At 39.4% G+C, this 57,671-nt stretch carries 50 protein-coding genes, 3 tRNA genes and 2 pseudogenes (1 of these 55 running past the window's edge); 30 read left to right on the forward strand and 25 right to left on the reverse strand.

The window, feature by feature from the left end; genetic code table 11:
- The 15 genes and pseudogenes from HYG88_RS08395 to HYG88_RS08465 form a co-directional block, all read left to right on the forward strand.
- Nucleotides 1-92, forward strand: a pseudogene (locus HYG88_RS08395) (IS5/IS1182 family transposase); the annotation flags it as partial.
- A gap of 169 nt (nucleotides 93-261) precedes the next feature.
- Nucleotides 262-1,962, forward strand: a complete 1,701-nt coding sequence (locus HYG88_RS08400; protein WP_178882895.1) for a carboxypeptidase-like regulatory domain-containing protein — start codon at nucleotides 262-264, stop codon at nucleotides 1,960-1,962.
- A 70-nt stretch (nucleotides 1,963-2,032) separates the two neighbouring features.
- On the forward strand, nucleotides 2,033-3,133 hold the full coding sequence (locus HYG88_RS08405) for a hypothetical protein (RefSeq protein WP_178882896.1): 1,101 nt from the start codon (nucleotides 2,033-2,035) through the stop codon (nucleotides 3,131-3,133).
- Nucleotides 3,133-3,925 (forward strand): annotated as a pseudogene (locus HYG88_RS08410) (FAD-dependent oxidoreductase). Before HYG88_RS08405 ends, HYG88_RS08410 begins: the two are co-directional and overlap by 1 nt.
- Nucleotides 3,926-3,950: 25 nt before the next feature.
- Nucleotides 3,951-4,337 carry a VOC family protein gene (locus tag HYG88_RS08415; protein ID WP_178882897.1) on the forward strand — a complete coding sequence of 129 codons (387 nt, stop codon included), beginning with the start codon at nucleotides 3,951-3,953 and terminating at the stop codon, nucleotides 4,335-4,337.
- A 166-nt stretch (nucleotides 4,338-4,503) separates the two neighbouring features.
- Nucleotides 4,504-4,800 carry a hypothetical protein gene (locus HYG88_RS08420; RefSeq protein ID WP_256731561.1) on the forward strand — a complete coding sequence of 99 codons (297 nt, stop codon included), beginning with the start codon at nucleotides 4,504-4,506 and terminating at the stop codon, nucleotides 4,798-4,800.
- An 82-nt stretch (nucleotides 4,801-4,882) separates the two neighbouring features.
- Nucleotides 4,883-5,650 carry a bifunctional phosphoribosyl-AMP cyclohydrolase/phosphoribosyl-ATP diphosphatase HisIE gene (hisIE, locus tag HYG88_RS08425; RefSeq protein WP_178882898.1) on the forward strand — a complete coding sequence of 256 codons (768 nt, stop codon included), beginning with the start codon at nucleotides 4,883-4,885 and terminating at the stop codon, nucleotides 5,648-5,650.
- A gap of 9 nt (nucleotides 5,651-5,659) precedes the next feature.
- Nucleotides 5,660-7,162 carry a UvrD-helicase domain-containing protein gene (locus HYG88_RS08430; protein WP_178882899.1) on the forward strand — a complete coding sequence of 501 codons (1,503 nt, stop codon included), beginning with the start codon at nucleotides 5,660-5,662 and terminating at the stop codon, nucleotides 7,160-7,162.
- Between the two features lie 24 nt (nucleotides 7,163-7,186).
- The gene (locus HYG88_RS08435) at nucleotides 7,187-8,569 is read left to right on the forward strand and encodes an AAA family ATPase (protein WP_178882900.1); all 1,383 of its coding nucleotides are present in this window, start codon (nucleotides 7,187-7,189) and stop codon (nucleotides 8,567-8,569) included.
- Between the two features lie 429 nt (nucleotides 8,570-8,998).
- Nucleotides 8,999-11,842, forward strand: coding sequence for a monovalent cation/H+ antiporter subunit A (locus HYG88_RS08440; RefSeq protein ID WP_178882901.1), 2,844 nt, complete (start codon nucleotides 8,999-9,001; stop codon nucleotides 11,840-11,842).
- 2 nt (nucleotides 11,843-11,844) lie between these two features.
- Complete coding sequence (locus HYG88_RS08445) at nucleotides 11,845-12,213, forward strand: Na+/H+ antiporter subunit C (protein WP_005218581.1); 369 nt, start codon at nucleotides 11,845-11,847, stop codon at nucleotides 12,211-12,213.
- The gene (locus tag HYG88_RS08450) at nucleotides 12,213-14,024 is read left to right on the forward strand and encodes a monovalent cation/H+ antiporter subunit D (RefSeq protein WP_178882902.1); all 1,812 of its coding nucleotides are present in this window, start codon (nucleotides 12,213-12,215) and stop codon (nucleotides 14,022-14,024) included. Before HYG88_RS08445 ends, HYG88_RS08450 begins: the two co-directional genes overlap by 1 nt.
- Complete coding sequence (locus HYG88_RS08455; protein ID WP_178882903.1) at nucleotides 14,024-14,551, forward strand: Na+/H+ antiporter subunit E; 528 nt, start codon at nucleotides 14,024-14,026, stop codon at nucleotides 14,549-14,551. The genes HYG88_RS08450 and HYG88_RS08455 overlap by 1 nt, the downstream gene beginning before the upstream one ends.
- Nucleotides 14,548-14,823, forward strand: coding sequence for a monovalent cation/H+ antiporter subunit F (locus HYG88_RS08460; RefSeq protein ID WP_178882904.1), 276 nt, complete (start codon nucleotides 14,548-14,550; stop codon nucleotides 14,821-14,823). The genes HYG88_RS08455 and HYG88_RS08460 overlap by 4 nt, the downstream gene beginning before the upstream one ends.
- 11 nt (nucleotides 14,824-14,834) lie before the next feature.
- Nucleotides 14,835-15,215, forward strand: coding sequence for a Na+/H+ antiporter subunit G (locus tag HYG88_RS08465; protein ID WP_178882905.1), 381 nt, complete (start codon nucleotides 14,835-14,837; stop codon nucleotides 15,213-15,215).
- Nucleotides 15,216-15,293: 78 nt separating this feature from the next.
- Here the strand turns inward: HYG88_RS08465 and rmuC are convergent, their stop codons facing one another.
- From rmuC to tpiA, 10 genes are all read right to left on the reverse strand, one after another.
- Entirely contained in the window at nucleotides 15,294-16,907 is a 1,614-nt protein-coding gene (gene rmuC, locus HYG88_RS08470) for a DNA recombination protein RmuC (RefSeq protein WP_178882906.1), read from the reverse strand.
- Nucleotides 16,908-17,044: 137 nt separating this feature from the next.
- Nucleotides 17,045-17,446 carry a ribosome-binding factor A gene (locus HYG88_RS08475; RefSeq protein ID WP_004680697.1) on the reverse strand — a complete coding sequence of 134 codons (402 nt, stop codon included), beginning with the start codon at nucleotides 17,444-17,446 and terminating at the stop codon, nucleotides 17,045-17,047.
- Complete coding sequence (infB, locus tag HYG88_RS08480) at nucleotides 17,446-20,160, reverse strand: translation initiation factor IF-2 (RefSeq protein WP_087536897.1); 2,715 nt, start codon at nucleotides 20,158-20,160, stop codon at nucleotides 17,446-17,448. Before infB ends, HYG88_RS08475 begins: the two co-directional genes overlap by 1 nt.
- Before the next feature lie 10 nt (nucleotides 20,161-20,170).
- On the reverse strand, nucleotides 20,171-21,655 hold the full coding sequence (gene nusA / locus HYG88_RS08485; protein WP_005218583.1) for a transcription termination factor NusA: 1,485 nt from the start codon (nucleotides 21,653-21,655) through the stop codon (nucleotides 20,171-20,173).
- A 37-nt stretch (nucleotides 21,656-21,692) separates the two neighbouring features.
- Nucleotides 21,693-22,217 carry a ribosome maturation factor RimP gene (gene rimP / locus HYG88_RS08490; RefSeq protein ID WP_087536896.1) on the reverse strand — a complete coding sequence of 175 codons (525 nt, stop codon included), beginning with the start codon at nucleotides 22,215-22,217 and terminating at the stop codon, nucleotides 21,693-21,695.
- Between the two features lie 197 nt (nucleotides 22,218-22,414).
- A tRNA-Met gene (locus HYG88_RS08495) sits at nucleotides 22,415-22,491 on the reverse strand.
- Between the two features lie 85 nt (nucleotides 22,492-22,576).
- Nucleotides 22,577-22,653, reverse strand: a tRNA-Met gene (locus tag HYG88_RS08500).
- 44 nt (nucleotides 22,654-22,697) lie between these two features.
- Nucleotides 22,698-22,782, reverse strand: a tRNA-Leu gene (locus HYG88_RS08505).
- A gap of 57 nt (nucleotides 22,783-22,839) precedes the next feature.
- Entirely contained in the window at nucleotides 22,840-23,169 is a 330-nt protein-coding gene (gene secG / locus HYG88_RS08510) for a preprotein translocase subunit SecG (RefSeq protein WP_005162938.1), read from the reverse strand.
- Nucleotides 23,170-23,181: 12 nt separating this feature from the next.
- Entirely contained in the window at nucleotides 23,182-23,973 is a 792-nt protein-coding gene (gene tpiA / locus HYG88_RS08515) for a triose-phosphate isomerase (RefSeq protein ID WP_178882907.1), read from the reverse strand.
- Nucleotides 23,974-24,315: 342 nt separating this feature from the next.
- Between tpiA and pilB the strand changes: the two genes are divergently transcribed.
- The 4 genes from pilB to coaE are packed head-to-tail and all read left to right on the forward strand — an operon-like array spanning nucleotide 24,316 to nucleotide 28,755.
- Nucleotides 24,316-26,031 (forward strand): type IV-A pilus assembly ATPase PilB, encoded by a 1,716-nt coding sequence (gene pilB, locus HYG88_RS08520; protein ID WP_178882908.1) that lies wholly within the window; start codon nucleotides 24,316-24,318, stop codon nucleotides 26,029-26,031.
- Nucleotides 26,032-26,055: 24 nt separating this feature from the next.
- Nucleotides 26,056-27,285: a type II secretion system F family protein gene (locus tag HYG88_RS08525; protein ID WP_178882909.1), complete on the forward strand. Its 1,230-nt coding sequence runs from the start codon at nucleotides 26,056-26,058 to the stop codon at nucleotides 27,283-27,285.
- A 2-nt stretch (nucleotides 27,286-27,287) separates the two neighbouring features.
- Entirely contained in the window at nucleotides 27,288-28,148 is an 861-nt protein-coding gene (locus HYG88_RS08530; RefSeq protein ID WP_178882910.1) for an A24 family peptidase, read from the forward strand.
- Between the two features lies 1 nt (nucleotide 28,149).
- Nucleotides 28,150-28,755, forward strand: a complete 606-nt coding sequence (gene coaE, locus HYG88_RS08535) for a dephospho-CoA kinase (RefSeq protein ID WP_178882911.1) — start codon at nucleotides 28,150-28,152, stop codon at nucleotides 28,753-28,755.
- Here the strand turns inward: coaE and HYG88_RS08540 are convergent.
- The 3 genes from HYG88_RS08540 to HYG88_RS08550 all read right to left on the reverse strand — a co-directional run bounded on the left by HYG88_RS08540 (nucleotide 28,752) and on the right by HYG88_RS08550 (nucleotide 30,952).
- On the reverse strand, nucleotides 28,752-29,663 hold the full coding sequence (locus HYG88_RS08540) for a DMT family transporter (RefSeq protein WP_178882912.1): 912 nt from the start codon (nucleotides 29,661-29,663) through the stop codon (nucleotides 28,752-28,754). The genes coaE and HYG88_RS08540 overlap by 4 nt on opposite strands.
- 30 nt (nucleotides 29,664-29,693) lie before the next feature.
- A complete protein-coding gene (rlmB, locus tag HYG88_RS08545; RefSeq protein ID WP_178882913.1) occupies nucleotides 29,694-30,443 on the reverse strand; it encodes a 23S rRNA (guanosine(2251)-2'-O)-methyltransferase RlmB in 750 nt (249 codons plus the stop codon).
- A 182-nt stretch (nucleotides 30,444-30,625) separates the two neighbouring features.
- Nucleotides 30,626-30,952: a pyrimidine/purine nucleoside phosphorylase gene (locus HYG88_RS08550; protein WP_004659291.1), complete on the reverse strand. Its 327-nt coding sequence runs from the start codon at nucleotides 30,950-30,952 to the stop codon at nucleotides 30,626-30,628.
- A gap of 342 nt (nucleotides 30,953-31,294) precedes the next feature.
- On the opposite strand from HYG88_RS08550, the gene recN reads away from it, so the two are divergent.
- From recN to ruvX, 3 genes are all read left to right on the forward strand, one after another.
- Entirely contained in the window at nucleotides 31,295-32,953 is a 1,659-nt protein-coding gene (gene recN / locus HYG88_RS08555) for a DNA repair protein RecN (RefSeq protein ID WP_178882914.1), read from the forward strand.
- A gap of 115 nt (nucleotides 32,954-33,068) precedes the next feature.
- Nucleotides 33,069-33,623, forward strand: a complete 555-nt coding sequence (locus tag HYG88_RS08560; protein ID WP_004659294.1) for a YqgE/AlgH family protein — start codon at nucleotides 33,069-33,071, stop codon at nucleotides 33,621-33,623.
- Nucleotides 33,616-34,059 carry a Holliday junction resolvase RuvX gene (ruvX, locus tag HYG88_RS08565; RefSeq protein ID WP_178882915.1) on the forward strand — a complete coding sequence of 148 codons (444 nt, stop codon included), beginning with the start codon at nucleotides 33,616-33,618 and terminating at the stop codon, nucleotides 34,057-34,059. The genes HYG88_RS08560 and ruvX overlap by 8 nt, the downstream gene beginning before the upstream one ends.
- Before the next feature lie 166 nt (nucleotides 34,060-34,225).
- Here ruvX and HYG88_RS08570 read toward each other — a convergent pair whose 3' ends face one another.
- Genes HYG88_RS08570 through HYG88_RS08580 form a run of 3 tightly spaced genes read right to left on the reverse strand, consistent with a single transcriptional unit; the run spans nucleotide 34,226 to nucleotide 37,582 of the window.
- Nucleotides 34,226-35,227, reverse strand: coding sequence for an HlyD family secretion protein (locus tag HYG88_RS08570; protein WP_178882916.1), 1,002 nt, complete (start codon nucleotides 35,225-35,227; stop codon nucleotides 34,226-34,228).
- A gap of 53 nt (nucleotides 35,228-35,280) precedes the next feature.
- Nucleotides 35,281-35,496: a DUF1656 domain-containing protein gene (locus HYG88_RS08575; RefSeq protein WP_004659299.1), complete on the reverse strand. Its 216-nt coding sequence runs from the start codon at nucleotides 35,494-35,496 to the stop codon at nucleotides 35,281-35,283.
- Complete coding sequence (locus HYG88_RS08580) at nucleotides 35,489-37,582, reverse strand: FUSC family protein (protein WP_178882917.1); 2,094 nt, start codon at nucleotides 37,580-37,582, stop codon at nucleotides 35,489-35,491. Before HYG88_RS08580 ends, HYG88_RS08575 begins: the two co-directional genes overlap by 8 nt.
- 417 nt (nucleotides 37,583-37,999) lie before the next feature.
- Between HYG88_RS08580 and HYG88_RS08585 the strand changes: the two genes are divergently transcribed.
- Nucleotides 38,000-38,773: an IclR family transcriptional regulator gene (locus HYG88_RS08585; RefSeq protein WP_087537490.1), complete on the forward strand. Its 774-nt coding sequence runs from the start codon at nucleotides 38,000-38,002 to the stop codon at nucleotides 38,771-38,773.
- A gap of 226 nt (nucleotides 38,774-38,999) precedes the next feature.
- Here the strand turns inward: HYG88_RS08585 and pgsA are convergent, their stop codons facing one another.
- From pgsA to HYG88_RS08610, 5 genes are all read right to left on the reverse strand, one after another.
- Nucleotides 39,000-39,587 carry a CDP-diacylglycerol--glycerol-3-phosphate 3-phosphatidyltransferase gene (gene pgsA, locus HYG88_RS08590; protein ID WP_004674390.1) on the reverse strand — a complete coding sequence of 196 codons (588 nt, stop codon included), beginning with the start codon at nucleotides 39,585-39,587 and terminating at the stop codon, nucleotides 39,000-39,002.
- 105 nt (nucleotides 39,588-39,692) lie between these two features.
- The gene (locus tag HYG88_RS08595; protein ID WP_087537489.1) at nucleotides 39,693-40,490 is read right to left on the reverse strand and encodes a thioesterase family protein; all 798 of its coding nucleotides are present in this window, start codon (nucleotides 40,488-40,490) and stop codon (nucleotides 39,693-39,695) included.
- Between the two features lie 104 nt (nucleotides 40,491-40,594).
- A complete protein-coding gene (uvrC, locus tag HYG88_RS08600) occupies nucleotides 40,595-42,394 on the reverse strand; it encodes an excinuclease ABC subunit UvrC (protein ID WP_005162980.1) in 1,800 nt (599 codons plus the stop codon).
- A gap of 328 nt (nucleotides 42,395-42,722) precedes the next feature.
- Nucleotides 42,723-43,643: a lipid A hydroxylase LpxO gene (lpxO, locus tag HYG88_RS08605; protein WP_178882918.1), complete on the reverse strand. Its 921-nt coding sequence runs from the start codon at nucleotides 43,641-43,643 to the stop codon at nucleotides 42,723-42,725.
- Nucleotides 43,644-43,801: 158 nt separating this feature from the next.
- The gene (locus HYG88_RS08610; protein WP_178882919.1) at nucleotides 43,802-44,866 is read right to left on the reverse strand and encodes a GGDEF domain-containing protein; all 1,065 of its coding nucleotides are present in this window, start codon (nucleotides 44,864-44,866) and stop codon (nucleotides 43,802-43,804) included.
- A 601-nt stretch (nucleotides 44,867-45,467) separates the two neighbouring features.
- Between HYG88_RS08610 and fadB the strand changes: the two genes are divergently transcribed.
- Nucleotides 45,468-47,621 (forward strand): fatty acid oxidation complex subunit alpha FadB, encoded by a 2,154-nt coding sequence (fadB, locus tag HYG88_RS08615; protein ID WP_178882920.1) that lies wholly within the window; start codon nucleotides 45,468-45,470, stop codon nucleotides 47,619-47,621.
- Nucleotides 47,622-47,633: 12 nt separating this feature from the next.
- Entirely contained in the window at nucleotides 47,634-48,806 is a 1,173-nt protein-coding gene (gene fadA, locus HYG88_RS08620; RefSeq protein WP_005163002.1) for an acetyl-CoA C-acyltransferase FadA, read from the forward strand.
- A gap of 67 nt (nucleotides 48,807-48,873) precedes the next feature.
- Here the strand turns inward: fadA and HYG88_RS08625 are convergent, their stop codons facing one another.
- On the reverse strand, nucleotides 48,874-49,374 hold the full coding sequence (locus HYG88_RS08625) for a hypothetical protein (RefSeq protein WP_005163005.1): 501 nt from the start codon (nucleotides 49,372-49,374) through the stop codon (nucleotides 48,874-48,876).
- Between the two features lie 288 nt (nucleotides 49,375-49,662).
- On the opposite strand from HYG88_RS08625, the gene HYG88_RS08630 reads away from it, so the two are divergent.
- Nucleotides 49,663-50,361 carry a hypothetical protein gene (locus HYG88_RS08630; RefSeq protein ID WP_005163008.1) on the forward strand — a complete coding sequence of 233 codons (699 nt, stop codon included), beginning with the start codon at nucleotides 49,663-49,665 and terminating at the stop codon, nucleotides 50,359-50,361.
- Between the two features lie 58 nt (nucleotides 50,362-50,419).
- On the opposite strand, the gene HYG88_RS08635 is transcribed toward HYG88_RS08630, so the two are convergent.
- On the reverse strand, nucleotides 50,420-51,169 hold the full coding sequence (locus HYG88_RS08635; RefSeq protein WP_005163011.1) for a hypothetical protein: 750 nt from the start codon (nucleotides 51,167-51,169) through the stop codon (nucleotides 50,420-50,422).
- Nucleotides 51,170-51,345: 176 nt separating this feature from the next.
- Between HYG88_RS08635 and HYG88_RS08640 the strand changes: the two genes are divergently transcribed.
- The 4 genes from HYG88_RS08640 (at nucleotide 51,346) to HYG88_RS08655 (ending at nucleotide 55,399) form a co-directional block, all read left to right on the forward strand.
- Nucleotides 51,346-52,041 carry a DsbA family oxidoreductase gene (locus HYG88_RS08640; protein ID WP_005163014.1) on the forward strand — a complete coding sequence of 232 codons (696 nt, stop codon included), beginning with the start codon at nucleotides 51,346-51,348 and terminating at the stop codon, nucleotides 52,039-52,041.
- 393 nt (nucleotides 52,042-52,434) lie between these two features.
- Nucleotides 52,435-52,620 (forward strand): hypothetical protein, encoded by a 186-nt coding sequence (locus HYG88_RS08645; protein WP_004659320.1) that lies wholly within the window; start codon nucleotides 52,435-52,437, stop codon nucleotides 52,618-52,620.
- 11 nt (nucleotides 52,621-52,631) lie between these two features.
- Nucleotides 52,632-54,074 carry a hypothetical protein gene (locus HYG88_RS08650; RefSeq protein WP_178882921.1) on the forward strand — a complete coding sequence of 481 codons (1,443 nt, stop codon included), beginning with the start codon at nucleotides 52,632-52,634 and terminating at the stop codon, nucleotides 54,072-54,074.
- Between the two features lie 194 nt (nucleotides 54,075-54,268).
- Nucleotides 54,269-55,399, forward strand: a complete 1,131-nt coding sequence (locus HYG88_RS08655; protein ID WP_178882922.1) for a hypothetical protein — start codon at nucleotides 54,269-54,271, stop codon at nucleotides 55,397-55,399.
- A gap of 90 nt (nucleotides 55,400-55,489) precedes the next feature.
- Here HYG88_RS08655 and htpG read toward each other — a convergent pair whose 3' ends face one another.
- Nucleotides 55,490-57,409: a molecular chaperone HtpG gene (gene htpG / locus HYG88_RS08660; protein WP_178882923.1), complete on the reverse strand. Its 1,920-nt coding sequence runs from the start codon at nucleotides 57,407-57,409 to the stop codon at nucleotides 55,490-55,492.
- A 116-nt stretch (nucleotides 57,410-57,525) separates the two neighbouring features.
- Nucleotides 57,526-57,671: the 3' end of a lysozyme inhibitor LprI family protein gene (locus HYG88_RS08665; RefSeq protein ID WP_178882924.1), read on the reverse strand. Its footprint extends 205 nt past the window's final position; 146 of the gene's 351 nt are visible here — the last part of the coding sequence; the start codon falls outside the window, past its right edge — the gene reads right to left on this strand; its stop codon occupies nucleotides 57,526-57,528.

Below are 57,671 nucleotides of genomic sequence, written 5' to 3' on the forward strand. Positions count from 1 at the left end.
TTAGAGGAATAGCTACTCGATATGACAAGCTCAAAAGAAATTATCAAAGTTCTGTTGCTTTAGCCTGTATATTTTTATGGCTACCTTTATAGGGTTAATTATGAACAGTAAATGTCAACAGACCCTAAACAAGCTGTTTATTATGTCTTATATTGATACATTTTTACTTAAAAAATTTAAAAAAGTCATTATCACATCTATAAAACTTTGCTATAACTACGCAGGAATCAATTAAAATACCGATATTCGGGGAATAATATAATGTTTAAATCAAAAAAACTGTCATTGAGCTTGCTGACTTTATCCGTTTCTTCAGCCCTTTTACTTACAGCTTGTGGTGGAGGCAATGGGGGATCATCTGGAGGTAACCCTCCAGCGGCAGCAACACTGACAGGACGTGTGGTAGATGGTCCTATTGCCAATGCAACCGTTACATTTACTGATGAAGCAACTGCATGTAAGGGTAAAACTGCGACTACAGATGAAAATGGGGTATTTACTTTCCCACAAGGATGTACTGCAAGCGCATTGAAAGTGACAGGTGGACAGGATACGACTACAGGTCTGCCATTTACAGCTACACTACAAGCACCAAAAATTTCTCTGACAGATACTCAAGGTATCGATGTTGTTGTTACGCCAATCACAACCCTCGTTGCAACGGTAGGTGCAGATAAGGCAGCAGCTATTGCAACGGCTTTAGGTTTACCGGGAACAAATTTACTAACTGCTGACCCATTAAACAGTGCTGCATTATTAGCTAAAACCACAGCTATTCAACAACTGAATGAACAAATCAGCACAGCGGTTACAACACTAAATACAGATGGTAGTTTAACCAGCACTATTGCTCAAAAAGCAATCACCGCTGCATTAATCAGTCAATTAACATCAAGTACAACCACTGTTGATTTAGGTAATACCAATACAATTAATGCGATTATTCAGGCTACTGTCAAAGATGCTGATGTAAAAGCAAAACTTCCTGCTAGTCTTCAGAGCAATATTGATAACGTTGCAACTAACCTTGCTGCCTTAACCAGTGCTAGCATTGCAGCCAATGTAAAAACGGTAGAAACCACACTCGCTGTACTTCCTGCAACACAAATTAGCTCTGCGGCAGCATTAAAAACAGCTGCACAAGAAAAAATTCTGACCGAGAAAAATGACAGTACTACTGTCAATCTGATTCAGGCATTAAGCCAAGTCTTGGCAACGGATAGAACTGCGATTGAATCTGCTCTCAAAGATATCGCTGAAGCAGCAACAACTGGTGGTGCGGCAACTGATAAATTAACTGGTGCTATCGCTGTCATTGAAGATAAAACAGGCATTGTTGTACCGACTGAAACCATTACTGAAGCAAATAAGTTTACAAATTATTTACTATTGAATGGTCTTGGTTTACAAGGCACAAGCTATACACTCGACCAATTAGCAGCATCATTAATCACTCCAATTAAAGTCTCAAGCCTGAACAATCTGCTCGTACCTCTTGTTGCAAGTGATAGTTATAAGTCTTCAAATCAAGCTGTTGCCGCAGCATTAAAAGTTGAAACAGCAACCAAAGCGTTACTCATTTCTGCTAATCAGCTCAACCTAACATATACCAATGGTACATTGACGGCAGCAACATTACCAAAAGGCTCTACCGTAGGTATTACATCAACTACTTCTGAACTCAATACCAACCTTACGTTAGGTACTGATATTGATGTATTGTCCAACGGTCAAATTGCTTTAAATAGCACAACTTTAGGTAAAATCTCTGCTAGCTTAGTCAGCTCACTGAACAAATTTAACAGTGAAAAAGGCACAGCAACGGTTACAGCTGTGGTAGCACCAAGTGAGGGGCAAATCATTGCAGCGACATCTAAGTCTTTTGCAACAAAATACACTGTATCTGTATTGAGTAAATCTATAACAGGTTACGGCACAAGCGCTAAAGTTACGGTTGAATAACTTTATGATTAAACAAAGAGAGCTGCTTTCATAGTGGCTCTTTTTTTATTGTCTATTTAATGGGATCATAATGAAACATTTAAATTTACTATCAGCTTCAATACTTCTCCTCTCTCCATCATTGCTCCACGCTGCACCGAATGATATGTTCCTGCAAGCCAACTCACTTTCAGGAAAAACACAACCCTTGAATGTAGATGTTGCCATTGATGCCGTCAATAAAACCATTGACCTGTTCGATGTCCGTGCCAAAGAAGGTGCAACTTCAGAAAATGCAGGTGATTATTTAGGTGGACATATCGTTGGTAAATATCAACTTTATCCAAATCTTGAACTAGAAGCTGGTTTTTGGCAGCGTGAAATTGATTATTCAAAAGATACCAATAAATTACAAAGTTGGTTGGTTGCCACAACCTATACCCCAAATTTAAATCTACAGAAAAACGATTTTCTGGATTTACGTTTTAGCTTATGGGGCAACTACGCAGATCAGCTCAAGAAAACAACACCGACAACCATCAACAACAGAACCTTTAATTATGTTCGGGTCAATGATCCATCTGATATACAGCTACAGGTTGATGCAATTTTTTCAAGAAAACTGGATCCTATGAATCAACTCAATGCGTATGTCAGTACAGGCTATAGCAAAGTGAAAGTTGACAGCTTAAAGACCCAAGCGAAATATCAGGGTTGTTTAGTCAACTTGAATATTAATAAAAACAACCATTACACTGGTTCTCTAGCTGAACCGTGCCAGCTTGACAATGCGATTATTAATGAACTCAATATTTCAGGTTCAGCATCCGATTTCAATCTGGATGTCGATAAAGATTTAAATTACGATGCTTATTACGCCGTTATTGGAGGTTCATGGAATTGGCGCTATCAACAATTTGAAAGTCAGCTTGCTTATCAATATCAGCGTTTATGGCGTAATGACATTGATGATCGCGTCAATCATTTTGGCAATAGTGCATTGAAAGATAATCATACTTTTTCCGCACGTTTTAGTTACGACGTTACACCGAATATTACGCCTTTCGTTGAAGGTTATTTATTTAAACGCAATTTTGTAGGTAATATCCCCTTTCTTTATAACGGGGTGACTGCTTCACGTTTAGATCGTAAATATGGCTATGCCTCTTTGGGTGTGAATTTTCATTACTAATGAAAATACCTCATTTTGCCATTATTGGTGCAGGGACGGCAGGACTTACAACGGCGATTCTTCTTGAGCGAGAAGGTCATTACGTTACGACTTTTGAACAAATTGACAGACTCTCTCCTGTTGGTGCTGTTTTATTGCTACAACCTGCGGGCTTAGCCGTTTTTGAACGTCTTGGCGTATTAGATGAAGCCCTCAAACTGGGTGCAAAAGTGACAGGACTTGAAGGGCAACTCGCCAATAAATAACTTTTGGTCAATAACCATTACCATCAAGCAGCCCCAAATCTGTATGGCTTGGGGATTCACCGCCCTACCCACAGCTTTTATTAGATGAACAAAATCAACCACTGTGGCTCTCGGCACAGTATCGTGATGTGGTGATGCTGCACATGCCATGAGCCCACAACTCGGGCAAGGGGCAAATATGGCACTTTTGGATGCGTGGGCTTTTTCCCAATCATTACAAACTGCTCAGAAAAATCAACAAATTGACTGGTCGATATTATGGCAACACTATCACCAACAGCGTCGTTCCTCGACCCAGTTTTATCAATTCCTCAGTCGTTTGCTCACACCACTTTATCAATCTGATCACTGGTGGGCAGGCGGTTTACGTGATCTGGTTTTCCCTTGGATGTACCAGATTCCCTATTTCCGTAAAGAAATGGCAATCACCATTTCAGGTTTAAAAAAGGGTATGTTCGAACAAATGAGCTATCAACAGATTGCGACATACCCACACAATGAAAATGCGTTAATTCAAAACAATCAATCACTACCTGAATATGACTAAGCGTAAAAATAGGATTTGAATTAAAATGAAAATAAGTTATTTAGATCATTTAGTTCTGACAGTCGCTAGTATTGAAACAACTTGTCAGTTTTATCAGTCTGCCCTGAATTTTGAAGTGATTACTTTTGGTGAAAACCGCAAAGCACTGCAATTCGGCAATCAAAAAATCAATCTACATCAAGTTGGCAAAGAATTTGAACCTAAAGCATATCATCCAACCGTAGGTTCTGCAGATTTATGTTTTATTGCAGAAACGCAATTAGAAGAGGTGATTAAACATCTACAACAGCTTAATATTAAGATTGTTGAAGGGCCAATACAGAGAACAGGTGCTGTAGGTAAAATTGTCTCAGTTTATCTTCGTGACCCTGATCAAAACCTGATTGAAATCTCAAACTATCTCAATACTTAAAAAATTAAAATTCATCAATAAAAACAAGGTTAGACATGAAATATAGTTTTCTATGGGCATTGTATCGGCAGAGTAAAGGAAAGGCGATTCGTAAAGGTTGCTGGTTCTTACTCCCTAGCATTTTTAATATATTTTGTTTTCTAAATTTCCACTATCATCTCCTTGAATGGCAAGTAAATCCAAAATCCTCAATCTTTTAGGAAGATTGATTATTAGTCCTCAATTTCCATGGGTGATCTTATGGGACAGCTTGCCCTTTGTATTTCTTCTGTTGATCCATCAAACATATTTGCCTCGAATTTTAAACATTTGGCTTTATATCACAGGTGCTTATTTTTTAGTTGATGCTTGGTTCTGGTCAAGCTATCCTTGGGGGATGCTGATCATTGTTGCTTCTGCATTACCCTTTCTCGAAATAGAAAATAAACAACTCATGGGTACTTATATCCAACCCAGCCCCTGAAGCATTTTTTACCCAACAAGCATAGCCAACCCTAGTTACAAACGCTACACTAACGGCTTTCCACTCAATGGATTTTTCACTCATGTCAAACTGGTTAGATGAAGTTAAATTTGATTCCAATGGTCTTATTCCTGCCATTGCACAACATCATCAGACTGGTCGAGTGTTAATGGTTGCGTGGATGAATCGTGAAGCATTACAACTGACGGCTGAAAAAAATCAAGCCGTGTATTACTCACGTTCACGTCAAAAATTGTGGCACAAAGGCGAAGAATCAGGGCACTTTCAAACAGTGCATGAAATTCGTTTGGATTGCGATGCTGATGTCATCATCCTACAAATTGAACAGCATGGTGGTATTGCTTGCCATACAGGTCGTGAGTCTTGCTTCTATCGCAAACTCACCCCTCAAGGTTGGGAAATTGTTGATGCTCAACTGAAAGATCCGACTGCAATTTACGGCGCATCTGCGAAAGTCGAAGCACACGATCATGGTCAGGCTGAACAAGTCGACGTACTCAGTCACTTAGGTCGTTTGATGCAAGAACGCAAAAAAGCTGAAGCAGATAATTCTTATGTTGCCAGCCTATACAAAAAAGGCATCAATAAAATTTTAGAAAAAGTCGGCGAAGAAAGCATCGAAAGCATTATTGCAGCCAAAGATTATGCAGCACATGCTTCTTTAGAAAATAAGCATGATCTGATTTATGAAGTTGCAGATTTATGGTTCCACACTATTGTCATGCTCGGCTATTTCGACCTTGATCCACAAGAAGTCCTTCATGAACTTGCTCGTCGCCAAGGTCTATCTGGCTTGGTTGAAAAAGCCAATCGTAGTCAAGAAGCGTAAACCTCGCCTGTGTCGAATATCGAGAAACCCAAAGCTACCTATGAGCAAGCGATTGCAATAGATAACGCTCGTTTAGGTCAGTCCTTTAAAGTAATTGCCTATGCTGGCACAGGTAAAACCACGACTTTACAAATGATCAGTGATGCCATGCCCGAACGGCGTGGTATGTATCTGGCATTTAACAAAGCGATTGCGTCCGAAGCGCAAAACAAGTTTCATGGCAATGTAAATTGTCGTACCTTTCACTCGCTTGCTTTCCGCAGCGTACCGCGTGGCGTGACTGATAAATTACGCCTGCCCCGTCTCAGCCCAAGCTTTATCGCTAAAGAATATCGTTTAGAACCAATCACACTTCGTCGTCTCATGGGCGGACGTTATGAAAAATATGTGCTGATGCCAAGCCGCTTGGCGAGTTTGGTTGCCAATGCGGTCAGCTATTTCTGCTCGACTAGCTCACAATACCCTGCCCCTCGCCATATTCAAGCACCAAGCTGGTTGCATCAAGATGATATTGAATCGTTACAACAGCACTTATATCCAGCAGTTGAACGCCGTTGGTTAGAGTCAATTGATCAAAACCATCAAGCAGGGATTGGTCACGATATTTACCTCAAACTTTGGGCATTATCAGAACCCAATATTCCAACAGATTATGTTTTGTTTGATGAAGCTCAGGATGCTGATCCACTCATGTTGGGTATTTTACTACGTCAAAAAAGCACACAAGTGATTTATGTCGGTGATGCACATCAGCAAATCTATGCTTGGCGTGGCGCGGTCAATGCTATGCAGCAAATGCCATTGCATGAAAGCCGTTTAACGACCTCTTTCCGTTTTGGTGATGCGATTGCTGATGTTGCCAATAGTCTGCTTGGTGCATTAAACGAAACTGTTCCACTATTGGGCAATCCAAATGTTAAATCGAGTGTGGTGAATAAACCCCATACCAAAATGCGCGATGCCATTTTATGTCGTACCAATGCACGTGCAATGGAACTCCTACTTTCGGGTTTAGTGCATGGCGACAAAGTCAGCTTACAAGCTGATCATCAGAAACTCAGTCGTTTTGTGGATGCCGCTAGTTTACTCAAACAAGGCAAACGAATCACTGATGTGCCTGAACTGGCTTGGTTTAATTCATGGCATGATGTGCATGAATATTGCGAAACCAATGACGGGAGCGATATCAAACCTTTAGTGAAGCTGGTCGATGATCATGGTACTGAGCCACTCAAGAAAGCACTTGCCAAAATCACGCCGATTGAACAAGCAGATTATGTTATTTCAACTGCACACAAAGCCAAAGGCTTGGAATGGAATCGTGTGCATATCGAAGATGATTACCAATTTAAAATAAATGGCCTAGAACATAAAATTACAGATGAGGAATTAAGACTACTTTATGTTGCCTGTACTCGTGCTAAAGTAAGTTTAAATATTCATCATCTTTACGATTTAATACAACAATTAAAACGGGGCGCTCCCTCAAGTCTTCGCCAGTCCGTAGGTTAAAGCGCTTATGTTCAGGGAGAGCTTATGCAACTTGAATCAGTGCTATTTAAACATGTTGGCATGTTTCGCGACTTAACCATTGAATTTCAACCGACTCAACGTCCAATTACACTTATTTTAGGTGAGCAAGCTACAGGCAAAACTACAATTTTAAAAAATATCTATCAAGCCTTAACGTGGTTTTCCGCACGTTATAAAGATATTCGTACCGCAGGTGTCGTGATTGCTGATCAAGATATTTTGTTGACACGCTTACAAGCCAAAGTTCAAGTCCAAGTTAGAATGAGCAGTGAATTAACTCATCATCTACCAGAAAGTAGCTCTGCACAAACGACTGACACTCAGAATTGTAGTTGGAAGTTATTTAAAACGTTTAACAGTCAAGGCATTGGAATTAGCCAAGTTGAAACGCAGCAACTTGATCAAATGGTATCGCTATACCAAAAAACCAGTCTTCAAGATCCATTATTTGGATTACCGTTAATTGCGTATTATCCTGCCGAACGCTTTGTACAAGAGGTTAATTTACAAAGCAAGAATGCACCAGGAACACTACAAGATATTGCTGCCTACGATTTAACAGCGATTCCATACACAACTTTTGCGCGTTTCTTTGAGTGGCTACGGGAAATTAGTGATGTTGAAAATGCTCACTCTGCCCATATCGTCAGACGTCTTATTGGCAACGATTTCAGTCAGCAGAATCAATCAGAGGTTTTACAGCAATTACAACAAGAACTGATGAATCATCCTAAACAACTTTCAGCACCTAATTTATATGCGCTGAAAAAAAGCTTACATACCATCTTTCCAGAATTGAATGATATCTATATTCAATATATTCCTAAACTTCAATTAATGGTGCGTTACAAAGATCAGACCATTCCCTTTCAGCAATTATCGGCCTCTCTTAAATCATGGATTGCATTGGTCGGTGACATTACACGTCGTTTATGCTTGCTTAATCCACATTGTTTCGACCCATGTTTAGAAGGTGAAGGCATATTATTAATTGATCAAATTGAGCATCAGTTAGATCAAAATATGAGTGCTGAAATTTTAGAGCGTTTGCATCAAGCATTTCCAAGACTACAAATTATTGCTTCAGGTAATCGCGATGAATTATTAGAACATGCTTTAGAATATCAATGCTTCAGGTTAGGTGATAAAGAAATTTATGAGATTAATCTTGAGAAATCTCAACAACAACTTTCACAACTCTATAATGAATTAAGTCAATCAGAAAGCATTCTCTTGCAGCAGAATCAACACTTATTAGAATCAGAAAATTTGGTCAGTAAAGTTGATGAACTCTTTCATCAAATCCAAGCGCTTGATGAACAAGAAAAGAGTCATTTGCTTCATCTACTTAAAATTGATGATACCCCTCAAGAGAGATCAATTTGATATTGGGCTTTAAGATTGATTGCATCATTAATCCTTATAAACTAGAGGTCAATTTTTTCTTTTAAATAGGTGTTCTGTACTGAAACACTAGATTGTAGGGATACGCATTTGATCCAAGACCAGATCTATATCCCTCTTCTGTATACAGATAATCGAATGGAAAATATTCAATTAAATAGCGAACAAAAAACGTTGATAGACAAGTTTTAGCGACAAAGATGTTGTTAGTTTCATGTAATAACATCAGATTTTTGTTGATTTTTTATAGTAAAATAAAATTCATTTTTTACTTTCAAGTTGTGCAATACAACTTGCTCTTTCCGTTAACTTGATTGGGTTTCGAGACTTGAAACTTTGGCTTTCTCTTTGAACGCCTTAAGTCTTGGAAGAAAATCCACCATTAGGTCTCTCTCGACCTAAATCATCGACATGGATACCAGTGTGCTACCGATTATTATTTTATTACCTCTCATACTTGGCACAACCCTTGTCTCACAATTGCAACGTATTTCACGGGGTATGACGGCAATTGGAGCAATTGGCATTAGCCTGAGTTGTTTTATTTTACTGCTTAGCCAAGCTGAAACGGTTTTACAGGGTAATGCCCTGCAACAGAGTTGGGAATGGCTTCCACAACTGGGCATCAATCTTAGTTTTCGCCTTGATGCATTAGGATTATTGTTCGGTTTACTCATTAGTGGGATCGGCACACTGATTTATATTTATGCCTATTATTATCTCAGCCCCAAAAACTCACTCAGTAAACTGTATCAGTTGCTCATGCTATTCATGGCAGCGATGCTTGGGATTTCACTTTCCAACAATTTGATTATCTTACTGGTATTTTGGGAACTGACCAGTATTTCTTCATTCTTGCTCGTGGGCTATTGGAGTCAATATGATGCCGCCCAACGTGGTGCGCGTATGGCACTCACGATCACAGGGATGGGCGGTTTGGCGATGCTAGGGGGCTTTGTCCTCTTAGGACAGATGACAGGTACTTACCAGATTGACCAATTGGTGTTAATCAAAGAGTCTATTCAACAGCATCAACTGTTTGTACCCACTCTACTGCTCATTTTACTAGGTGCATTTACCAAAAGTGCGCAATTCCCATTTCACTTTTGGTTGCCAAATGCAATGGCAGCACCTACGCCTGTTTCAGCCTATCTCCATTCAGCTACGATGGTGAAAGCAGGTATATTTTTATTAGCCCGCTTAGCGCCACTCTTTATTGGGGCAGCGTTGTACCACAATATCGTAACTTTCGTCGGTTTATTCACTTTATGTATGGCAGCGGGTTTCGCCATATTTAAAGAAGATCTCAAAGGGCTTTTAGCTTATTCAACCATCAGTCATTTAGGTTTGATTGTTTGTTTACTCGGCATCGGTTCACCACTCGCTGTTGCAGCAGCAATCTTTCATATCATTAATCATGCAACATTCAAAGCTGCTCTTTTCATGATTGCAGGCATTATTGATCATGAAACAGGAACACGTGATTTACGTAAGCTCAGTGGTATCTGGCAACTTCTTCCGTTCACAGGTACTTTAACCATGATCACCGCTGCTTCGATGGCTGGTGTACCGCTAACCAATGGCTTTATTTCCAAAGAGATGTTTTTTACGGAATTACTGGCAAACCTATCAGGTCCAGTAATGATAATTGCAGCGATCGTGGCAACTTTATCCGGTATTTTTGCTGTTACTTATTCTATTCGCTTGGTACATGGCGTGTTCTTTGATGGTGGGCTTGGTAAACACGTTCCTAATAAAGATGCACACGAACCACCTCTTGGAATGCGCTTACCTGCGATTATATTAGCGACATTATGTATTCTGGTCGGCATTCTGCCTGCACTATTGGCTGGAACAGTCGTGAATAGTGTAACGCGCGCAAGTTTGGCTCAACCTGAATTTGAGGGTGTTCATTTAGCGATTTGGCACGGTATTAATGCACCTTTAATCATGAGTCTAGTTGCATTAATGGGTGGTGGTTTATTTTACTTTAACCTCATTAAAAATCAGCATTTACGTAAAATTGACTTAGACCCTTATTTAGGTAAATTCCAAGGCAAACTTTTATTTGAATCATTCCTGAAGCATCTCTTACTTACTAGTCGAAAAATCAAACAAAAGACTGAAACAGGTTCTCTACAAAGTTATCTTCTTTGGATTGTTTTCTTTAGCATCATCATGGTGGGTTTACCCTTATTCAATCAGGGATTAACAACTGGCACACGTGAGCTTAGCCATGCTCCATGGATTGCTGTGGTCTTATGGCTCACATTATTCTCGGGCTGTTGGATGATGTTGTGGTTCCACCACGAACGGATTAAAGCTGTTTTAATTAGTGGTGCTGTTGGACTTGTCGTCACCATGGTGTTTGTCACCTTATCTGCACCAGATCTTGCACTCACTCAGATCACAGTTGACGTTGTTACGACTGTTTTATTGTTGATGAGCTTATCGCTATTACCGCAGTTGACCCCTTACGAATCGAGCCGTCCACGCCGTTGGCGAGATGCAAGCTTAGCAATCGCAGGTGGTATCGGTATTGGTTGGATTACATGGCTAATATTAACGCGAGAACATAATTCAATCTCATGGTTCTTCTTACAACAATCCCTCCCATTAGGCGGTGGTTCAAACGTTGTCAATGTTATCCTTGTTGATTTCCGTGGTTTTGATACCTTCGGTGAAATTACAGTATTGGGTATTGCAGCAATAGGAGCACTGTGTCTCATGGATGGTATGCGTGCACATGGCACCACCATGACACAAGGTTTATCTTATCGTTTTAACCCTTCACCATTGATGTTACGTATTTCAGCTTCATGGGTACTTCCCCTTGCCCTTGTCGTCAGTATCTACATTTTTATGCGTGGTCATAACTATCCGGGGGGTGGATTCATTGCAGGTCTGATTACGGCAATGGCGCTGATTATTCAATATATTGTTTTAGGTCAGGATAGAACCGAACAACTGATCAAAGCAAAATCTGGTCGTTTATATGAGATTTGGATTGGCTCAGGTTTAGCAATTGCAGGTTTAACGGGTATTGCAGCTTGGTTTTGGGCACGCCCATTCTTAACAACAGCACATATTTATATAGAACCGCCATTATTTGGAAAAATGCATTTAGCTTCGGCTGTGTCATTTGATCTCGGGGTTTATATGACCGTTGTTGGCGCGACAATGCTGCTAATTTCAGTCTTAGGGGATTCGCGTCACTCAAGTATGTCAGGACCTGTTCCAAGTGGAGATAAATAAACATGGTTAGTATTGAATTTTTGCTCGCTTCGGGAATTGGTCTTCTAACAGCAACAGGCATCTATTTAATTTTACGTGCCAGAACCTTTCCTGTCGTACTCGGTCTGGCCATGATCGGTTATGCCGTAAATTTATTTTTATTTGCAGTCGGTCGTATTCAAATTAATGCACCTGCAATCATTACAGAAACAACTAAAGTAACAGATCCGTTACCGCAAGCGTTGGTACTCACTGCGATTGTGATTGGTTTTGCAACAACCGCTTTTATTGTACAACTTGCTTTACGCAGTCGTTATGAATCGGGCACGGATCATGTTGACTCCAAAGAAGAAGCAACTGTGACTTATGACCCACGTGAGGATGAGCCATAATGTTTGATTTCAATAATTTTTGGCATGCTCATACTCCTATTTTAAGTATTTTAATTCCAGCATTTACGAGTTTTTTACTACTTTTATTAGGCAATCCTGGTTCTGGTTCTCTAAAACAGGATTGGCGCCAACCTTGGCGACGTGGCATTAGCTTAGGTTCTGCACTTCTAGGCTTAATCACAGCAATCAGTTATTTGATGATCGCCAATACAGGTCAAGTTACCGTCTATCAACTTGGTGAATGGTCTGCTCCTTTTGGAATTGTTTTAGTTCTCGATCGTCTCGCTGCGTTCATGTTGGTGCTGACTTATGCACTTGCAGTGCCTGTCATTTGGTATGCAAGTGATAACTGGGATACACGTGGGCGCTATTTCCACACCATGTTCCATTTTTTGTTAATGGGTATAACGGGTGCATTCCTGACAGGTGACTTATTTAACTTATTCGTGTTTTTTGAAATCCTGTTAATGGCATCTTATGTATTGCTATTACATGGTCAAGGGCGACCACGTTTCCAGCTAGGCATACATTACGTCACGATTAACTTACTCGCATCAGCGCTATTTTTGATTGGTTTAGGGATGATCTACGGCAGCGTTGGTAGTTTAAATATGGCTGATGTGAGTCGCCTTATGCCAACCTTAGACAGCGATCAACATAAACTTGCAATCGCGGGTGGCTTGTTACTGTTTGTGGTATTTGGGATCAAAGCAGCAATGCTTCCTGTCGGCTTTTGGCTACCAAAAACCTATGCTGTTGCAAGCACACCCGTTGCTGCAATTTTTACTATTATGACCAAAGTTGGTATTTATGCCATTCTACGTGTCAATGGTACTGTTTTTGATGATGCAATGGCACAAAGTATTTTCAAAAACTGCTTATTAATGATTGGCTTGATTACTTCATTCTATGGTGTAATCGGTGCAATTGCTGCTGAACGCTTACGCCGTTTTGTTGGCTTTATGGTGTTGTCATCGATTGGAACATTACTCATCGCTATTGCCATGTTGAATACCCAAGCATGGTCAGCAGCATTGTATTATTTAGTCCACAGCACCCTAATTGCGGCTGCATTCTATTTGTTTTGTGGTTGGATGACTGCGCAACGTGGTTCATTCAAAGATCATTTAAAAGTTGCACCGAAAATCAAACAGGAAAAAGCGGCTGCTTTTACTTATTTTACCATTGCACTCATGATGGCAGGTTTACCCCCTTTCAGTGGTTTTCTAGGTAAAGTTTTTATCTTACAGGCTACTGCTGAAACGCCTTATCAGGGTTGGATTATTGCTGTTATTCTGATTGTTAGCTTACTTAGCATTATTGCATTCACACGTGTTGGTTTTATCCTTTTTTGGCGTGCTAGTCCACCCGAAGAAAATGCTAAAGAACCAGCATATACCGCTTATCAAGCACTACCTGATACAGCTCCTCATCGGAATGACAAAGCAATCTATATATTACTGATTGGTTTGATGAGTTATGTTGTATTTGCAGCACCAATTCAGCGTTATACAACTTCAACTGCACAACAAATTCAAAATCATGCGCTTTATCAACAAGCGATTCTAAAACATGATAGTCAAGGTCGTGCCATTAGCGTGCAGCCATTTGATGCAGCATATTTGCCTGAAACTAAATATGGTGGCGAGGTTGAGGATCATAATGCGGTATTAATTCCAGATGTTATATCAAAACCGACGCTACAAGGCGAACATATTTCGGAATATAAACAACGTCAAATTGCTGAGCAAACTTTGTCAAATCCAACTATTCCAAATGCCACACAATTAAAACCGATGGAGGAACACTAATGCAAAAACGTGCTTTGCTTGATCGTTGGTTTCCCCACCCCTTTGTGTCATTTTTAATTTTTGTGACTTGGCTCATGCTGTCGCATAGTTTGGACATCACAGATATTTTTATTGCAATTCTATTAGGTATCTTTGTTTCACGTTTGGTCAGTCCTTTTATTGCACGGACACCCCATATTCATTGGTTACCTGCAATCAAACTTTTTTTTGTGGTGCTATGGGATATTGTGATTTCCAACTTTCGTGTAGCTAAAATGGTGCTTGGACCAATCGATGAGTTGCATCCAAAATGGTATCGCGTGCCATTAGAAACTGAACATGAGCAAGTAAATACGCTACTCGCAATGATCATTACAACGACGCCAGGTACAGTATCAGCAGGGATTGATCAAGAGCGAGGAGATATTTTAGTTCATGCACTCAGTACCGATAATGCTGAGTTAGATATTCAAGACATCAAAAATCGTTATGAGCTACCTTTGCTCGAAATCTTTGATGTAAAGATTACAGAAGGAGCAGCGAAATGACCATTTTACCTTATGCACTTGCAATTAGTTTAGTAGCGATCACTATTTCCATGTTTCTTTGTCTTACCCGCATGATCATTGGACCATCTGTTGTTGATCGCTTGTTAGCACTCGATACTCTTTTTCTTAATGCAACATGTCTGATTGTGGTATTAGGTATTTACTGGGCAAGTACCAATATATTTGAAGGTGCTCTATTGGTGGCGATGCTCGGTTTCGTTTCAACCGTTGCACTGGCTCGCTATTTTACCACTGGACATGTGATTGATTAAGGAGAGTGGTTATGCAAATAATTTTTGAGATTATCATTTCGTTCTTTTTGATCTTTGGTGCATTTTTTATGCTCGTAGGTTCCATCGGAATGATTCGCCTACCCGACTTATTTATGCGTCTGCATGCACCGACTAAATCAAGTACGTTAGGCTTGGGGAGTTTTTTAATTGCAGCTATGGTATTTGGAGCGACTCAAGGTCGTTTCGGTTTTGCTGAATTATTGATTACTTTATTTGCCTTTATTACTGCCCCAGTATCAGCAAATCTAATGGCACAAGCTGCAATTCATTTACGTTTGCGTTCAACCAGTGGTGATGTTCCAGAAGCTTTAAATCGTCCGCTACCATGGCAACGTTACCATCGTAATACAGAAAAGAAAGACCAACTATAGTTGGTCTTTTATATAAGATAATGCTTACGTTAATAAAATAAATCTAGAATCAAAGTTAGCTTATCAATCTACTTAATCTTATGACTCTGTAATTTGTGCATATTCAATTTCCAACTCTGCTTTCTCAACTAAATCTGAGGGGAGATTACCTTGAATGGCTGGTGCTAAGGTTTTAAATTCATTTACCTGCTTTAATAAATTACCTTTTCCACTAATCAATTGATTTTCTGATTTCTGATAAGTTTCAGCAGCCTTATCTAAATGTTTCTTAATATCTTTAAAACTATCAAGGAAAACTCTTAACTTTTGGAAAACTGCATCAGCTTTACTTGCCAAGGCAGCAGTATGCTTATTTTGTTCTTCAAACCTCCACAGCTGGCGAACAATATTCAAACTCGTTAATAATGTTGTCGGTGTTGCAACAAGAATATTTTTTTCAAGAGCCTTCTGGAAAATACTTTCATCTGCTTTTAAAGCTTCAACAAAAGCAGACTCTATGGGAATAAACATAAATACTATTTCAGGAGAATTTATACCTTTTATTTTATAATATTCTTTAGCTGATAATTCATTAATCCTATCCGAAATGGCTTTCACATGTTCCATTAAAGCAATTCTTCTATCTTGCTCATTATCAGAATTAATATATTGAGTATAAGAATTTAATGATACTTTTGAGTCAATAATTAAATGCTTATTTTGTGGTAAATACACAATCGCATCAGGTCTCAATCGCCCTTCTTCCATAGTTACAGAAACTTCCCTCTGAAAATCTTTCCCCAATTGAAGCCCTGAACGTTCCAAAACATTTTCTAATATTAACTCTCCCCAATTACCTTGTGTTTTTTTCTGACCTTTTAAGGCTGTTGCCAATTGATGTGCTTCTAATGTAATTTTTTGATTAAGCTCCTTTAACTGGAAAAGCTCTTGGCGTAGTTCTCCTTGTTGCATAGTTTCTCTATTATGAATTTCTTGCACTTCTTTTTTGAAACTATCGATAGATTGTTGAAATGGGTTAATTACTGCAGAAATACCAATCTTACTCGTTTCTTGCAATGAAATTGTTTTTGCATCAAGAATATCATTCGCTAGAGCCTTGAACTGATTTGTTAACTCTAGTTTTTGTTTTTCAAAATTAGACGTTTGTTCTGAAAAATTCTTTTCTCTTTCTTCTAATGAAGTTTTAAGTTCAATCAACTCATTTGACAACTCCAAATACTGTTGATTTTTACGTTCTAAAGTATCTTTCTGAATTGTAGACAATGACTTCAGATCATTGTTTTGGCTTAATAAATCTTCATATCTTTGGTTGTACGATCTGACCATTTCATCATACTTAGCATTAAGACTACTGAAGTCTTGCTCTTTCTTATTTTTTAAAATTTCTATTTCTGTTTTTTCATTTTGGATCCGCTGAAAGTCATTATTCACTACTATTAAGTTTTTATTTCTTTCTTCTAGCTCTGTTGTGACCTTTTGAAGAAAGATCTCTTTCTGGTGATATTGATCTTGGATTATCTCAAAATTTTTCTTTAATAAAGCTATTTCACTCATTTTCTCATCAATAATTTTTTCATAATTTTCTACTTTCAGTTGAAATGTTGTTAGGTCTTTACCCAAGATAACTTTAGTAATAAAAAATCCTAAAGCTAAGCAAACTAGACAAACAATAATTAATATAATAATTTCCATAATACACCTTTCATATAACTCTAAAACTCATGTTTCTGTTGTTTACATATTTTAAGAATATTAATGTGGATCATAATTCTTATTTATTATTATCTCAATAAATAAAAAGCCACCCGAGGGTGGCTTTCTTTTAGAACTTATTCTTTATCGTCTTGCCCTTGTTGAGGCAGATCTTTCACAGCTTCCGCGATCAGACCAAACATATAGTTACCATAGGCATTAGTTTTATCGTAATGGAAACGCAATCTTGGCGTAATACGTGTCTTGATACGACGGCTCAACTCATGACGCAAAAAACCAGAAGCCTTATTCAATACATCTAAAGTTTCTTTATTTGCGACTTCACTTTGCTCATCACCAAGTTCACGTCCCATCACAGTGACATAAACTTCAGCATAACCCATGTCTGCACTGACTTTCACCGCAGAGATGGTCACTAGACCACCTAAGCGAGGATCTTTAAGCTCTTGACGGATCAGCTCAGACAACTCACGTTGTACTGAATCCGCCATGCGCTTTAAGCGTTGGCTACCCGCCATTAAAGACTCCGTTTAATCAATTGAACATCATAGACTTCGATCTTGTCTTTAACTTTGATGTCTTTATAGCCTTTGACTGCAAGGCCACATTCCATACCAGCACGAACTTCTTCAACCACTTCTTTATAACGACGAAGAGATTCAAGTTCACCTTGGAATACAACCACGTCATCACGTAATACGCGAATCGGTTTATTACGATGCAATGTACCTTCAAGTACCATACAGCCAGCTGCTGCACCAAACTTACTTGAGTGGAAGACTTCACGTACTTCTGCAACACCCAAGATCGTTTCACGATGTTCAGGTGCAAGCTTACCGCTCATTGCAGCTTTTACATCATCAATTAAATGATAGATGACGCTGTAATAACGAATATCGATGCCATCTTGATCAGATTTTTGACGAGCCGTGTTATCTGCACGAACGTTGAAACCTAATAATACTGCTTCTGAAGATTCAGCTAAAGTCACATCTGACTCAGTGATTGCACCAACACCAGAACCAATGATGCGGACTTTCACTTCATCTGTAGAAAGTTCATCAAGCGCAACATGTAATGCTTCTAAAGTACCACGTACATCTGTTTTGAGTACGACATTCACATAAGGAATATCTTTTTTACCCATAGATGCCATGATGTTTTCAAGACGCATTGCACTGGCACGCTCTAGACGCTTATGACGTTCACGATCTGAACGAGCATCTGCAACTTCACGTGCTTTCTTCTCATCATTCACGACAAGAACTTCATCACCTGCCATTGGTGCATCAGGTAAACCTAAAATTTCAACTGGAATTGAAGGACCCGCTGAAGTGATACGTTGACCATTTTCATCAACCATCGCACGTACACGACCATAAGATGAACCCGCAAGAACCAAGTCACCAATGTTCAATGTACCATTTTGTACCAAAATTGATGTTACTGCACCACGACCTTTGTCAACACGTGCTTCAATCACCACACCTTGCGCCGCGCCTTCTGCTGAAGCTTTAAGCTCCATCAATTCAGCTTGGATCAAGATGAGATCAAGTAACTCATCGATACCCGCACCAGAGTGTGCTGAAACTTTAGCGATAGGTGTATCCCCACCCCACTCTTCAGGCACGATTTCTTTATGTGCTAATTCATTTAATACACGATCGACATCAGCAGATTCTTTGTCCATCTTGTTAATAGCAACAATAATCGGTGTACCCGCAGCACGCGCATGGTCAATTGCTTCCGCTGTTTGTGGCATCACACCATCATCAGCAGCAACAACAAGTACCACGATATCAGTCGCTTTCGCACCACGTGCACGCATTGATGTAAACGCAGCATGTCCTGGTGTATCTAAGAAAGTAATAATGCCTTTCTCAGTTTCAACATGGTATGCACCGATATGCTGGGTAATACCACCCGCTTCGCCTGCTGCCACTTTAGAACGACGAATGCGATCAAGTAACGATGTCTTACCATGGTCAACGTGACCCATGATTGTGACCACTGGCGGACGAGTCGTTTGTTCACCACGAGCTTCTTCAGCTGCAACTAATAAGTTATCTTCTGCTTGTGTATCAGAAACTAAAACTGGATTGTGACCCAATTCTTCAACTACCAATACTGCTGTATCTTGATCAATCGCTTGGTTTTGAGTAACAAGTTCACCCATTTTCATCAGGGTCTTAATGACTTCACGAACCTTAACCGCCATTTTTTGTGCAAGATCGGCAACGATAATCTTCTCACCAATCTCAACATCATAAACCTGTTTTTTCACAGGTTTTTCAAAACCATGCTTGTTGGATTGGCTGGTTTTCAAACCGCGCTTATGATGACTTTTGCTGAAGCTCTGCTCAGCCTGAGCATCACCACCTCGGCCACCTTTCTTGCTTGCACGTGGATTTGCAGTCGCACCACCACGCTTGATTTCACGGTCTTCCTTGTTGAAAGAATCTTCATATGCCTGACCAACAAGTCCAGCGGCTAAAGGTGAATCATCAATCACACGAATGGTTGTGGTTGCATCATCACTTGAATATTTTGAAGCCATCTGGCGCATTTGCTCCAGTGTACGCTTCTGTGCTTCTTCCGCAGCTTTACGGCGTACAGCTTCTTCAGTCGCCTTTAACTTGGCTGCTTCTGCTTCACGGGCTTTTTTCTGTTCAGGTGTTTCTGTTGGCTTGACAACAGGTGCTTTAATTACCTTGTCGCTACCCCGTTTCTTCACCACAACTGCGGTTTTTGCAGGAGCTTGTGAAGCACTCTCAGAAGTATGTGCTGCACGCATTGCTTCTAACGTTGCATTGGCTTTTTGTTCAGCTACATCACGTGCATTTTGAACAGCTAAATCACGTGCATTTTGCTCTGCGCGTACTTTAGCATCTGCTTCTGCACGTGCTTTCGCTTCTGCTGCAAGTAATTCTGGATTTGGTTTAGCAAAAACTTGTTTCTTGCGAACTTCAACATTAATGTTTTTTGCTTTACCCGAAGTACTTGTTACTTTAGCAGTACTGGTTGTTTTACGTTTCAACGCAATTTTTCCTGTGTTACCACTGTCCTGACCATGTACTTTTTTCAAATGATTGACCAAAGTATTTTGCTGTTCAGCGGTAATAATGTCATCTGCTTTACGCTGTGGTAGACCTGCTTCGCGAACCTGCTCTAGGAGTTTCTCTACAGGACGTTCTACGCTGAGTGCTAACTCTTGAATCGACTTGTCCGTCATCTATTATCTCCTAGTTAAACCATGATTCACGTGCTTTCATGATCAATTGACCTGCTTTGTCATGACCTAAACCTTCGATATCCGAAATATCATCAGTCGCTTGATCAGCCAAATCATCAATTGTAATCACACCACGCGCCGCCAATGCATAAGCAATCTCAGTGGTCATACCATCCATACCGAGAAGTTCTGCGCTTGGCTCTTGAATATTTTCTTGCTGTTTCAGTGCATCAGTTAAAGCAGCCTCTTTAGCACGGCTTTGAAGCAATTCAACTAAATCTGCATCTAGTTCAATTTCATCAAATGTTTCAGCTGGAACATAAGCAATCTCTTCTAATGAAGTAAAGCCCATTTCCACCAATGCCATTGCTAAATCTTCTTCAATATCGAGACGTGTAACAAACATATCTAAATACTGTTGTGCTTCATTTTGCTGACGAGCACGATACTCTTCTTCTAACATCATGTCGAGTTTATAACCCGTCAATTCCGATGCTAAACGAACATTTTGCCCTTGCGAACCAATTGCACGTGCTAACTGATCATTGGTTGCGAAGATAATATCTGCACTACGTGCATCTTCATCTAGTACAATACCTGATACATCAGCTGGCTCTAATGCGCTTGCAATATATTGTGCTGGATCATCTGACCACACCACGACATCAATACGCTCACCATTCAACTCTTGTTGTACTGCTTGAATACGTGTGCCACGCATACCAATACATGCACCTACAGGGTCAATACGATGATCATTGGTTTTCACTGCAATTTTAGCACGAACACCTGGTTGACGAGCAGCTGCTTTAATTTCGATGATTTCTTCAGAAATTTCTGGAATTTCTTTTTTCATCAATGCAATTAACATCTCAGGACGAGCACGAGATAATAATAATTGCGCGCCACGACCTTCGCGGTTTACGCTATATAAAATGGCATTGATACGTTGCTTAGGACGCAAAATTTCTTTATGAATGGTTTCTTCACGCGCCAAGTAAGCTTCAGCGTTATCACCTAGATCAATGATGAAACCATCTTTGGTTTGTTTTTTGACTTCGCCGTAAATCAACTCACCCACTTTAGATTCATAGGCATCGGCAACCAAAGCACGCTCAGCTTCACGAATCTTTTGTACAATGACTTGTTTCGCAATTTGAGCAGCAATACGACCAAACTCAATTGACTCAACTTCTAGCTCACGCACATCACCGATTGACCATTTTGATGGATCAACATCTGAGATTGCATCTTGGCAAGCTGGCATTTCATGATCTTCATCCGCCACAACTGTCCACTGACGGAAAGTGCGATAATCACCTGTTTTACGATCAATCTCAATACGAAGCTGTGCTTCTTCTGAATGGGTTCCTTCGTAAAACTTTTTCTTCGTTGCTGCAACAAGTGCTTGCTCTAATGCTTGGAAGATCGCCTCACGACTAACACCTTTTTCATTACTAACCGTTTCTGCAACGGTAAGAATTTCGCGGCCCATAAGTCACCTACCGATTTCTTATAAAATTAAGTTAATATTAGTCTTGATAGATTAAATTTGCTTTATCAATATTATTACTATCAATTTCAAGCACATGTTTACCTTCCACTTCAACTTGAATGATTTCATTTTCTAAGTCTACAGAAAGTAATTTCGCCTGAAACTTACGACGATTTTCGACGGCAGCAATTAATCGTAAAGCCACTTGTTGCCCAATATAAGCAGGCAATTGATTGAGTTGGAAAAATGGACGATCCCAGCCTGGTGAAGAGACTTCTAAAGCATATTCACCTGAAATTGGATCATGAACATCAAGCATTGCACCCACTTGTTGTGTCACTAAAACACAATCTTGAACGCCAATACCACGCCCTTGTTCAACTTCGCCATCTTCATTCAATATAGGTTCAACATTCTCATCAACTGCTTTATCAATATAAATACGTAATAAAGAACGTTTACCTTGTGGTAGGAATTCAATCCCCCATAGATCTACACCACACGCAGCTACTGCTGGCGCGATTAGATCATACAATGCTTGAGATTTATTTGATAATTTCATTTACTCTCGTCGCTCTCATGCGAGCCAATCAATCTTAACCGTATAGTGAAGCACGACTATTTGACCAATTGATGTCGAACACTACACGATAGCTAAACAACCAATAAAAAAGGGCGTAAATCGCCCCTATGTTACACAGAAAACCGAAGTCCACTGTGCAAAAAGGCCCACCTTATTGTGAGCCTCTTTTAGAAACTTGGTAGCGGGAGCTGGATTTGAACCAACGACCTTCGGGTTATGAGCCCGACGAGCTACCAGACTGCTCCATCCCGCATCAACGTACAAAATTATATACAAATATAAAAAAAAGTCAATTTAAGTTTTTTATATTTGCTTGATTAAGTTGCACCTTAATCAAATGGTAGCGGGAGCTGGATTTGAACCAACGACCTTCGGGTTATGAGCCCGACGAGCTACCAGACTGCTCCATCCCGCATCAACAACATCACTGCATACACCAAACTTACTGGTTATTAAGCTTGGTGCGGAAGGGGGGACTTGAACCCCCACGCCCGAAAGCACTACCACCTCAAGGTAGCGTGTCTACCAATTCCACCACCACCGCAGCTTTGTGGGACGCATTCTATTCCTTTAAATATAAAAAGGAAAGTGCTAATTCAACTTATTGAGTTGTTTTAGGTGCGTTTGATGAAGTTTCAGGCGATGTTACTGGTGCAGAGGTCGTGGTTTGAGCAGATTTTAAGCTATACGCATCAGCTGTTTGTTTTTTTGCAAAAACAGCCAAAGTTAAACTCGTAGCAAAAAACAAGGCTGTAAAAATTGCAGTTAAACGAGTTAAAAAGTTACCCGCTCCCGAGGCACCAAATACCGTAGCAGCACCACCGCCACCAAACGACGCTCCTGCCTCAGCACCCTTACCTTGTTGCACTAAAACCAATCCAATAATCATAATTGCCAAAATGATATGTACAACGAGTATAAAACTATACATTTCTACTTCCTATTATTTGCTTTGAGCAAATGCTCTTGCAATTTGATAAAAAGATTGTGCATTGAGTGATGCACCTCCAACCAAAGCGCCATTAATATCAGGACATGCAGCCAACTCAACAGCATTCTCGGCTTTGACACTACCGCCATACAATATAGCTATGTTTGTACCGAATGATGTAATTTGTCTTAAGCCTTCACGTATTTTTGCATGCATTGCTTGAGCATCCGCAGGTGAAGCTGTCTTCCCTGTCCCAATTGCCCAAATCGGCTCATACGCTATCACAATATTTTGCCATTGTTCAGCTTTAACGACGGATGCAATATCACAAATTTGTTGTAATACTACTTGCTCAGCAGCACCTTGCTCACGCTGCTCTAAGCTTTCGCCAACGCAATAGATCACCGTCAAACCTGCATTTAATGCATTTTGCAGTTTTGCTTTTAAAATATTGACGTTGTCACCAAACAATTCACGGCGCTCAGAGTGTCCAATCAACACATATTCAATCTGGCTATCTTTTAACAGCTCCGCACTTACCTCACCTGTGTAAGCACCAGTACCTGCCACACGAGAAAGATCCTGAGCCACAGTATAAATGGCTCTAGTTGCATCTTTTAACTGAGCATGAACACCACTCAAGGCAATCGTCACGGGAGCTACACCAATATGACATTGCTCAGGAGAAATATTGTCCTGTTGTAGTAACTGCTTAAATTCTTCTATTAATTGGAAAGCACTCGCATGCATTGGATTCATTTTCCAATTGCCAATAACCCAAGGGGTAATCGCCGAATTCGACATACTTCGCCCACCTACAACTAATTTATAAAAAATGCTGCATATTTTACACGTATTTTTATAAAATTCAGTTTTTCTTTTCAGTTTAAGTTTCAACCAACAAAAAATAGATCTAAAAATTCTCGTCTCTTTTACATATATATGTCGATTTTTTACAATCGTTTGCTTTATTTCTAACGAAGGCCACTCTTTAAATCTGAAATTAATTTGTAAAAAAATCGATCAGTTCAAGTTTTTCAATATGAACCAAGTAAAAAACAACACTTTCTATAGTAGTATTTTTACGTAACAAAAGTATAATTTTGAGAATAGCTATTATAACCATATTGTGAGTAAGGCGGACAGATGTCAGGATTACATACGTCTCCAAAGTTTTCGGGGTTCATTCGACGTTTAGTTGAAGATGGTCATATGACTGCTGCAAATATGCAGAATGCAATTGATGCAGCCAAGAAAGCCAAACAAGATATTGTTGCTCATTTAATCGAACAACATCGTCTTTCTCCACTTACCATTGCAGAAAGCATCTCTGTAGAATTTGGCGAACCACTTTTTGATTTGGCGGTTTACGATGTTGGATTATTACCTCGAGAATTAACCGACAATAAACTCATACAAAAACATCGTGTTGTTCCGTTAATACAACGTGGACAAATTTTGTATGTTGCTACGAGCAATCCAACCAATATTGATGCATTAGATGCAATTCGTTTCAATACCAAACTTAATATTGAACCCATTATTGTTGAGCATACGAAACTTGAAAAGTTAATCGAACAACATTTCGGTGATTCAGGTAGTTTCGATTTTGGTGACAGTGAAGACTTCGACTTAGATATTGATGTTAATCAAGATTCGCCTCAAGAAGATGATGATGCATCACCACAAGGCGACGAATCTCCAATTGTCAAATATATTAATAAGCTTTTAATTGATGCAATTCGCATGGGCGCATCAGATTTACATTTTGAGCCCTATGAAAAAATGTACCGTGTGCGTTATCGTGTAGATGGTGTTCTACGTCAAATCGCTACACCTCCTTTACAAATGGCAACCCGCTTGGCTTCTCGTTTAAAAGTGATGTCTCAAATGGATATCTCTGAAAAACGAATGCCTCAAGATGGTCGTATTAAACTTAAATTGTCAAAAACCAAAGCGATTGATTTCCGTGTAAACTCTTTACCCACTCTATTTGGGGAAAAATTAGTACTGCGTATTTTGGATCCATCAAGTGCTATGCTCGGCATTGAAGCATTAGGCTATGAAGATGATCAGAAAGCATTATTCATGGAAGCACTTGAAAAGCCTCAAGGAATGCTATTGATTACAGGTCCAACAGGTTCTGGTAAAACCGTATCGCTATATACTGGTCTAAATATTCTAAACACTGAAGATACCAATATTTCAACAGCAGAAGATCCTGTGGAAATTAACTTGGAAGGCATTAATCAGGTCAACGTGAATCCAAAGACAGGATTGACTTTCTCTGCTGCATTAAAGGCTTTCTTACGTCAAGACCCTGATGTAATTATGGTCGGTGAGATTCGTGATTTAGAAACAGCCGAAATCGCAATTAAAGCAGCGCAAACAGGTCATATGGTGATGTCAACACTGCATACCAACAGTGCGCCAGAAACTTTAACTCGATTACGCAACATGGGTGTCCCTTCGTTCAATATCGCAACATCAGTTAATCTTGTTATCGCACAACGTTTAGCACGACGTTTATGCTCACAATGTAAAGCCCCCGTAGATGTACCTAAACAGAGTCTTTTAGAGTTAGGATTTACAGAACAAGACTTAGCCAATCCAGATTTACAGATATTTCAACCGATTGGCTGTGCTGAATGTCGAGAAGGGTACAAAGGACGTGTAGGTATTTATGAGGTGATGAAAGTCACCCCTGCAATTTCTCAAATCATCATGGAAGATGGTAATGCACTGCAAATTGCAGCAGCATCAGAACAAGCCGGCTTTGACAATCTGCGTCGTTCAGGTCTAAAAAAAGTGATGCAAGGTATTACTTCTTTGCAAGAAATTAACCGAGTAACAAGTGAATAAAATTAATAAAAAGGATTAAGAATCATGGCAGCGAAAAAAGCACAAATGATGCCTACTTTTGCTTATGAAGGGGTAGATCGAAAAGGCGCCAAAATTAAAGGGGAACTACCAGCACGCAATATGGCCTTAGCAAAGGTCACATTACGCAAACAAGGTGTCACCATTAAAACCATTCGAGAAAAACGTAAGAATATTCTTGAGGGTTTGATGAAGAAGAAAGTATCAACGCTAGATATTACGATTTTTACTCGTCAATTAGCAACAATGATGAAAGCTGGCGTTCCACTTGTGCAGGGATTCGAGATCGTTGCAGAAGGTTTAGAAAATCCCTCTATGCGAGAGGTTGTACTCGGCATTAAAGGAGAGGTTGAGGGCGGTAATACTTTTGCTGGTGCTTTACGGAAGTATCCACTTTATTTTGACAATCTTTTTTGCTCATTAGTTGAATCTGGTGAACAATCTGGTGCTCTTGAAACGATGCTCGATCGCGTCGCAATTTATAAAGAAAAAAGTGAACTTTTAAAACAGAAAATTAAAAAAGCCATGAAATATCCTATCGCTGTCATTGTGGTTGCAGTGGTCGTAACCATTATTCTGATGGTCAAAGTGGTTCCCGTTTTCCAAGATCTTTTCAACTCATTTGGTGCTGACCTCCCAGCATTCACACAATTGGTCGTGAATATGTCAAAATGGATGCAAGAATATTGGTTTATTCTGATTCTTGTAATTGGAGCGATTATTACAGCTTTTCTTGAAACAAAAAAACGTAGTAAAAAATTTCGTGATCTTTTAGACAAAATGGCACTAAAAGCACCAATTTTCGGTGATCTTGTTTATAAAGCAATTATTGCCCGTTACAGCCGCACACTTGCAACTACTTTTGCAGCAGGTGTACCACTGATTGATGCTCTTGAATCTACAGCAGGTGCAACAAATAATGTGATTTACGAAGAAGCTGTTATGAAAATTCGTGAAGATGTTGCGACAGGTCAACAACTACAATTTGCAATGCGCGTTTCTAATCGTTTTCCATCTATGGCAATTCAAATGGTTGCAATTGGCGAAGAATCTGGTGCACTAGATAGTATGTTAGATAAAGTAGCAACACATTTTGAAAACGAAGTCGATAATGCTGTTGATGGTCTTACCTCAATGATGGAACCATTAATTATGGCAATTTTAGGTGTACTTGTTGGTGGTCTAGTTATTGCAATGTACCTCCCTATCTTCCAAATGGGTTCAGTTGTTGGTTAATTATGCAAGATATTATTAATTATTTTATAAATGAGCCAACTGCCTTATATATTGCTGTTGGGTTTTTCAGCCTGTGTGTAGGTAGTTTTTTAAATGTCGTCATTTATAGAACACCAAAGATGATGGAGCAAGAATGGCATCAGGAATGCCAAATGCTGCTTCACCCAGAGCAGCCATTTATTGATCAAACCAAGTTAACACTAAGCCAACCTGCCTCAAGCTGTCCTCAATGTAAATCCCCTATTCGTTGGTATCAGAATATACCTGTGATCAGTTGGTTAATACTTCGTGGCAAATGTGGTGCTTGCCAAAATCCAATTAGTATTCGCTATCCACTTATTGAACTATTAACAATGATTTGTTCATTAATAGTAGTTGCTGTATTTGGCGCGACAGCACAAATGTTATTTGGTTTAATACTCACATGGGTCTTGATCACGTTAACGTTTATTGACTTCGACACACAATTGTTACCAGACCGTTTTACGCTTCCTTTGGCAGCACTAGGCTTAGGAATTAACAGTTTTACAATTTATACAACTGCCACGTCAGCGATTTGGGGCTATCTGATTGGCTTTCTATGTTTATGGATTGTGTACTACATTTTTAAACTCGTGACTGGCAAAGAAGGCATGGGCTATGGTGATTTTAAACTGCTTGCAGCTTTAGGTGCTTGGATGGGACCAATGATGCTACCCCTAATTGTGCTACTTTCTTCAGTCGTGGGTGCCATTATTGGTATTATTCTCATGAAAATACGTGGTGAAAATCAGCCCTTTGCCTTTGGTCCCTATATCGCCATTGCAGGCTGGATCGCATTTTTATGGGGTGATCAAATTATGAAAATATATCTTGGTGGATAATATGAGTTTTATTTTGGGCATTACGGGTGGGATTGGCAGTGGTAAGTCAGCCGCCACGCAATGGTTTGAATCCCAAGGAATTGTTGTAGTCGATGCAGATATTGTAGCTCGTGAAGTGGTTGAACTAGGTCAACCTGCTTTGAAAGAAATTCAACTTTCTTTTGGAGACTGGGTATTACTAGAAGATGGCAATCTGAATCGACGTGCACTTCGTGAACACATATTCCAGTTTCCAGAAGCGCGAGAAACACTCGAAAAGATCACTCACCCTGCTATACGCCAATCCATTATTCAACAATTACAACAAGCAGAAAGCCCTTATGTCATTTTAGTTTCACCTCTTCTCTTTGAAACTAATCAGCATGAACTTGTGCATCACACCTTACTCATCGATGCAAATGAACAAACACAACTACAACGTGCAAGTCAAAGGGATGGACAAAATGAAGAACAAATCCGAAAAATTATCTCGGTACAAATGCATCGTACCCAAAAGCAATTACTCGCAAATGATATTGTTATGAATGATGGTTTACTTGAGCACCTTCATCACCAACTAAAACCATTACATCTAAAATATCTACAAAGCGCTGAGCAAGCATTTTAATCCTGCTTCTGTTGCGCCAGTCGTTCACTCAGCGTGTCTTTTTTAAACCAGCGCCACGGCTGTAATGCACCAAAACCCATTCCGACTAAACCACAAACAATCGCTGCATTTAGAGGCTCATCAAGCAGTGGAACAGCAATCACAGCTGCAATAAAAGGTGCCAAAGTAACAATACTCCCCGTTTTAAAGGCACCTAAAAGCTCAATCGCAGCAACATAGGTCAGGGTTGCAATAATCACCACCAACACCCCATGAAATACACCCTGTATCAGCAAATGGACAGGCTCTGCTTCATGAAAATGTTTCGGAATAAACAGGATATAGATCGGTAAATAAATCAGTGCTGACCAAATGGCCACACTTGCCATTGAATGCCAGGCCGATAATTTCCATTGTTTTAGCAGTACGGTGAAGATGCCCCACCAAACTGCACTCAGGAAAAAGAGAATATCACCAATACCAAAGGCAGAAGCCTGCTCATGCAACATCAGATAGCTCATCAATGCCAGAGCACTCAACATAATGCTGAGACTGAGCCAGGTATGTTTGTCAAAAGGCTGTTTAAACAATAAATAAGCAGCTACGGCAGTACATAGTGGAATACAACCATTGAGAAAAATTGCGGCATGCGCTGCTGGTGCATGTAAAAAAGCAGTATAAACCGTTAGACAGTAGGCCAACCCACCAGTTAAGGCCAAAATAATTGGACGGGGATGCCACAGAAATGCCAAATCTTTTTTATACACCAGCACAGGCATGAGAATGATAAAAGCAATCGCAAAACGCATGGCCACCAAGTCCCAGGCACTGACATGCCAGTGCAGATTTAAACGGGAGAGAATGGTAAAACCACCCCAGATGCACATGGTGATACAGACAAACAGATAGCCTTGCGTGCGAGCAGTCATTTTTAATTACATTGACGATAATTGTGTGAATTATACAGCATTACGCTGACGGCATGCCTCATAAAGTGCCATGCCTGTTGCCACACTGACGTTTAAACTTTGTAAATCACCAGACATGGGGATATACACGGTTTGGTCACATTGCGACTGGGTGATCGGTCTTAAGCCTGTATCTTCCGCACCCATAACAATGACAACTGCACCCTTAAAGTCACATTGCTGAATTGGCAATGCTTTTTCATCTAGCATTGTGCCAATCACACGGCTATGTGTGGTCTCTTTAAGATGTGCCAATGTTCGCGCCAAATTGGTGACCTGAATAAACTTCACTTTCTCAGCACCACCTGCAGCAACTTTACGTGCCGTCGGAGTTAAACTAGCCGAACGATCACGTGGTACAATCACCGCCTGAACACCCATCGCAGCTGCGGTACGAATACATGCACCGAGATTATGCGGATCCGTCACTTGATCCAATGCCAACAATAAAGCATCAGGTGACTGCTGCATCAATTCGGCTAAATCTTTTTCATTTAAGGTTGGATGTGGTCGAACTGCAGCCACTACACCTTGATGAAAAGGTAAGCCTGCAAGCTTTTCCAAACTATCCCGACTCGCCTTTTGGACGCTAATCCCAAAAGGTTCGGCAAGTTGCAAAATCTTTTGTAATCGCTGGTCATCACGACCTTTTAAGGTGAATAAAGTCAAAACGCGTTCAGGCTCTAACTCCAACAATGACTCAACCGAATGAACGCCATAATAATATTCAGGTTTTGCCATGAACGACCTCTTGCAGTATTCCCGATCTATAAAGGGAGATTTTGAAAAAATAAAAATCCTGCAAAGTAGCTTTACAGGTGAGGAGCGAATAGCTCCGCAAGGGAATTTAATAAAAAAATCCTGCAAAATGAATTTACAGGATTCTCTTTAGGTATAGTGTACCCGATTTAGGAAGCGATCAGTTAACCTTCTAAATGACATACATAATCAAGCACTTCATCAGTCTCGATGTGGAAAACACTATTTCCTGGGACATAAAAAGACTGACCTGCACGGAATAACTCACTTTCTGTACTGTCTGCAATTTTTACACGACATTCACCAGAAATGATTTCCATACGTTCTGGCACATGTGTTTCAAAAGTTAATGCCTGTTCAGTAGGTAAAATCACACCTAATGTCTTTTTAGTACCATCTTCAAATTGTACAGTATGGCTGATACATGCCCCACCAAAATATACATTTGACTTTTTAATGACCGTAACATGATCAAACTGCACTGAACTCATGCATACTCTCCAAATAATGCAGCATTTATATTAGGTTATGATGGACGTAGTTTAATTGTGCCTGCGTCACTAATCAATCCATTTTTATCATGCTTTAACAGCAATTTTTATGCCTTTCTACTAAAGTTATGTTCAACTCACAAGCGCTTTTAGATCAAAGCATCCGATCTAAAATACAATAGAAAAAATCTTATAAATTGATAGACAAGCTTTACATCACTAAATTATTCAAAACAACTCCAGAAATAAAACATGATTTCATCAACACAACGCTGATCCTCTTGTTCGATTAGCAAAATTTCTCTATCTTTAAGCAAAAGATTGCGTGCACTGGATGCATATATGCTCACCCATTTAACTTTAATTAATTTTGCACTTGCAGACCATTTAGCTTTAGATATTGAACAAGGTTTCAATGTTTTGACTGGGGAAACTGGTGCAGGAAAATCGTTATTGTTAGATGCACTGTCTGCGTGCTTGGGTGAACGTACCGATACCAACTATGTCCGTTATGGTGCAGATAAAGCAGATGTCACTGCTGTCTTTAGTTATCAAGCTGAAAGTGCGGAAGCAAAATGGCTTACAGAACATGAACTAGATGATGATTCTGGTGAAATTCATTTAAGACGTGTCATATTTGCGACAGGCCGAAGCAAAGCATGGATCAATGGACGCCCAAGTAGTTTGTCGGAGTTAAAAGAAATTGGACGCTTACTGGTACAACTTTATAGCCAGCATAGCCAACAGCAATTACTTGAGCCCCCTTATCCGAAGCACTGGTTGGATCGTTATCATAATTTTGCCGAACCAGCAAATGAAGTACGTGAAGCGTATAGCACATGGCAAAAAAACATTCGCCAGCATCAAGCCGCTTTAGATGCGCAAGCCACGCGTATTCAAAAAATACAAAATTTAGAATCCCAAATAGAAGAACTTGAAGAGATTGTCCAAACGGATTATCGAGAGATTGAACAAGAGTTTGATCGTCTCAGCCATCATGAACATATTATGCAAGACTGTAGTTACAGTCTAAATGTCTTGGATGAGGCGGAACAAAATATCACTCAAGAAGTTGCTTCAATCATTCGTCGTTTAGAGTCTCATGCAGGACGCAGTGAACAGTTATCAAATATTTATAATTCGTTACTGAATGCGCAAAGTGAGATTGAAGATGCAACCGCAAGTTTACGTCAATTTATTGATCGCCAAAGCTTTGATCCTGAAAGAATGGAACAGCTCAATACAACATTAGAAATTTTCCATCGTCTCGCGCGCAAACACCGTACCCAGCCTGAATTACTCAAACAAGAATATGAAACTTGGCAACAGGAATTAGAGCAATTACATCTATTAGAAGATCCTGAAACCTTAGCAGAACAGGTAGAAATTTCTTATCAAATTTTTATGCAAAAAGCTGAACATCTAGATCAAATTCGTCGTGCTGCCGCAGTTCCATTGGCGAAGCAATTGACTGAACAAGTGAAGCCGCTTGCTCTACCTGAAGCATATTTTGAATTTAAGTTCGAGCCAATGGAAGCAAATGCCGAAGGTCTCAGCTTTATTCAGCTTCTTTTCACTGCCAATAAAGGCATTCCACCACAACCGCTGGCTCGCGTTGCATCTGGCGGTGAACTCTCTCGTATTGCACTGGTCATGCAAGTGATGAATGCCGAAAAAACAGAATCCGAAGTTTTGGTCTTTGATGAAATTGATGTCGGAATTAGTGGTGGTACGGCCGAAGTGGTTGGTCGTTTACTCGCTGATCTAGCTCAACATGTACAACTACTCTGTATCACTCACCAAGCTCAAGTTGCTGCACAGTCTGACCAACACTTATTGGTCAAAAAACAACAAACAGATCCAGCAAGCAGTACCATTATTGAGTTAAATGAGGAACAACGCATTCTAGAACTAGCACGTATGTCTGGCGGCGTCGAGATTAGCGAAACCACCTTGCAACATGCCAAACAACTGCGTCAACTAAAATTTCAATCCGCTTAATACGCATAACAAAATGTGAGAAAAAGATTGGCGAAATCCGATTAACTCTTGTATGTTGATAAGAAGAACCTATATAGATAGATCAGCATAATATTTTTGATGGAGAATCGCCTAGGTGACGAAACAATATCTAACTCACCGTTGTCTCATCGCTCCACCAGACATAACAGATGACTTCTTTGCCAATACTGTTATCTATGTGGCACGCCATGATGAAGATGGTGCACAAGGCATTATTATCAATCGCCCTTCTGAGTTACAGATCAAAGAATTATTGAACGATTTAGAGATTGATGCAGATAATGTACAACCTCATGCTGTGTTGCAAGGTGGACCATTACGCCCAGAAGCAGGTTTTGTCCTACACACAGGTCAACCTACTTGGCATTCATCAATCGCAGTAGGTGAAAATGTTTGCATTACCACCAGTAAAGATATTTTGGATGCAATTGCACATAACGAAGGTGTCGGTCGTTACCAAATTGCTCTAGGCTATGCCAGCTGGGGCAAAAATCAGCTTGAAGAAGAAATGGCACGTGGTGACTGGCTGATTTGTGACTCAGACATGGATTTAATCTTTAATCTACCTTATGGCGATCGTTGGGATGCGGCATACAAAAAAATTGGGGTAGACCGTACATGGTTTGCTTCAGAGATTGGTCATGCCTGATTTTAAAACTTCGCAATCCATTATGGCCTTTGATTTTGGTACTCAGAAAATGGGGATCGCAATTGGTCAATCAACTATCGAGAGTGCCAATCCTTTACCATTATTCGTGATGAAAGATGGCATCCCTGACTGGAACCAACTATTAAAACTCGTCAAAGAGTGGCAACCCAATCTTTTTTTAGTCGGTTTGCCATTAAATATGGATGATAGTGAATCTGAACTCTCTGCTCGCGCACGAAAATTTGCACGACGTTTGCGTCATCAAACCAATATTGAAACGTGGATGGTGGATGAGCGTTTGACTACACGCGAAGCGAGAGAAGAACTTGAGTCTTATCAAAATAAAGGCCGAGCAAAACGCTTATCGGCTGATAGTTTCGCAGCCGCACTACTCATTCAAAGTTGGTATCGTGATCCTAATGGAATAACACCTTAATTATTTATATTTAAGCGCTTTATCACGGTATAGCACACTGATGTACCGTGATAAAATCAGATCCAGACCATGAAAATAACTGCTTTAGCACGTCTAAAACCCAAACCATTTGCATAAAATTTAGAATGCAATTCTTAAAAAATAAATCAGCTCAGACTACGCCTGATTATTTCTCAATAATTCTCACCGTTGCAGTTCGCCCTGAAACAAAAGCCAATGGATTCTGAGGTTGTTCATCTAAAATAATTTTTACAGGCACACGTTGCGCTAAACGTACCCAACTAAAAGTAGGGTTTACATTTGCCAATAGATTAGAACTACCAGAACGCTCACGATCTTCGATCCCTGTTGCAATACCTTGAACATGCCCACGAATGAATTGACGATCCCCCATCAACTGTACGGTTGCCGAATCGCCGACATGAATACGATTCAATTTGGTTTCTTCAAAATAACCCACGACATAAAGCTGATGACGATCTAGCAGCGCAGCAACCGCTTGTCCAACCTTAACATAATTACCAACACGTAAATCAAAGTTAGCTAAGGTTCCATCCGCAGGTGCAACGACTGCCGAACGACTCATATTGAGCTGAGCTAAATGTAAATTGCTATTCGCCACGTCGATCAAAGCTTGCTGTTGTTGAATGGCAGCCTCAGCCTGTTCGATACTCGCTGCTAGCTGCTCTTTTTCCGCAATCGCCTGATCGCGTGTAGCAAAAACCTGATCTTGCTCTTGCTTAGAGATCGCACCATCCATCAAACTCGCATAACGTGCTGCATTCTTCTCAGCCAATTTCATATTAGCTTCAGTCTTGACCAAATTTGCCTTTGAACCGACTAAGTTTGCACGTGCCTGAGCCAAACCGGCATTGGCTTTAGCTAAATCAGATTTAGCTTGTTCAACGTCAAGGGCTTGACGTTCTACATCAATCTTGAAAAGAACTTGTCCTTTCTTTACCGTCTGATTGTCCTGTACCAGCACCTCAGTTACTAATCCATTAACATCCGAAGCCACTTGAACCACATCACCACGCACACGACCATCACGTGTCCACGGTGCGGCATTGTAGTAATTCCATAAATGCACGACTGCATATATCGCAATCAAAACCGAAAGTACTAATACAATTGGACGTATGACTTTTCGTACATCAAATGCATTCATGTTCATCACCTTTACCACATGTTTTTAAATCATTAAATTTCGGAGAGAGCTACTTAAAGGCTTGTACCTTGTAAATAAAGACATAACCAATGCATACACAGCAACAATCCCAAGTACAAACACAAGTTGAAAATATTCGGTAGTACAATCCAACCTCTCATAACTAAACGATCGATCAGTGGACTCATCAGCTTAAAGAGCACGTAGGCGATGATGGCTTGCACCAAAAGAATTGGAATATAGATTCCATAAACGTTAATCTCACCCATGCAATACACCTAAATCATATGTTTCTGAATCCATCTTTTGTGTTGAGACATGCCCGATGCTTTCACAAATATTATTCAGAGAAATCAACATTCTTTGAGCGAGTTGCTCATCTTCAATTTGCAGTGCAATCCGCTCTAATAGATCAATCTGCTGTACAATTCGAATTGGAAAATGGTTCAGAGAAAGTTGTTTCTCCTGCATTTGAAAATATTCAGTCAGTTGCTGTTGCAGCACATTGACTTCATTTTTCAAACTCACCAATTGGGGGAGTTTTTGGCTAATTTCTTGCAATCGGACTAAGTCAATAATTGAACTACTTTCAATCAAAGCATTCTGAATCGAAATCTTAACTTGAGGATTTTGAACCATTTTGGTATTCAATACTCCAACTCGGTCCAACATACTGCGTAGATGAATTTTGAACTCACTACCATAAGATAGATTTAATGCCTGACGCATCGCCTGATAATGTAAAGTTAAAATTCGCGTTGCACTGGTATCAGGTGAAACAGCTCGAACTAAATCAATCACAATGAGTGAAACCAATACGCCCAGAACCATTGCAAATGAACTATCTAAGTAAGAAACAGCATCCATGCTGTATTTATTGTGCAGATTCAATCCCATCATGGTGTTAATCCCAAGTACCATTCCTACAGGCATTAACATTTGATTGGCCATCATGGTGACAGCCACTAAAAACACAGGAAATAGCACCAAAGCCAATTGCCAAAAATGGGTCACATGCGGAAAAATACCAAATGCATATAAGAATACTAAGCCTGCGGATACAATACTGCCCCAAATGAAAATCCGTAGCACAGGTACTGGGTTATCCAGAGCAGTTAAGATACACGCCGTGATAGCCCCCATTTGCGCCATCATAAAACCCGCCTTCCAACCTGACAGAATCCAAGCTGCAGTGACAATAAAAGTAATCAGTACCGCACTAATTCCACCTCGTATCGCAATACCATGATCACGATGTAAACTTGGATATTTCGTCGTAATGGCTGTAATTTCTATTGGAATTTCTTTATTACCTTGCTGAATCTGTTGCCAAAGTAGCTTTACTGCCAAAATATTGGCTATAAAATGACGAACATCCATCTTTAATGCAGCCAATACCACTTTCTGTTCAGACGTTGCTTTAGAAATCAGCTCAGCGAAATCCTCTTCAAATCCAATCGGCAAAGTCTGTAAATCAGCAGGTACTAAACTTTTCTCTTGTTTTAAAAATGTCACAGTATGCTGACGAAGCATATCCAAATGCGAAACAAGATTAACCAAGTGCAAATGTTCGAGCTGTTTCACACGTTGAGACAATGCAACCAAATTCGCAACCACCAATGACACTTGATGTAGCATTTCTTGTAAAGGCTTGGTCATGCCTTTCAACTCACCTTTCTCATAAGCCAAATGTACAGCTAAAGCATGAATATCAGAGGCATCACGAGTAATCACAGATAAAACTTGCGTGTAATTTTCAGGTGTTTCTTGAACTGCAATCAATTTTTCAAAAGTTGCTTCTAGATCGTTTAAGGTTTTATTGACACGTTGCTTAATCATTGCGCCAACATGCACTGGAAAAAAGGTTGCCGAAACAACGGCGGAAGAGATCACGCCAACTGAGATTTCAAGTACACGTGCAACAGCGATATCAAAAATATTGTAGGTATCAATATAGGTAATTGCATTGTAAACAATCATGGCAGTTGAATATCCTGCCAACATAAATACGTAGCTACGCGGCGTGCGGTCTAGTAATGACACATATAAAGCAAAGCCCACCCAGAGAGATAAAATAACCGTAAATAACCACGGCGTATTAATAAAATGTGGGGTCAATAACAGTGCTATGACTGCCCCTGCAACAGTTCCAATCAAACGATACACACATTTCGAAGACACCATTCCTGAATAAGGATTGGCAATAATCATGACCGTTCCAATCGACCACATCGGATTAATCAAATCTAATTCAAAAGAAATAAACAGTGCCAGCATGCCTGCTACAAAGGTTTTACAAGCAAAAATAAGATCAAGTCGGCTTGGTCTGAAAGCTAACAGCTGTTTAAGTAACATGAATATGTCTCAATTCTAAGTCAGCATGATCTAGATGACACATAACAATGTGGCACGAAGTTACACCGATTTGGAGTATCAAATCAGTTGACAAGAAAAAGCTGATTATGGGGAGCAAGGCATAGTGTCTAGAGCAAATGGAGATAATTTAACGAATTTCATTATCCAATGAAGACACTACATCTATAATTTTTTCAAAACAAAGCAAATTAGTCAACATAAATTATCACTATTTGATAATTTTTCATTTTAATTTAAAATATTTTCAATAAAAGCCATATTTTTTCTCAATTCAAGGCTTAATTGGTCGAGCAAAAATATTCCGACCTAAAAGTCCATACACGATCTCAGTCTTTTCTGTTATAAAGCAATAAAAGTTCGATTTTCACGTTATTTTTAAGGAGTAGACAACGCATCATGGCAATTTCGAGTTTTGGTAAAATTCTCACCGTGCTGGATTTATTTTCAGTTTCACGTCCGATTATCAATGTCGATATCATTTGTGATGAGCTTGGTCTCTCAAAACCCACAGCCTATCGTTATCTTAAAGAACTTGTTTCAACAGATATTTTAAAACGCATTAGTGGTACATCAGGAGACTACACTTTAGGCTCTAAAATTGCCGTTCTTGATTATATTTCTCATAGTACCGATCCATTGGTTCAGATCAGTATTCCTTTTATGCGTGATATTGTGGAACGTACCGAACTGTGCTGCCTGCTGACCTACCTGAACCATGATTATTGTATTGATCTACATCATGAAACATTTAAAGAAGCAGAACTCATCTCGTACGGAAGAGGTTGTCCACGCCCTGTTTATGTAGGTGCTTCACCCAAAATTGTGATTGCCCATTTAACCAAGCAACATATTCAAGCTTATTATCATCAGTTTACTCAGGAACTTGCTCAGGTCGGCTTTGCCCATAGCCTCGACGAATTCATGCAGCAAATGCGGAAAATTAAAAAACAAGGCTTTTATTTATCGCAGGGTGAGATTGATCCAATGGTATGTGGTCTTTCCGTCCCGATTCGCTTTTCTACTAAAGAAGCACCGATTGCACTCACGCTAGTAGCATCAAAAAATCGTTTTGATTTCTTGAATATTCAAAAACTGATCGAGATCTTGCAAAATAATGCAGCGCAAATTGAACATAAATTTGCAACACTTTCCGAAAATCAGTCAAACTGAATTGAGAATTTTAAAAAATATTTACATTTTTATCCGTTGTAAATAGCAATATATTCTCATATTATGATTATGTTCTTCAGCATACCCTCCTAAAAAGAGTATGACTTTCCTCAGAGAACTAAGCCCATCTTTGTTATGGGCTTTTTTCTTGACCAGTTCTTATCGAAAGGCATAAAAAAGCCTTTCAAAAGAAAGGCTTTCATTTATATGGCTATACAAAAAATCGTTAGGGCTGCTTCAAATAAGGCCAAGCAGCTTTCATATAAATAAACATCGACCACAACGTCAAAATCACTGCCGCATAAAGCAAAGCGTAGGCCCACATTTCCAGTGGTTTCCAGTTCAACAGAAACACACTAATCGCAATCATTTGAAATGCTGTTTTGTACTTTCCTACTGTAGAAACTGCAACGCTCGTACGCGCACCTAATTCAGCCATCCATTCACGCAATGCCGAAACGGTAATTTCACGCGAAATAATCACAATTGCAGCAAAAGCCATTGAGATCGTCGGTTGCCATTGCACCAATACAATCAATGCGGCTGCAACCATAAGCTTATCGGCGACTGGATCAAGGAAACGCCCGAAAGCAGAAGTCTGATTCAAAGTCCGAGCTAAATAACCATCGAACCAATCTGTCACTGCTGCAAGAACAAAGATTGCAGTCAATATCAGATGTCGCATCATTCCCCCATGATGCTCAGCAATCCCAATGGCAGGCGGCCAATAGGCAATTGCCAGAAACACGGGAATAAGGGCAATACGCGCCAAAGTTAAAATATTAGGAATGTTCAGGATTCGCCCTGTGCTCATAAACACCGCCATGTTGTTCGCATCAAATATGCATGTCGCACAAAGGATGTGCCGAGATTGTATCCATGTGTAAGCAACTTTATACGAAATGCACGGCAGTGTCGACTAGGCAAAAACGGCAACTGTTTGTCGAAGTATCGCAATCAGTCGATTTTCATCATCCCAAAGATAGGCATACTCGGTTGAATAACCATGTTCAGCATATTCAGTCACTACTTTGTATTTGAACCAATCCTGTACTTGATGAGCAATCGGCTGCAAATAGGTAATCTGCCAAGTTAATGAGCTTGCAGGTGCAGGGGTTTTAAACATTGGTAACACACCCGGTGGCCACACATCCATCAATCCAAATAGATCGGCCAATTTCATTTCGCGATTTGGATGCAACTGAGGCATAAAACGACACCATCCGCCAAAGTCAGGTACTTTGCTACCAGATATTGGATAATTACCTTCAGCCCAACATAGTTCAAACTGTTGCAAACATTGTGGCATTAAGCCTTCAATATAAGCCGTTTTTTCCAACTGCGCAGGCAATGGATAATCAGGAATTTGCGGTAGATTTTGCACATGAATCCGAGATTCACGCTGCGAACCAAAACTTGCTATTAAAATACTTTGTACAGTATCTGCTTGCCATAACCGCACTTCTAAGGTTGTAACCGATTTACCTTCTCGCAACACCTCCGCCGTGAGTTTAGCCTGCCCTTCTTGCACAGGACCAACAAAGGTCACATTACAACTCAATAATTGCTTTGTTGTATCATGAACCACGCTCTGCGCCTTTTGGATTAATAATCCTGCAACTAAACCGCCAAATACGGTGCGACCTTGTAACCATCCTGAGGGAATATCAATCCACTCTTGATGTTCAACCTGTTGATACAGCGGAAGCAGTGACATTATCTTTCCTTAATCGTCAAACCATCTTATCTTTAAATGTTTTTCTCTGTTTGTGAATGATCATTGACGCATCAATCATTGAGAGATTGAGCCAATCGGTCAAGTTATTCATGCAAAATTTTATAAATCGTTCTCGCCATGACTTCACCCAAACCGGGTACAAGCATCAACTCTTTTTCTGACGCTTTTAAAACACCTTGTATACCACCAAAATGAGTGAGTAGATCACGACGGCGTTTTGGCCCTAGCCCTGGAATAGCCTCTAAAACTGAACTACTACGGCGTTTATCACGCTTAGCCCGATGTTTGGTAATGGCGAAACGATGCGCTTCATCTCGCACTTGTTGGATGAGGTGTAAAGCTTTATGGTCTTCGGGTAATTGAATCTTAGTGCCATCAGTAAAATGCAGCGTTTCTAATCCCGGTTTACGCCCCTCACCTTTAGAAACACCAATCATAAAAGCATCAAGCGCTAATTCTTGCATGACCTCCATCGCCATATGCAACTGCCCTTTACCACCATCAATCAAGAGTAGATCAGGTAACATATTTTTTTTATAACGGCGTATCAACGCTTGGCGCATCGCCGCATAATCATCACCGCCCGTAATATCCTGAATCGCAAACTGACGATAATCTCGCTTTCTTGCACCGCCCTGATCAAAGACTACACAAGAAGCAATCGGTGCTTCACCCATGGTATGACTGATATCAAAACATTCAATCCGATCAATCGGACGCCCAACCACTTGTTCAAGTTGATGAAAACGCTCGTTTAATTCCAAGTGATTACTCAGTTTGCCTTTAATCGCATGTTGCACATTCATTTGCGCCAGTTCTAGCCATTCAGCCCGAGTTTCTCGCACTTTATGCTTGATTTGAACTTTCTTATTGAAGCTTTGCTGTAATGCTTCTTCTAATTGTTTTTGATCGGGAATATCTACATTTACAATCAATTCTGATGGCACTTCATCTGCCACTTGGAAATAGAAATTCGCCATAAAATCATTCAGCATTTGCGCCAAATCATCTCCCAACATATCTGGAAAATAACTTTTTCCACCAAGCATACGTCCATTACGAACATGCATGATTTGTACACAAGTCACACCGGCTTGGTAAGCAATCGCCAAAATATCGGCTTCGCCTTTGATCTTAAATACTGCTTGTTGTGCTTGAACCTCGCGCAATAACGCGAGGCGATCACGATAAAATACGGCTTTTTCAAACTCAAGAGCTTCGGCAGCTTGTTCCATTTTTCCAATCAGCTCTTGATTGAGTTCTTTGGTATCACCTTGTAAAAAACGAATTGAATTGTCCACATCTTCCTTATAGTCCTGAGGGCTAATCAGACCGACACAAGGCGCTGTACAACGTTTAATTTGATACTGCAAACAAGGGCGTTTACGTTGTGAAAAATAACTGTTTTCACATTGGCGGACATTAAATAATTTTTGTAATACAAGCAGCGTATCTCTAGCACTATAGGCACTGGGATAAGGCCCAAAAAACTTGCCGACCTGATGCTTGCCCTTGCCACGCCCACTGGCAATGCGGGGATAGGGCTTGTCTGCCGAGACAAAGATATACACATACGACTTATCATCGCGCAGCATAATATTGTATGGCGGACGATGTAATTTAATCAGATTTTGTTCAAGTAATAATGCTTCAGTTTCAGAACGAACAACCAAACTTTCGATGTCATAAATTCGCGCAACTAAAGCCTGTGTCTTAGGATGGTCAATCGTTTTAACAAAATAGCTGGATACACGATTCTTTAAGTTTTTGGCTTTCCCAACATACAGTAACTCTCCATCTTTGCCGAGCATTTTATAAACACCAGGCAATTGAGTCATATGAGTCAGGATTTTTTCAATATGTTCACGCGCGTTTGGATTCACAGCAGACTTTCATCATCAGTAATGCTTTCGATGATGTAGTCTGCATAAATCAATTTCAAGTCAATTGAGCCAAAATGCATCAATTCAATAACTCAAATAACACCTATCATTTAAAAACTCGACTCAATACTTGATCAGCGCTCTTAAATGCAGACTCATGAAAGAAATCACAGGCTAGTTCATTTACATGTGACAGATTTTGGGTTGGATAAGATTCAATATAATCTTGAGTACTCAACTGAACTTGTTTTTGCCAACATTAATAAATAAACAAATAAATAACTAAATCATCGTTATAAAAAAACGCCCTTTCGGGCGTTGATCTCATTCAGACTTTAAATACATAAGGTCGAATAAAAATTAAGAAAAATAGCCCTAACATGATGAACCATTTCAGGAAATAGTAAAGCTGACGATTTTTAGCCTTTAACGCTTTGGCCTTGATACGAATTTGATAAACATAACCAAAGACTTTATTTAAGCCACCTGTTTGATCGCCTGCCTCATTAGGTGAACTGGCTGCGGTCATGACACTTTTACCAAACCAATGATTAAACTTTTCCATAAAACGGGTTTTTAATGGACGTTCTACATCAGCGAAAAAGATAATACGATTCTGGTTCGTCGTGTTTTCCGCATAATGGATATAGGTTTCATCAAACACCACACTTTCACCATCACGCCACGAATATCGCTGACCATCAACATCAATAAAACAGCGATCATCATTGGGTGTAATCAAACCTAAATGGTAACGCAATGAACCCGCATAAGGATCACGATGGCGAACTAAACGGCTATCTGGTGCTAACTCAGTAAACATCGCAGCTTTAATTGTTGGAAGCGTTTTTAATAATGCGGTTGTTTTTGGGCAAAGTTCAGCAGCAGATGGATGTGCCGAGTCATACCATTTCAAATAGAAACGTTTCCAACCTGTTTTAAAGAAGGAGTTGAAACCGAGGTCATCATAACTACTTGAAGCTTTAATCCCACCTTTGTCATATAAAGCTTTGGCTTCGTCTCGAATCATTTCCCAATTTTCATCTAAAACTTTTAAATCTTTAAAATACTGCGTATCAATATAAGGTTGATTCGGTACTTTAGAAAACATGTACATTAAAAAGTTTATAGGTGCAAGAATCGTTGAATGATCGAAAAATTGACGATAAAACGAATGTTTCACTTTACCACGGCGCTGAATGTACAGCGCAGAAATGATAAATATCGCTAAAATGATCCATTTAACCATTGAAAAAATCGACCAAAAAAATGAATCTCGGAATTTTATCATCGTCTTTTTTAATTTCTAGCCAATTTTGGTTCAACAATTTTTTCTACTTAATTCATTAGATAAAATAAACAATAAATATCATGTATATATAAAAATAAATCTTCCAATAAAAATTGTTATTTTTTTATTTTTTGCTGTTTTTTGACCAAATACATTTTTGCATCAGCTTCATGAATCAAAGTAGATGCATCTAAATAACCATCAACATGATCTGTTTGTTTTACACCGATACTCAAAGTAATACTCGGCTCAATATGATAAACATACTGTAGTAATCTTGGAACGAAACTTTCGAGTGCCTGTGCTTCAGTACAACGTGGAAACACAATACAAAACTCATCTCCACCACATCTAAAACAATGATCATCCAAACGTGCAACAAATCGAATCGCATCCGCTACAACTTTTAATATTTGATCACCTTTAGAATGCCCAAAATTATCATTAATGATTTTAAAATCATTGATGTCAATAAATACGACTGTAACGGGTTCTAAACTTCGTTCAGCCGCATAAATAGTCGAATTTAAAATACGATTTAAATGTCTCACATTTAATAGTCCTGTGAGCGGATCAGTTTGAGATAAAGCTTCCATTTGCTGAGCCCGATCTTCCAACACAGAAGCATATTGCTCAATTTTTTCTTTAGATGCCTTCAACTCACTGACCAAACTCCACACATAGGTTTCCACTACCAGCGAAATATCAAACATAAATAACTTTTCTAAAGTAGAACGTATTTGATGAAAATTCTCTGTATCGCCTAATTGTTGTTGAATCATTGATATCAGCATGATTTTGAGATGATAGACGGCGGATAAATATAATTTGGGTTCGACACCAATTCGTTTATGCACTAAACCGATTCTCAATCGATTATTGACATAATTGGCATCATAATTACCTGAAAAAAGTTCTACCAAGTATTGGCGTTGTGCATGTTGTAACCGAGATAAAGTGTCTATATCGCCAATCAGTGAAGCAATCTCCGAAATCGAGGTTTGCTGTTGATAAAAGGTAATCACAACTTGGTCAAGTAAATACTCAAGATCAATTTGTCCCCCTAAGTCAACCAACTGCTGTAATTCTTGATGACTTAAACTAAGCAAAGATCGTCGATATTCAATTTCTTCAATCGAAATATGCATTTGTTTCATCAATGTTTGGTCTGTTGGTTTCATCTTTTACCCAGCCTTCCCTAAACAGGTTTGTTTTTTATTCAGCTTCCCAACCACATCATCAACAAATAATTATTTTTCTATTCGTTTTCATATAAACCCTAAAAATAGCTATAACTAACATTTTTTGTCATAAAATCAAACTATGTCTCATTTTAAAAACAAAAAAATTTTTCAAAATATTTTTTATAACAAAGAGTTAACAACAAAATATTGCTTTCGCTATATCTATAATAAAGCAATAAATAAGCCATAACTTTATCAACTTAACTTAAAGCTTAAACATGCTAATAAAAATATACGAATTTAAAAATGATTTATGGGTTGCTTAATACAATTTTTACGTTTAGAACCGATAATCACATGACTAAAATCAATAAACTTTTCACTGTTTTTAAAGGAAAAAATAGCTTTCTATTTTTATACAAGCCTTAGAAATAAATTCTTTAAAAGAATAGATGACCCTAGCGTCACGGCTTGATACAACTTGTTATGTCCTTTTTGGATATAGTTATCGTAAGATTAGCAAAGCATTTTGTGTGCGCTAACGCATACACGCTTTATGACATCAACTCAGAATCCTCCACAACAAGGGAGATCAGGCATGATCCACGCTGGCAATGCCATTACCGTCCAAATGCTTGCGGACGGAATTGCAGAATTCCGCTTTGACTTACAAGGTGAGTCGGTTAATAAATTTAACCGTGCAACCATCGAAGACTTCCAAGCAGCAATTGCTGCGGTTAAAGCCAATAACGACATTAAAGGCTTAGTTGTTACCTCTGGTAAATCAACATTTATCGTTGGTGCAGATATTACTGAATTTGGCGACAACTTCGCTGCTGGTGAACAAGCAATTGTTGATTGGCTTATGCCTGTACATGACGTCTTCAATAGCTTTGAAGATTTAGAAATGCCTAAAGTTGCTGCGATCAACGGCATGGCACTTGGTGGCGGTTTTGAAATGTGCTTAGTGTGTGACTACCGTGTCATGTCTGAACAAGCACAAGTTGGCTTACCAGAAATCAAACTTGGTATCTATCCTGGTTTTGGTGGTAGCGTACGTTTAAGCCGTTTAATCGGTATCGACAATGCCGTTGAATGGATGGCAATGGCGAATCCTAAGAAGCCAGCTGCTGCACTGAAAGATGGTGCTGTAGATGCGGTTGTTGCTACTGACAAACTTCAAGAAGCTGCTGTTGACTTAGTTAAACAAGCCATTGCTGGTCGTTTGAACTGGAAAGCAAAACGTCAAGAAAAATTAGACGCAATTAAATTGAATCCACTTGAACAAATGATGGCATTCAATACAGCAAAAGGTGCGGTACTTGCAAAAGCAAACCCTGCACAATACCCTGCGCCAAAATTGTTACTTGACTCATTACAAGCAGGTGCAAGCCTTACACGTAATGATGCATTAAAAGCAGAAGCTCAAGGTTTTGCTAAAGCAGCAATTACTCCACAAGCAGGTGCATTGATTGGTTTATTCATCAATGACCAAGTTGTGAAGAAAACTGCGAAGAAATATGAGAAAGGTGCTCACCCTGTCAACCAAGCAGCTGTATTAGGTGCGGGTATCATGGGTGGTGGTATTGCTTACCAAGCGGCAAGCAAAGGCACTCCAATCATCATGAAAGACATTGGTAACCCACAACTTGCATTGGGTATGAAAGAAGCGAACGGCTTGCTAACGAAGCAAGTTGAACGCAAGAAAATGAAACCTGCGCAAATGGGTGAAACCCTTGCTCGCATCCGTCCTACTTTAAGCTACGATGAGTTTAAAGAAGTGGATATCGTGATCGAAGCGGTCACAGAGAACCCTAAAGTAAAAGGTATCGTACTTGCAGAAACTGAGAAAAATGTTCGTGACAACACGATTATTGCCTCAAACACTTCAACGATTTCAATTACGCGTTTAGCAGAAAACTTACAACGTCCTGAAAACTTCGTTGGTATGCACTTCTTCAACCCAGTACACATGATGCCATTGGTTGAAGTGATTCGTGGTGAGAAAACCTCTGAAGAAGCGATTGCAACTACTGTTGTTCTTGCTCAGAAAATGGGTAAAACACCAATCGTTGTGAACGACTGCCCAGGTTTCTTAGTTAACCGTGTATTGTTCCCTTACTTTGGTGCATTCGACCTTCTTGTAAAAGATGGCGCGGATTTCCAACAAGTGGATAATGTCATGGCGAAATTCGGCTGGCCAATGGGTCCTGCATACTTGATCGACGTTGTTGGTATCGATACAGGTGTACATGGCGCTGAAGTGATGGCTGAAGGTTTCCCTGACCGTATGAAGCCAGATTACAAAGGTTCTATCCAAGCGATGTACGAAGCAAAACGTCTTGGTCAAAAGAACGATGTTGGTTTCTACAAATATGTGTTAGACAAGAAAGGTAAGAAAGCGAAAACTGTTGACCCAACAGCTTACGAAATCATTGCGCCTTTCGTGACTGGCGAAAAACGTGAATTTGATCCACAAGAAATCATTGACCGTATGATGCTTGCTTTCTGTAACGAAACAGTTCGTTGCTTAGAAGACAACATCGTTGCAACTGCTTCTGAAGCAGATATGGCGATGATCATGGGTGTAGGTTTCCCTCCATTCCGTGGTGGTCCATGCCGTTACATCGACCAAACAGGTGTTGCTGAATACGTTGCGCTTTGCGACAAATATGCACATTTAGGTAAAGCTTATGAAGCGCCACAAATGTTGCGTGACATGGCTGCTAACAACAAAAAATTCTACGGTTAAGGAGCGACGTGAATGGCTACTTTAAATCCACGTGACGTTGTGATTGTTGATGGCGTTCGTTCTGCCATGGGCAAATCACGTAACGGTATGTTCCGCAATGTTCGTGCCGACAGTTTATCTGCTGAATTAGTACGTGCACTTGTTGCTCGTAACCAGTTTGATACCAATGAAGTTGAAGACATCATTTGGGGCTGTGTAAACCAAACTTTAGAGCAAGGTATGAACATTGCTCGTAATATTGGTTTATTGGCTGACATTCCAAAAACTGCTGGCGGTCAAACAGTAAACCGTCTTTGTGGTTCTTCTATGCAAGCACTTCATACTGCTGCTGCACAGATTGCAACCAACCAAGGTGACATCTTCATCATCGGTGGTGTAGAGCATATGGGTCACGTAGGTATGATGCACGGCATCGACCTTAACCCTGAAGCATCTAAACACTATGCAAAAGCATCGAACATGATGGGCTTAACTGCTGAAATGTTAGGTCGTATGAACGGTATCTCTCGTGAAGAGCAAGATGCTTTCGGTGTTGAATCTCACCGCCGTGCTTGGGCTGCAACTCAAGAAGGTCGTTTCAAAAATGAAATCGTGGGTGTTGAAGGTCATGATGCTAATGGCTTCAAAACCCTTTGCGACATCGACGAAGTGATTCGTGCTGACGCAAACCTTGAAGCATTCAAAGCGCTGAAACCAGTTTTCGATCCTAAAGGTGGTTCAGTAACAGCAGCAACTTCTTCTGCTCTTTCTGACGGTGCTTCTGCAATGTTGTTGATGTCAGCTGAACGTGCTGCATCTTTAGGTTTAAAACCTCGTGCTGTGATTCGCTCTATGGCGATTGCAGGTTGTGATGCTGCGATCATGGGTTATGGTCCAGTTCCAGCAACTCAAAAAGCGCTTAAACGTGCTGGTTTAACGATGGCGGATATCCAAACGATCGAATTAAACGAAGCATTTGCTGCTCAAGGCTTATCAGTCATGAAAGGCTTAGGCATTTATGACAAACAAGACATCATCAACTTAAATGGTGGTGCGATTGCATTAGGTCACCCATTGGGCTGTTCTGGTGCGCGTATCACAACAACATTGTTGAACGTGATGGAACAACAAGATACTCAAATCGGTCTTGCGACCATGTGTATCGGTCTTGGTCAAGGTATCGCGACCATTATCGAACGTGTTTAATCGACACTGAGATAAAGAGAAAATCCCCGCTATATGCGGGGATTTTTATCTTAATCAATGATATAAGCTATGGTTGTCTAAAATCTTTTAAACCATTTTGAATTTGCTGCTGTAATAGCAAAATATCATTCAAATTGACTTTAATCGAACCATCACGAATGCCATCAATATTGTTTCGATTTATATTAAGTGGCTCTAATATTTTAAATACACCATTAGTTGGATCAGATGATTGAAAACCTGAGGCCACCGCTAGAATATACTCTTGTAACCCAGGTGAAACTTGAGATAAGCCTGACTGCACCTTTGGTTCAAATTCAACTGCACTAATATTCTCAGGAATTTCTGCATTCTGCATATCAGTATGAGTTTTATAAATACGATGCTGAAGTGCTTGACGTACTTTTTTATCTTCTTGAAATGGAGTAGGTCCTACAATTTCTTCACGTAATTCAGATTCAGCCATAATACGAATGGTTGGTAAAGTTTCAACCTCTTCGGCATGTACTGCTGAAAATCCAACCAAAGTAAATGCCATCATCAGCGTTGATCGTTTTAGAAAGTTCATCACTTGCTCCAAAAATCATTCACCATAAACATTGAATAAAAATAGCTATAAATTAAGCCTACAATAAAGTGATATTGAATTCTGTATCACTCTGATAAACGGTAAATAGGATTATTTTTTGAACGTAAGATAAAATGATCGAATCAAATAATATGTCTGATCTTTGTAAAATGAATAGATAAAAGAGGAAAAAATCTCGCATAAGCTCGTTTTTTTGATTACTGTGCTCGAGTGAATTTATAAATATTGATTATTTTATATACTTTAAAAAGCGATTAGGAGAAATGGATGATTTCAACTCTAATTAAAATGACTACAGCAATATCGATTACAGGATTATGTTTAGCAGGTTGTGCAACCAAAACCCTTATTACCAAAGACAGTAAAGCTTATATTCGCACAACCAAGGTTACTTTGGTTGAAGATAGTGTCATTGCATTTGGAAGACCTGCTCAACAATCTGCAAATTTACCTAAAGATAGTCTCGTAATCGCAGGGCAAAAGAATAGCTATATCCTCACCCAAGGTGGATCTCAATTTGTGAATTTAATCACAAAGCTCGACCCCAAAAATATTCAAATTACACGTGAGCTAAGCTTTTATTCTGAAAAAAATGATGGCAATTTTTCAGGTACACTACCCCTTTCATATATAAAACTAAAAGAAGACTTGAGCAAAAAAGATTTAGAGTTTTTCATTGAGAATGGTGCGAGAGAATGTTCTTCTTCAAGTGATGAACGTATGCAAGCTCAACGCTTCTGTTTCGATATCAAACTCGCTGGTGTTGTTTATCCTACTGCAAATAATCTAAGTTCACTCAAAGCATTAAGTAAGCCTTACCAAATCTCTATCTATACCAATAAAGAAGAAAGTTATAAATCAAAATCAGGTATGAATCCTTTGGAAAAACTGGTATTGCTCCCTTTTGCCGTGGCGATTGATGTGGTAAGTCTACCTTTCCAAGCAGCAGAAAAGATCTTTGATTAAGCTTAAACTCGAACTCAATCATGCAATGATGTATACAAGGCATCATTGCATCACGAAATTATAATTCTTCATCTAATACTGCAACATTGTTTTGCTTAATTTTATCCATCTTCTGATTTAATCTGAGCACATCTTGATAAAGCGCATTAAACTTTTTGACTTGTGCTGTTTCCTTAAAAAGAATCTTGTTATCTTCTCTTTGCCAAGGGTCAGTTTTTAACATATCAAACATCGCTTGTGCTTTCTCAATCACTTGTTGTTCAATCGGAAAAATGTCATGCGCCTTGTCTGTTTTCAGGTTATTTTGCAGTTTTTCTTGTAAAGATTTTCTCATTTCATGATGAATGGCGAGATTTTTTGCTTGTTCAAGTGAATCTGCCTGTATTTTCTGTCTCTTTATTCCATATTCAATCGAGATTTTTCGCACATCCTGAAGCATCTTTTCAGTCTCAAGATAACCTTTTTGACGGTCTCGATCTAAACGTTCGACATCTAAAAAAGTATCCCAATTTGCTGCTTTGAGTTGTCTTAAATAAGCGTTTCTTGCCTCAACATTTTGCATCCAATAACTAAGTAGAAACTCGGACATCAACTTATAATCACCAGATAAACGATCATCATGCACATTGAGTTGTATAGGCTTGCTCCAATCCTGCGCTTGATCATAGAGCCCACGCATTTTTTCAGCCATAACAATTTCAAACATTTGTTCGGTATTGGCTGCATTTTGCTTTAAGCGATATTGATAGAAAAAGAATGTACCCAAACAAATCACGACGACAGTTAAAAATAATAAAAAACGGCGCATACAGCCTCCAAGTATATTTATATTTCTTATGTTCTGAATTTAAGTTTAATCAACCAAACACAGACTGTTAATTGATTTTTATTTCATTTCTCGTAACGGAGCATTACATTTTCATCGCTTTAAATTTCGTACTTTCGCCCCTATTATCAAATCAACTGAAATTGTAGAGATATGCCATGCGCGTAGATATTTGGTCAGATGTCGTTTGCCCTTTTTGTTATATTGGGAAAAAGCGTCTTGAACATGTTGCTGAACAAGCAGGAATTGAGCTTGATATTCATTGGCATAGCTTTGAACTCGATCCAGATGCACCTGCCAAACATGAGACTTCGAATACGGAACGCTTAGCAAAGAAATATGGGCGTAGCTTTGCTGACATGGAAGAAATGGAACGTAATGTTGCGGCTATGGCAGCGACTGAAGGCATTGATTTTCAATGGCAAAAAGCCAATTCAGGCAACAGCTTTAATGCACATCGTATTATCCATTTGGCTCAAAGCAAAGGTTTGGGTAACGAAGCAAAAGAAGCTTTTTTTCATGCTTATATGACTGAAGGTCTTGCAATTGGTGAACGTGAAGTGGTTGAAGAAATCGCTTCACGGATTGGTTTGGATCATGCTGAAGTCGAGTATATATTGAATTCAGATGAACTGGCAGATTTTGTTCGCCATGATGAAAAAATTGCACATGAGCAATTAAATGTAACGGGTGTACCCTTTTTTGTTTTTAATCAAAAACTAGTACTTTCAGGCGCACAACCACGTGAGATTTTCTTACAAGCATTACAACAAGCTCAATCTGCTTCTACAGAAGAAATTCAGCAAACAGAGGCGGCTCAATGTAGCGATGATCAATGCGAAATTAAGCCCTAACAAGCTTGCTAAAATACAAGCTTCAGCAACTGTCTGAAGCTTGTGTGCAGCGAACTATTCAAACTAGATGTGATGGCTACGTCACCTATTATCTTAAAAAGCATACCGTTTATCTCTAGTGGTAAATTCTGTAACAAACTAAGTATTTTATTGATCAACTTTTAACTAAAAAAAATGTGATTAAAATCACACTAAAGTGATAGATTTATAGATATACTTCCCCAGTGCGATCTATTTATCCGATTTATTGTTTTAAAATGTTGATACTTTGAAAGCCAAAACATGATCAAAATCTCTATTTGGAATAACTAAATGAGATTTTTTACTAACTTGCAGTCTATAGATTTTGCATATTTTTCTTCTATAATCGTCATAAAGTGACATTCTTTTGTTATGAAAATTCAAGAGTTACAAGCCCTGATAAATGGTCAGATTCAACCCGAACAAATATGTATTGAGCAACTTGTAGCCTTGGCTAGACAGCATAATTTGACGAATACACCTGAATACAAACTATTAGATGATGCTGTGAATATTGTACTTATTCATTATTTAAAACAGGCTCAAGCCTATCTCTAAGGAAACTATCAATGGACGTATTAGAGAAAGCATTATTGGTTGATGAGCTCAAACATCTGATTGTTGGGCTAAACAACGATAAAAACTCACTTTTTGAGATCGCAAAATCAAAGCAACGTATTAAGGATATTTGTGCTTCTTGTGACGATCCATTGTTTCAAGAACAACTCACTCCATTTAAAGAATTTATTCAACAAGAAGAATTTTCGGCTGAAGAATTAGAAAGCTTTGGGTATGCACTCACTTATCGCGGAACATTTAAATTTATGGGGCATGTTGAACATGCTTTATTTGCATCAGGCGACATGGGATGGGCAGCTTTACGTCAGTCACAGCATTGGCAAATTTGGGTTATTCGTCCTGCATTGTCTTTTATAAAGAGCCCTTGGTTTACATCTACTCGACAAGCACTTGAATGGATTCAAACGAGTACAAGTGATTATATAAAAACAGATGATGAACTCAAAAGTCTTATTCCTGTTTTAGAGTCAATTCATCAAACTTCAACAAATTTATCATTAGATTCAAATCAGACAATTCACAAGGACAGATTATCTGCTATGAGAGAAGAAACTGCGAATTTTGAAGCACAACTCGAAGCAATTATTCAGGAAAGAATTCAATCTGTACCCAATACTCCAACACCAAGTATACCAACGGTCGCAAAGCCTAAACCAAGTTTTAGACAAAATGTGCGTCCTGTTGCAAATCTAAATAAAGCGAAACCTGTTGCACTAAAAGATTTTAATTTAGATGGACTCGTATGTCGCTTAGAGCGTATCGATCCTAAAACATTTCCATCTTTATATCGTGTAGAGCTACACGATGAGATTAATCAAAATATTAAAATTGATTGGTTATATTTAAAAGCTGAGAATGACGTTCAACCTATTTGGGAAACAGCTCAAATCTTTGTTGCTGAACAGCTTTATGCTCAAGGACAGTTTTCACATTATGTCGTCCTTATTGGTACTCATAGTGTCGAATATGCTGCAACAATCTTACAAGCTTATACAGACAAACGTCATACTCAAACAAGCTCGATTCATCAAACAGACTGGGTCATTTTTAAACAACATTACCACCAACATGAAACACTATTTAATGAATGTATCATGAATGGTAATCAAGTTTGGCAGCGTAGTGAGCGATCTTACCCTTATATTCCTGCTGCCTTTATTAACACGCAAAAGTTTATTCCTTTTGAAGAAACAACAGCGACTTTTTTGACGCCAGTCATCCTACTCAAAGAGCGTCAAAAAATCAGAGTGCTACACGGCGCAGAACGCGTAAAATTATCGAGCGAAGATCAAGCTTATCCGTATCTATTGTTAGATCGTGCAGACGGCTATACATGGCAATTAATACGTCAAGTGATTAGCCGCCTACCTCAACCAATTTCAGTTCATGATCTCTATCAAGCACTCGAAAATGCGGATGTTTCAGCGACCTAAATATCCATTTTTAAGATACCTCTAATCCACCATCAAACTTGTGATTGCTCATTGCAAGTTTCATGGTGGATTTTCATAAATACTCATTCAAATTTTCAAACGCATTGTTAAATTGCTGTTTTTTGTGTCTTTAGCTTGATTTTATTGCTTGAATAATCAAAAGTTAAATGAAGAACAATATATAAGTTTTAACTATGACGACTTTAAATCAAACCGTACCATCATATATTTTATATACGCTCATTGCACTTCCATTCGGTTTATCAACAACTGTCAATGCTGCAACTGAATCGGTTGAACAAACTGAGAATAATATTCCCAAAGCGGAAATATCAAATCAAGAAAATTTCTTAGACTATATTCCTAAATGGGTAGATGCGAGCCCCACCGTTCTTCCTGAACAATCTGATCAATCTATTGTTCCTTCAACCGCTGAAACTGAGAATAAAACTTGGGTTGATCGTAAACAGCGTGATATTCGCAACTGGGCTGATCGAACCTCGGTTAAGATTGATGACTGGTTTGGTGATGTCGACCCAGAAAAACCAGCTTCAGCAACGATTCGTTTTATGTTGGACAATTATTGGAATGAATATGATAACTATGAGGTTAAACCTCGTATTCGAGGAAAAATCAAACTTCCAACTTTAGAAAAAAAACTTAGCGTAGTTTTTGGTGATGATTCTCTAGATGACGAATTTAAAAACAATATTGCCAATACCAATACACAACCAAATCAAGATCCAGATAAGAAGTTTGATTCCAAACAGACACGAGATAGTAATGGCTCTATTGCATTACGTTGGTCTAATTTCTCCAAAAAGCTACCATTTGATACAGATGCAGATATTGGTATTCGTTCTGGTGATGATGTTTACTTACGTCTAAGAGCTGAGAAGCATTGGGATTTGCACAATGATTTCCACTTTAATGCTGAACAAATCTATCGATATGGTAGTCAAAGTGAGAACTATTTGCGTACAAATTTAGAATTGATACATGCTCGCCCTAACCAACCTTTTCTTTCAAATCAATTCAGTTTAACTTACGCTGACAAGCAAGATGATGATTTGTTATGGGACAATCGCATTTTCCGCCAACACCAATTCTTTGCGCATAACAATTTTAATTACGGTCTCTATACAGGTGGCTATTACAACAATAATGACTTACGTCTAAACAGTTGGGGCCCTTTTGTTTCTTGGAGACAACCTTTATGGCGTGAGTGGTTCTATGTACAAGGTGATCTCAACTATTTCAATGATCATCGCGAGGATCGAAATCATTATGTGAGTACTTTCGTTCGTCTTGAAACGTTGTTCTGATGAAAATATCAGCACAACTGTGGATAACTCAAATGTTATCCATAGACATAAAAAACCTCTGCCGAAGCAGAGGTTTTTAGGTCAAATCACTTATTGTAATAACAAGCTGTTGATACGTTTGACATAAGCCGCAGGATCTTCTGGTAAGCCACCTTCAGCAATTACCGCCTGATCGAAGATCACATTCGCGAGATCATCAAACTGTGCTGAGTTTTCTAGTTTTCTTACCAATGGATGTTCAGGGTTAATTTCCAGCGTTGGCTTGCTTTCAGGAACAGCCTGACCTGCCTGTTTCAACATGCGAATCAATTGCGGAGAAAGCTCACCCTCACTCGTTACCAAACATGCTGGTGAATCCACCAAACGTGTCGTTACTCGCACTTCTTTGGTTTTGTCTTTCAATGAGCTGCTTAAACGCTCCACCACAGGTTTAAATTGTTCAGCCGCTTCCTCAAGCGCCTTTTTCTCATCCGCATCCTGTAGATCACCAAGATCAACTGCACCTTTAGACACGTTCTGTAATGGCGTACCATCAAACTCAAAGACAAAATTCATTGCCCACTCATCAACACGATCTGCCATGAGTAAAACTTCAATGCCTTTCTTCTTGAATACTTCAAGTTGTGGTGAGTTTTTCGCAGCCGTTAAATTATCCGCAGTCACATAATAAATCGCTTTCTGTCCTTCTTTCATACGTGCTTTATAGTCGGCAAAAGAAGTACTGATCTCATCATGATTTGAAGTTGCATAACGCAATAATTTCAAGATACGCTCACGATTGCCCGTGTCTTCGCCTAGACCTTCTTTCAATACTGAGCCAAATTCGGTGTAGAAGGTTCTAAATTTCTCTTGGTCTTTCTCATCTTCCGATTTCGCCAAGCCATCCAGTAAGGTCAATACACGACGCGCATTACCTTCACGAATGGTTTTCACATCACGGCTTTCTTGAAGTAATTCACGACTGACATTTAATGGTAAATCAGCACTATCGACCACGCCTTGTACAAAACGTAAATAGTTTGGAATGAGGTTGTCTGCTTCATCCAAAATGAATACACGCTTCACATACAATTTGATGCCCGCTTTTGCTTCACGTGTAAACAGATCTTGTTTGGCTTGACTTGGGATATACAATAATTGCGTATATTCAGTACTACCTTCGACACGGTTATGTGCCCATGCTAGAGGTTCTGCAAAATCATGGCTGAGGTTTTTATAAAAGTCGATATATTGCTCATCAGTGATTTCGCTCTTACTGCGTGTCCATAATGCACTAGCAGAGTTAATCGCCTCCCATTCATCCGTCTTCACCATCTGACCGCCTTTAGGCTCTTCACCTTCAGCGACTTCCTCTTCTTGCCATATTTCTTTTTGCATTTCGATTGGCAAGCTGATGTGATCTGAATACTTATTGATGATTTGTTTAACTTTCCACGACTCTAAATAGTCGAGTGCATCATCACGTAAATGCAAGATGATATCGGTACCACGGGTTTCTTTCTCAATTGTTTGAACCTCGAACTCACCTGTACCGCCACTGATCCAACGCACACCCTCAGCAGACTCTAAACCAGCGCGGCGTGATTCAACCGTAATTTTATCGGCTACAATAAATCCAGAATAAAAACCAACACCAAATTGACCAATTAACTGTGCGTCGGCTTTCTGATCACCACTTAACTTTGACATAAAATCTTTAGTGCCCGATTTTGCAATCGTACCAAGATTCTCTATCGCCTCTTGTTGGCTCAGGCCAATACCATTATCGGAAATAGTTAAAGTTTTATTCTCTTTATCCAAGCTCACACGAACATGCAAGTTGGCATCATTTTCATAATATTCAGGGTGATTAATCCCTTCAAAACGTAACTTATCGCAAGCATCCGAGGCATTTGAAATCAGTTCACGTAAGAAAATTTCTGGGTTGGAATACAGCGAATGTGTCACCAAATGTAATAACTGAGCAACTTCAGCTTGGAAACTATAATTTTGTGCGACTTGTTCACTCATAAATCACTCCTTATCTTGAGGCTTATATATTTGGAATGATTTATGAATGGTGCATATCTTGAATATTTCAATCCTTGTGTTTTATTTTTTCAGTTAAAAAATGCACAAAAGAACAATTAGAATGGTCCTTGGCTCAATATACGTGTTTGTAGAAGTTGATCCAATTGCTGTTGTCTTTGTGCATATGCACGACGAAGACAAGGAGTATTTGCTGCACATGAATTACGCTGTTTCAACCATTGGAATTGCTTATCTTTTTCTG

The organism is Acinetobacter sp. SwsAc4, from assembly GCF_013391535.1.
Lineage (GTDB): Bacteria > Pseudomonadota > Gammaproteobacteria > Pseudomonadales > Moraxellaceae > Acinetobacter.

Bases quoted from the DNA above. Each gene is read 5' to 3' on its own strand.
- pgsA (WP_004674390.1), bottom strand. From the start codon at position 39,587: ATGAGCACAGGGCGAATCCTGAACATTCCTAATATTTTAACTTTGGCG.
- hisIE (WP_178882898.1), top strand. From the start codon at position 4,883: ATGTCAAACTGGTTAGATGAAGTTAAATTTGATTCCAATGGTCTTATT.
- rimP (WP_087536896.1), bottom strand. From the start codon at position 22,217: ATGAAATTATCAAATAAATCTCAAGCATTGTATGATCTAATCGCGCCA.
- HYG88_RS08540 (WP_178882912.1), bottom strand. From the start codon at position 29,663: ATGACTGCTCGCACGCAAGGCTATCTGTTTGTCTGTATCACCATGTGC.
- HYG88_RS08580 (WP_178882917.1), bottom strand. From the start codon at position 37,582: ATGTTACTTAAACAGCTGTTAGCTTTCAGACCAAGCCGACTTGATCTT.
- HYG88_RS08640 (WP_005163014.1), top strand. From the start codon at position 51,346: ATGCGCGTAGATATTTGGTCAGATGTCGTTTGCCCTTTTTGTTATATT.
- HYG88_RS08655 (WP_178882922.1), top strand. From the start codon at position 54,269: ATGACGACTTTAAATCAAACCGTACCATCATATATTTTATATACGCTC.
- HYG88_RS08625 (WP_005163005.1), bottom strand. From the start codon at position 49,374: ATGAACTTTCTAAAACGATCAACGCTGATGATGGCATTTACTTTGGTT.
- rmuC (WP_178882906.1), bottom strand. From the start codon at position 16,907: ATGGAAATTATTATATTAATTATTGTTTGTCTAGTTTGCTTAGCTTTA.
- HYG88_RS08460 (WP_178882904.1), top strand. From the start codon at position 14,548: ATGACCATTTTACCTTATGCACTTGCAATTAGTTTAGTAGCGATCACT.
- tpiA (WP_178882907.1), bottom strand. From the start codon at position 23,973: ATGTCGAATTCGGCGATTACCCCTTGGGTTATTGGCAATTGGAAAATG.
- recN (WP_178882914.1), top strand. From the start codon at position 31,295: ATGCTCACCCATTTAACTTTAATTAATTTTGCACTTGCAGACCATTTA.
- HYG88_RS08610 (WP_178882919.1), bottom strand. From the start codon at position 44,866: ATGAAACCAACAGACCAAACATTGATGAAACAAATGCATATTTCGATT.
- HYG88_RS08585 (WP_087537490.1), top strand. From the start codon at position 38,000: ATGGCAATTTCGAGTTTTGGTAAAATTCTCACCGTGCTGGATTTATTT.
- HYG88_RS08595 (WP_087537489.1), bottom strand. From the start codon at position 40,490: ATGTCACTGCTTCCGCTGTATCAACAGGTTGAACATCAAGAGTGGATT.
- HYG88_RS08630 (WP_005163008.1), top strand. From the start codon at position 49,663: ATGATTTCAACTCTAATTAAAATGACTACAGCAATATCGATTACAGGA.
- HYG88_RS08475 (WP_004680697.1), bottom strand. From the start codon at position 17,446: ATGGCGGGTAGCCAACGCTTAAAGCGCATGGCGGATTCAGTACAACGT.
- HYG88_RS08440 (WP_178882901.1), top strand. From the start codon at position 8,999: ATGGATACCAGTGTGCTACCGATTATTATTTTATTACCTCTCATACTT.
- HYG88_RS08420 (WP_256731561.1), top strand. From the start codon at position 4,504: ATGGCAAGTAAATCCAAAATCCTCAATCTTTTAGGAAGATTGATTATT.
- HYG88_RS08415 (WP_178882897.1), top strand. From the start codon at position 3,951: ATGAAAATAAGTTATTTAGATCATTTAGTTCTGACAGTCGCTAGTATT.
- lpxO (WP_178882918.1), bottom strand. From the start codon at position 43,643: ATGGTTAAATGGATCATTTTAGCGATATTTATCATTTCTGCGCTGTAC.
- coaE (WP_178882911.1), top strand. From the start codon at position 28,150: ATGAGTTTTATTTTGGGCATTACGGGTGGGATTGGCAGTGGTAAGTCA.
- pilB (WP_178882908.1), top strand. From the start codon at position 24,316: ATGTCAGGATTACATACGTCTCCAAAGTTTTCGGGGTTCATTCGACGT.
- HYG88_RS08450 (WP_178882902.1), top strand. From the start codon at position 12,213: ATGTTTGATTTCAATAATTTTTGGCATGCTCATACTCCTATTTTAAGT.
- HYG88_RS08455 (WP_178882903.1), top strand. From the start codon at position 14,024: ATGCAAAAACGTGCTTTGCTTGATCGTTGGTTTCCCCACCCCTTTGTG.
- secG (WP_005162938.1), bottom strand. From the start codon at position 23,169: ATGTATAGTTTTATACTCGTTGTACATATCATTTTGGCAATTATGATT.
- HYG88_RS08435 (WP_178882900.1), top strand. From the start codon at position 7,187: ATGCAACTTGAATCAGTGCTATTTAAACATGTTGGCATGTTTCGCGAC.
- ruvX (WP_178882915.1), top strand. From the start codon at position 33,616: ATGCCTGATTTTAAAACTTCGCAATCCATTATGGCCTTTGATTTTGGT.
- nusA (WP_005218583.1), bottom strand. From the start codon at position 21,655: ATGGGCCGCGAAATTCTTACCGTTGCAGAAACGGTTAGTAATGAAAAA.
- HYG88_RS08400 (WP_178882895.1), top strand. From the start codon at position 262: ATGTTTAAATCAAAAAAACTGTCATTGAGCTTGCTGACTTTATCCGTT.
- htpG (WP_178882923.1), bottom strand. From the start codon at position 57,409: ATGAGTGAACAAGTCGCACAAAATTATAGTTTCCAAGCTGAAGTTGCT.
- HYG88_RS08635 (WP_005163011.1), bottom strand. From the start codon at position 51,169: ATGCGCCGTTTTTTATTATTTTTAACTGTCGTCGTGATTTGTTTGGGT.
- infB (WP_087536897.1), bottom strand. From the start codon at position 20,160: ATGACGGACAAGTCGATTCAAGAGTTAGCACTCAGCGTAGAACGTCCT.
- HYG88_RS08650 (WP_178882921.1), top strand. From the start codon at position 52,632: ATGGACGTATTAGAGAAAGCATTATTGGTTGATGAGCTCAAACATCTG.
- HYG88_RS08405 (WP_178882896.1), top strand. From the start codon at position 2,033: ATGAAACATTTAAATTTACTATCAGCTTCAATACTTCTCCTCTCTCCA.
- HYG88_RS08530 (WP_178882910.1), top strand. From the start codon at position 27,288: ATGCAAGATATTATTAATTATTTTATAAATGAGCCAACTGCCTTATAT.
- HYG88_RS08465 (WP_178882905.1), top strand. From the start codon at position 14,835: ATGCAAATAATTTTTGAGATTATCATTTCGTTCTTTTTGATCTTTGGT.
- HYG88_RS08445 (WP_005218581.1), top strand. From the start codon at position 11,845: ATGGTTAGTATTGAATTTTTGCTCGCTTCGGGAATTGGTCTTCTAACA.
- HYG88_RS08575 (WP_004659299.1), bottom strand. From the start codon at position 35,496: ATGGGTGAGATTAACGTTTATGGAATCTATATTCCAATTCTTTTGGTG.
- HYG88_RS08645 (WP_004659320.1), top strand. From the start codon at position 52,435: ATGAAAATTCAAGAGTTACAAGCCCTGATAAATGGTCAGATTCAACCC.
- HYG88_RS08550 (WP_004659291.1), bottom strand. From the start codon at position 30,952: ATGAGTTCAGTGCAGTTTGATCATGTTACGGTCATTAAAAAGTCAAAT.
- fadA (WP_005163002.1), top strand. From the start codon at position 47,634: ATGGCTACTTTAAATCCACGTGACGTTGTGATTGTTGATGGCGTTCGT.
- HYG88_RS08570 (WP_178882916.1), bottom strand. From the start codon at position 35,227: ATGAATGCATTTGATGTACGAAAAGTCATACGTCCAATTGTATTAGTA.
- HYG88_RS08525 (WP_178882909.1), top strand. From the start codon at position 26,056: ATGGCAGCGAAAAAAGCACAAATGATGCCTACTTTTGCTTATGAAGGG.
- fadB (WP_178882920.1), top strand. From the start codon at position 45,468: ATGATCCACGCTGGCAATGCCATTACCGTCCAAATGCTTGCGGACGGA.
- rlmB (WP_178882913.1), bottom strand. From the start codon at position 30,443: ATGGCAAAACCTGAATATTATTATGGCGTTCATTCGGTTGAGTCATTG.